Below are 44,156 nucleotides of genomic sequence, written 5' to 3'. Positions count from 1 at the left end.
TGCGCGGTGACCATGCCCACATCTGCCGTTACCGGCGCGGGCTACCACGACACATCACATGCCCATGGTTTCGTGGTGGGGCGGGCGCGGTGGTGAAGGCCTCGGGCATATCACCCGGTGCCACCGCGCCCACGACGGAACCGGACCGCCTGCAACTTCGTGGCCGCCCATTTCGCGAGCGACAGACGGCTCGAAGTCAGTGATGTCTGCTACCGGGGGCCCCACCCTGAATCCCGGAAGCTGGCAGATCCGTGGCCGCTCAAACCGGTACCGGCAGAAGCCCGCCGGCACTCTGGGCCGTACGACGAAATCATCGATATTCGAGAGCCTGATTGCTCTGCCCCCGGCAGGGTCGGCTTTCTTCTCGTTAGTCTTCTTTGCCGAGGCAAAGAAGAGTGACCGGCAGCCCCCCGCAGGGGGGATGTCGTACGCTGTTGGGTGCAACAACCAACACCGCCAAAACCACCCCCAACCCAGCAATCAAAAACCAACGGTTTTGCAGCTCACACCACCCACCGCCAAAGCCACCCGCCCTAAAAAACCTTAATTTAAGGCGCCCCCTGATAAACCCACTGCAACAACGCATCATGCGCATCCCGCGCCTGCGCTGCATTCGCATGGTTGATATAACTCACCACCACATACCGATCCCCGTTCAGGGCATCCACATACCCCGCCAGCGCCCGCACATCATTCAACGTCCCCGTCTTCATATACGCATTGCCGGCCGCGCCGGCCTTAGTCAGCCGGTTACGCAACGTGCCGTCCACCCCAAGTATGGGCAGCGAATCGATCAACACCGGCCCAACCTCGCTGGCAAGCGCCTGCTGCAACAACCGCGACATATCGTACGCGCTGATCCGTTCTTCGCGCGAAAGCCCTGAACCGTTGTCCAGTACCAGGTCCGGCATGGTCAGCCCCTGGCGTGCCAGCCAGCGTTGCACCACTTTCTCCGAGCGCGCGGTGCTGGCAGGCCCGCTGCGATCCATCTCGGCGCCGATGGTCAGATAGAGCTGGCGGGCCATCACGTTGTTCGAGAACTTGTTGATGTCGCGCACGATATCGGAGAGCGGCTGGCCGTAGTGGCGTGCGAGCAGGAAGGCGCCGCGCGGGGGGCGGCCCATGCGCAGCGCCGGCTGGTGGGTGAAGCGGCCGCCGGCGAATTGCCATTCGGCGACGAAGCCGCCCCAGGTGAATTCGTTGTGCGAGAGGGTGGCGATATTAACGACGTGTTCGCCACAGTCGGCGGCGTAGCTGCCGTCGAAGGAAGCCAGCACGGTGCCGTCGGGCTGTTGCGTGACGGAGGGCCGGGCGCGTGCCGACCAGTCACCGCATTTTCCGTTGGACAGCGCCAGGCGGTTGTCCAGCTTGAGCTGCGCCAGCGCGGGCGTGACCGATACCGCTACCGACTGGCTGGCCGGGTCGGGCGTGATGGTGAACGACAGCGTCTTGAAGGCATACAGCAGCGCGTCGGGGCTGACGTTGTAGGCGCGCTGGGTCTCGCCGTCGATGGTGGCGCCGTTGTCGATGGCGGAGTCGAAGTAGCTGCGGTCCAGCACCAGGTCGCCATTGATGGTGGTGGCGCCCGCGGCGCGGGCCTTGGCGACCAGCTTGGCCATTTCTTCCGGCACCAGCTTGGGATCGCCCTGGCCGCGCAGGTAGACGTTGCCGTTGATGGTGCCGTCGGCGCCTGGCTGGCCGTCGGCGTAGAGCGAGGTTTGCCACCGATAGCCGGGGCCGAGCAACTGCAGGCCGGCAAAGGTGGTGACCAGTTTCATGGTCGAGGCCGGGTTCATTGGCGTCTGTGCGTTCCAGCTTGCGCGGGGCGCCTGCGCGCCGACCTTGATCACATAAAAGCTGGCGGCCGAGGCTGGCACGTGTGCGCGCTTGAGCGCGCCCGTCACGCTGGCCGGCAGGCCCGATCGCGGCTCCGCCTGTTCTGTCGGCGTGTTAGCGGCGTGGGAGGCTTTGGCCTTGTGGACGGTGGCCTTGGCTGTGGCGGCGGGCAGGCCGCCGATGCATAGCAGCCCGGCGGCGCAAAGCGGCAACAGGCGGTGAAGGAATGGGGAAGGGCGTTTCGGCATGGTGCCCATGTTAACGCATGGGCATGAGCGCGGATGACGCGAAGTTCAGATTTCCGTGAGGCTCGCGGGTGGTGCCGGCTGGGCCATGCCGGCGGGACAGGGCGGCGCCAGCTTGCCGAGCAGCGCGCGCAGCGTATCCTGCTCCTGCGCCGATAACGCGGCCGCGACGCGCGCATCATGCGCGCACACCGCAGTGGTGGCGGCCTCCAGCGTGCGGCGGCCCGCTGGCGTCAGGACCAGGCTGTAGGCCCGGCGGTCGTGCGGCGCGGGACGGCGTGCAACCAGCTTCATGTCTTCCAGCGCATCGACCAGCAGCACCGCACCGGAGCGCGCGATGCCCAGGATGCTGGCCAGTTCGGTCAGCTTGAGATGCGGGTTGCGCGAGATGATCACCAGCGCGGAGAAACGCGGCGGCGTGATGTGCCACTGCGCCAGCGACTGGACGAAGTCCTCGTAGATGCGGATCTGCGCGCGGCGGATGGCGTAGCCGACCAGGCTGTCCAGCACGCCGTAGTCGATGTTGGGGATATGTGGGTCGAAGCCGCCGATGGTGTCGGCCGCCTGGCTGGCGCCGGCGGGATCGGGGGCGTCGCGGCTGCGGCGCGGGCGCGCCTTTGCTGTGGTCATGATGCCTTGGCGTCGGTCGAATGAAACGGGATCAGATGACGCGAAAATACCGCATTTCCACCCGGTCGGGATAGCGGGCGCCGGTGGCGACGAACAGGTGCTGCATGAGCCAGTCGTAACCGGGCGATGCCGTTTCGAAGCGCGGCGCCGTGCGGAAGTAAATCAGGCGCGGATCGATCACCTCGCCGGCGCCGAGCCGCGCGATCAGCTCGCCGGGGCCGCTGCGCAAGCCGGCGTTGACGATGTAGATGCGCGCGCCGTCGGTGGTCTCCAGCACGTAGCGCGCTTCGATATCGGCCACGGCGATGCCGTTGCCCGTGTCATGCCGTACCAGCTGGAAGTCAGCGCCGCCGGGCAGGATGCGCCCTTGCAGGCGCGGCCCGCTGACCGCGCCGTCCAGGATGGGGATCACCCGGCGGTTGCCCAGCGCGCTCGCGCCCACCTCGGTGGCCGGCGCCAGCCGGAAGCTGAAGTCGGCCACATGTTCCAGCGTGGGGGCGGGCAGCGCGTCGCTAACCAGGGGCGTGGTCATTTCAGCAGCTTCCAGTTGCCGTTGTCGATGGTCAGCAGCACGCGGCCACGCGTGTCGAAGCCGAAATGGTCCTGCGCCGTGTAGTTCAGCACCCCGTGCGAGACCACGATATTGCGCTCGGTCTCCAGCGCCGTCTTGAGTGCCTTGCGGAATTCCGGCGTGCCCGGCTTCGCCTGCTTGAGCGCCACCGGCACGATGCGCTGCAGCACCAGGCCGGCATCGTAGGGGTGCGCGCCGAACTGGGTGCGGCTCTCGGGACCGTACTGCTTTTCATAGCGGCCCACATAGTCCAGCCCTGGCTTTTTCACCGCGGCGTTGTCCGCCAGTTGTTCGGCCACGATCACCGGCCCGGCCGGGAGGATGGAGCCGTTCACGGCTTTGCCGCCGATGCGGATCAGGTCCTTGGTGGCGGCGCCGTGCGTGTGGTAGACCGGGCCCGCGTAGCCGCGCTCGCGCAACGTGGTGTGCGGCAGGGCGGCGCCGGTGCCGGCGCCCGCGATCAGCACCGCGTCGGGATGGGCGGCGATCAGCTTGAGCGTTTGCGCGGTCACGCTGGCATCCGAGCGCGCATAGCGTTCGGTGGCGACGAGGCGGATGCCGCGCGCGGTGGCGGCGGCGGTGAACTCCTTGAGCCAGGTCTCGCCGTAGGCGTCGGCAAAGCCGATGAAGGCGATGGTCTTGACGCCCCTGGCGTGCGCCGCTTCCGCCACGGCTTCGGCCATCAGCCTGACCGGCTGCGCCAGCCGATAGGTCCATTCGCCACGGCCGGGCTTGAGTTCGATGGGCGAGAATGCCAGCTGCACGGTCTGGCTCTCGTCGGCGACTTCGGCGATCGCGATCGACGGCGCCACCGCCGACGAACCGAGGATGATGTCGACCTTGTCTTCGCTGACAAAGCGCCGCGCCACCTTGGTGGCCTGGGTGGGGTCGGAGCCGTCGTCCAGCACCACGTAGCGGATCTTCTCGCCGCCGATGGTCTCCGGCAGCAGCGGCATGCTGTTCTTCTGCGGGATGCCGAGCGAAGCCGAGGGGCCTGTCGACGAGATGCTGACACCGACAGTCACGTCGGCCAGCGCGGGCGCGGCGGCAAGGGTTACGGCCACGGCCAGCGCGAGGCGGGCAGCGGTAGCGGGGCGGATAGGGCTGGGGCGCGGCACGATGTCTCCTTTTTTCCTTGTGATAACGCCGGCTTCTCGGGGCCGGTCGTTGGGCGTAATGCGAGGGGCGAAGCAGTGGGCTAGCGCGCAGGTGCCTGCAGCGACTGCCGGTCGAAGCCGGCGAGCTGCTTGTAGCGCAATGCGATGGCTTCGAGCTCCGCGCGCGGTATCACGGCGTCGATATCGCTGAAGCCTTGCGGCGCGCGCTGCTCGGCCAGCTGCATGACCTGCTCGGGCCCGTTCAGGCGGTTGCGCAGGACGATGGCGGCGGTGCGCGGCAGCCGCTCCGCCTCGTACTCGCGCAGTGCGTAGCCGGCGCCGGACGCATCGCGCGGCGCGCCGTTGGCCAGCAGGCTGTCCATCAGGTAGCGCGCATCCAGGATGGCCTGGGCGCTGCCGTTGGAGCCGATCGGGTACATCGGGTGGGCGGCGTCGCCCAGCAGCGTCACCCGGTCGAAGGTCCAGCGCGGCAGCGGGTCCTTGTCGACCATGGGGAATTCGTAGATGGCTTCGGCGCCGTCGATCAGCGCGGGAATATCGATCCAGTTCCAGCGCCAGTTCGCAAAGGCCGCGCTGAACACGGACTTGTCGACCTGCTTGTTCCAGTCGCTGCGCGGTGGTGTGTCCGAGACGTGGTCGGGCACGCGCAGCTCGGCGATCCAGTTGACCAGCGAGCGCCCCTGGCGGCGCAGCGGTTCGGAGATCGGGTAGGCCACGAACTTCTGGTCCTGGTGGCCCGCCATGAACATCGAGCTGCCGTCCAGGTACGGCGGCGCTTCGGTGACGGCACGCCACAGCGTGCGGCGCGAGAAGCGCGGCGCGTCGCCCTGCGGATAGAAGTGGCGGCGCACCGCGGAGTGGATGCCGTCGGCGCCCACCAGCACATCGGCCCGGGCCGTGACTTCGGCGTTGTCGCTGCGACGGCACAGCGTGAACGCCACCGGCTCGCCGGCGCGCGCACCGGTGCTCACCACCGATTCGAAAGTATGCCCGGTGTGCACGCGATCGGCGCCCAGGCGTTCCACCGCCGTGCGGTAGAGCAGCATCTGGAATTCGCCGCGATGAACGGAAAACTGGGGCAGGTCGTAGCCCGCCGCGCGCCCGCGCGGCTCGTGCCAGATGCGCTGGCCCAGCTTGTTGTAGTAAGACAGTGATGAGGTCTGCACCGCCAGTTCGGCCAGCGCATCGAGCAGCCCCAGTTCCGCCAGCTCGCGCACGGCGTGCGGCAGCAGGTTGATGCCCACGCCGAGCGGGCGCAGCGTTTCGCTGGCTTCCCAGACCTCGGCCTCGATGCCGTGCCGGTGGCAAAGCAGTGCCAGCGTCAGGCCGCCGATGCCGCCGCCGGCTATCGCGATCTTCATGATGTTGTCTCCACAGCTTGTTATGGATTGCCCGCGCCGCGTGGGTCCCTCATGCAGGGTCGGCGGCAAGCAGCAATATTGTTATGTAGTATAACTAAATGGATGATCGCATCAAGCTCTGAAACGTGGGGAGAAACCCGCAATACCGGGCATGCCGGGGCAAGCCTGTGTGGAAGCTTGTGGGATTCCTCTGACAAGAGGTTAGGCCCCTTGCCGGTCGCGCGTGACTTACCCGGCATCCATACTGAAAGCAACTGCCGCAATGCATGGGTGCATTGCCAGGCGCAAAGCCAATCCATCAAGGAGCCCCATCATGCGTACCGTGACCCTGTCTCTCCTGCTTGCCACCCTGCTTAGCGTGGCGGGCTGTGCCGACATGACTCCCAAGCAGCGCAATACGGCCATTGGCGCAGGCGTCGGCGGCGTCGCCGGTGCGGCCCTGATCGGCGGGCCGGCGGCCACCATCGGTGGCGCGGCCCTGGGTGGCGTGGTCGGTAATGTGGCGACCCCCGACCGGAAGTGAGCAGGACAAGCTGCCGGCCGGCATACGTTCCAGGCCGTTACAAAGCAAAAAGCGGATGCCGGTGGCATCCGCTTTTTGCTTTCGGAGGGGCGCCGCTCAGGCGGATTCCCCGACAGCCTTTGTTTTCGTGCTGGTCCGGGCGCCAGCGCCAACGGGGAACACGGCGTCGTACGCCCAGTTGTAGATGAAGGCATAAACCACGTAGAACGCCGCCACCGCGATATCCATGATGAAGGCATCGAGCAAGCTCATGTCCAGGTACCAGGCCACCATCGGCAGGAACACCACCAGCAGGCCCAGTTCGAACAGGATGGCATGCAGCACGCGCACGGCCACCGGCTTGCGCAATTGTCCGGTGAACCGGAGCATGGCCTTGTCGAACAGCAGGTTGTAAAGATAATTCCAGCCGGCGGCGATCACCGATGCCACCACCGCAATGATGCCCATCTGGTGCAGGGCGAAGCCAAATAGCCAGCTGCCCACCGGCGCGAAGATCAGCAGGCCGATCAGTTCAAAGCCGATGGTGTGGCGGATTCTGTCCTTGGTGCTGCGCATGATACTTCCTGTCTGGCGTCAATGCAGGCCATTCTATCTATAATCGTGGCATAGCCAAGTTGGTATCCATCGCTAAAAACGATGGTTGTGACGGCATCGCGCCATCAGGAATCCCATGAGCCTTTCCCTGGAACAATTGCAGGCCTTCGCGGCCGCCGCCGAGTGCGGTTCTTTTTCCGCCGCCGCGCGCCGCCTGGGCAAGGCGCAGTCGGTGGTCAGCGCGGCCGTGGCCAACCTGGAAATCGATCTCGGCAATCAACTGTTCGACCGTGCCGGCCGCTATCCGACCCTGACCGCCGCGGGCGAACGCCTGCTGGCCGAAGCACGGGTGATCCTGGAGCGTTGCGAGCATTTCCGCGGTGTGGCCAAGAGCCTGGGCGAAGGCGTCGAGAGCCGCCTGGTGCTGGCGGTGGATGAGCTGTATCCGGAGGAAACCCTGGGCGTGCTGCTCGAAGAGTTCTCGGCGCGCTTCCCGGCGGTGGAACTGGAGCTGCTGTTTCCCTTGATGGAGGATGTCAGCCGGCTGGTGCTGGCCGGTTCCGCCGACCTGGGCCTGATGTGGCGCCAGGAGGTGTTGCCGCCGGAGCTGGGCTTCCGTGCGCTGGGTTGGGTGCCGATGCAGATCATCTGCGCGCCCGACCACGCGCTCGCGGACCAGCGCGTGGGCTGGGAGGAACTGAAACGCTACCGGCAACTGATGGTGGCGACCCGCAGCGATAGCGAGGAAAAAATGCGGCTGCGCGTGGCCGCCGAAGTCTGGTGGGTGGAGAGCCAGTGGGTCATCGTCGAACTGGTCAAGCGCCGGCTGGGCTGGGCCTTCGTGCCCTGGCACGTGGCGGCCAATTCGCCGGCCGCGGCGCAACTGGTGTCGCCGGTGCTGGAGTTCGACGACCAGGACTGGCCGGTGGCGATGGAGCTGGTGTGGCACAAGCAGCGGCCGCTCGGCAAGGCCGCTACGTGGCTCAAGGAACGGGTGAGCAAGCAGCCGCTGCCGCGTCCGGAGAAGCGGCCGGCATAGGGCCGCTACTCCGGAGGCTCGCGCACGCCGCCGCCTAGCGGACCAGGCCGAACTCCTTCGCCAGCGTGCCGTAGCGTTGCACGGTGTCCTTCACATAGGCGTCAAGCGACGCCGCGCCGCCCAGATCGGCGGGGAACAAGCCTTGCTCCGCGCGCAGCCGGGCGAATGCCGGGCTTGCCTGCAGGCGCTCGAAGCGGCCAGCCCAGCGCTGGTAGTCGGCCTGCGCGACCTTCGGGCCCATGTAGAAGCCGCGCAGGATGGGCCAGGTGATGTCGTAGCCTTGCTCGCGCGCCGTCGGCACGCTGGCAAGCCTGCCCGGCAGGCGCCGCTCGGCCAGCACGGCGAGGATGCGGATCCCGCCTGCGCCGAGTTGCATCGCGGCTTCGGAGACGTCGCCCGACACCGCTTGCACGTGCCCGCCCAGCAGTGCCGTGAAGGCCTCGCCGCCACCTTCGAAGCCCACGAAGCGCATGCGCTTGTAGCCAACGCCGGCCTGCCTGGCCACCAGCGCGGCCTTCATCCAGTCCTGGTTGCCGATGGTGCCACCGGCACCGAACAGTACCTGGTCGGGGTCCGACTTCAGCGCGGCCACCAGGTCCTTCAAGGTCTTGTAAGGCGAATCGGCGCGCACCGCGATCATGCCGTAGTCGGTGCCGAGCGCGCCGACCCAGCGCACGTCGGCCACGCCATACTTGCCGAACTTGCCCTCGGCCAGCGCCAGCAGCGAGCCGCCGGAGAAGGCGACGATCGTATCGGGCTCGGCGGGGCGCTGCGCCACGATGCTGTTGTAGGCCACGGCGCCGATGCCACCCGGCACGTAGACCAGCCGCATCGGTTGCTCGGTCAGTCCGGCTTCCAGCAGCGCTCGCTGCGCCAGCTTGCAGGTCAGGTCGAAGCCGCCGCCGGGCTTGGCGGGCACGATGCACTCCGGCGTGGGGGACGCATGCGCGCAAACCGCCCCGAGGGCGAGCGCGGCGCAGGCGAGACGCAGGGCGGCCGGGACGATGCTCATGGATTCTCCTGGGATGGGGCCGGACGACGGGATAGAACGACAACGCGGCAGACAGCTTACCGGGAAATCCCGGGCAAATCCGCTGGCTGCCGGTGAGAAAATCAGGCATAACGGAGTGCCAGAAGCGCAGGAGAAGAACCTTCCATGAGAGTACTGCTGGTCGAAGACCACGACGAACTGGCCACCTGGGTGATGCAGGCGCTGCGCGCCCTGCATTTCACCGTGGAGCGCGCCGCCGACGCGGCCAGCGCCGAATCCCTCCTGTTCAGCACGCACGCGGGCGGCACCGGTGCCGGCAGCGACTACGCGCTGGTGCTGCTGGACCTCACGCTGCCCGACCGCGACGGCCTCGACCTGCTCGCCCGCCTGCGCGGCCGCGGCTGCCGCGTGCCGGTGATGATCCTGACCGCGCGCGGCGAAGTGGGCGACCGGGTCAAGGGCCTGGACCTGGGCGCCGACGACTACATGGCCAAGCCCTTCGATCTCGCCGAGTTCGAGGCGCGCGTGAAGGCCCTGCTGCGCCGCGCGCGCCAGACCGAGGCGCCGCTGGTGGTTTGCGGCGGCCTGGGCTTCGATACGGTGTCGCGCCATTTCCAGGTGGGCGGCGTGCCGCTCGCGCTGACGCCGCGCGAGCACGCGGTGCTGGAGATCCTGATGACGCCGCCAGGCAAGACCGTCAGCAAGGACCGGATCTACGCCAGCATCTTCACGCTGGCCGACGAGACCCAGCCCGATGTGATCGAGGTCTATGTGCATCGCCTGCGCCGCAAGCTCGAAGGCTCCGGCGCGGCCATCGTGACCTTGCGCGGGCTGGGCTACGTGCTGGAGCCCAGCGTTGGCTGAGCCGCGCAGGCGTCCCGCCAGCCTGCGCGCGCGCCTGCTGTGGTGGCTGATACCGCCCATGCTGGTGCTGCAGGCGGTGTACGGCGTGGTGGCGTATTCGAATGCGCTGGCGTCAGCCGACCTGGCCTACGACCGCACGCTGCTCGCCTCCGCGCGCAATATCTCCGAGCGCATCACGCTGACACCCGAAGGCGTGCGCGTGGACGTGCCCTATATCTCGCTCGATACCTTCGAGGTGGGTATGAACGCCACCATGTTCTATCGCGTGAGCGGGGTGCATGGCGAGTTCGTCTCGGGCTACGACGACCTGCCGCCGTTCGATGCCAGCCAGCCCCGCACCAGGCTCTATCCCGCGCTGGTGAGTTTCTACGACCGCACTTACCGCGGCCAGCCGATCCGCATCGCCGCGCTGCGCCAGCCGGTGATGGACGCGAGCGGCACGCACGGCGGCATGGCGTTGATCGAAGTTGGCGAGACCCTCGACTCGCGCCAGGCGCTGACGCGCAACATCCTGTTCGATGTGCTGTGGGGCCAGTTGATGCTGGTGCTGGCGGTGGTGCTCGTGATCTGGCTGTTCACGCGGCGCGCGCTGGCGCCGCTCGATGCGCTGCGCGCCGAGGTGGCGCAGCGCCAGCCCGGCGCCACCACGCCGCTGCCGCTCGATAGCGCGCCGCGCGAAACGGCGCCGCTGGTGGAGGCGATGAACGGCTATATGGCGCGGCTGGAGCAGGTGCTGGCCGCGCAGCGCCGCTTTATCGCCGACGCGGCACATCAGTTGCGCACGCCGCTCGCGGTGCTGCACACGCAGGCGCAACTGGCGGCGCGTGAGCACGATCCCGCCGAGCAGCGGCGCATCGCGCAGGGCCTGGCCGACAGCACCGCGCGCATGGCCGCGCTGGCCGACCGCCTGCTGTCGATGGCGCGCGCCGCGCACGGCGGCGCGGAGACACCGCGCGTGCTGGACCTGGCGGCGCTGGTGAGGGAAGTCTGCCTCGAACTCACGCCCGCCGCCCGCGCGCGGCGCATCGACCTGGGTTTCGAGGGCGAGGGCGCGCTGCCGGTGCTTGGCACCGACCTGCTGCACGAACTGGTCACCAACCTGGTCGACAACGCGCTGCGCTACACGCCATCGGACGGCGTCGTCACGGCGCGCGTCCATCGCGCTGGCGAAGCGGTGGTACTGGAGGTGGAAGACGATGGCCCGGGCATTCCGTTGCAGGAACGCGCGGCGGTACTGGAGCCGTTCTATCGCGGCAAGGCCGCCGGTTTGAGCGCCGCGGGGGAGGCGAACCCGGGCGGCTCCGGGCTCGGTCTCACCATCGTGCGCGACATTGCCGCCGCGCACGGCGCCACGCTGGCGCTGCTGGAGGGCGAGGGCGGCAATGGCCTGCTGGTGCGGGTGCGTTTTCCGCCGGCATAGGGCGGCGCAACGCCACCGGATGCCAGCGACGGCTACCGCCGCGCGGCCACGCTGGCGGCGGAGCGCGCCGGTGCGATTGCCGGTGCCGGCGCGGCGCCTTGCGTTCCGGCGGGCGGTGGCATGCCGCCAGGGGCCGGTGCGGCTGGCACGGTACCTGGCATAGCCGGCGCCGCGTTCGACGCATTGTCCGTCTCGATATGCCACCCGCCGCCCAGCGCCTTGATCAGCACCGCGCTGGTCGTGTACTGGCGGCCTACGATGGTCAGCGCGGTGCGCTCCGCGGTGTAGGCGGTGGTTTGCGCCGTCAGCACATCCAGCAGGCTCGCGGTGCCGGCGCGGTAGCGGTTGTTGACGAGGGCCAGCGCGTCGCGCGCCGAACGCAGCGCGTCGTTCTGCACCACGGATTCCTGCTCCAGCAGGCGCGCGGCCGCGAGGCCATCCTCGACCTCCTGGAAGGCGGAGAGCACCGTCTGGCGGTAATTGGCCACGCTCTGGTCGTAAGCGGCAACCGCCTGCGCCTTGGCGGCGCTGCGCAGGCCACCGTCGAACAGCGTGCCGGCCAGCGCGGGGCCGATCGACCACACGCGGTCCGGCAGCGCCAGCCAGCGCGCCAGCGTGCTGGCGGATAGACCGCCGGTGGCGGATAGCGTCAGCGTCGGGTAATAAGCCGCCTGGGCCACCCCGATCTGCGCATTGGCAGCGGCCATGCGGCGCTCGGCCGCGCCGATATCGGGCCGGCGTTCCAGCAGCGCCGACGGCACCGCGATGGGCACGCGCGGCACGGCGGAGGCGTAGTCCTGCGGCGTGATGGCGAGGTCCGCCGGCGGCTTGCCTGTCAGGATGGCGATGGCGTGCTCCAGCTGCGCGCGCGTGATCTGGATATCGATCTGCTGCGCCTGCGCGCTCTTGAGCTGGGTCTCGGATTGCAGCACGTCGGAGCGCTGGGCGGTGCCGGCTGCGTACTGGTTGCGTACCAGCTGCAGTGATTTCTCGTAGTCGGTCACCGTGCGGTCCAGCAAGGCCTTCTGCTGGTCGGCGATGCGCAGCAGGAAATAGCTCTGCGCCAGCGTGGACTGGGTCGACAGCAATGTCGAAGCCAGGTCGGACTGGCTGGCCTGCGCGCTGGCTTCGCTGCTTTCCACCTGCCTGCGCACACGGCCCCACACATCGATTTCCCAGCTTGCCGACAACGTGGCCCTCTGCCCGTTGGCGACCTGGCCGTTGCTGCCGCGCGTGCGGTCGAGTCCGGCCGATGCGTTCACGGTCGGGAAGTAGCCCGCGCGCGCCGATTCCAGCGCCGCCAGCGCTTGCCGGTACTGCGCCTCGGATGCCTTGATGTTCTGGTTGGCGACCTGCACCTGTGCCATCAGCTTGTCGAGCTCCGGATCGGCGAACACCGCCCACCAGTTGCTGCGCTCGCTGGTGTCCTGCGGTTCGGCCGGCTTCCACTCGCCCCACTGCGAGGCGTCGGCCGGTGCCTCCTTGAAGGTCGGCGTGGACGGCGCATCGGGGCGCTTGTAGTCGGGCCCCACGGCGCAGCCGGCCAGCAGCAGGGCGCACGCCACCGTCATCGCGGTCGCCGGGAAGGAAAGGGTAGGGAGGCGGAGAAGAGCGTTCATGGATCGCATTCAGGGTTCGAGGCTGGCCGTGGCCGGGGGCACGGCCGAACGGCGCTGGCGCCAGGCTTTCACCTTCAGGCGCCAGCGGTCCAGCGTCAGGTAGACCACGGGCGTCGTGTACAGCGTGAGCAACTGGCTGACCACCAGCCCGCCGACGATGGAGATGCCCAGCGGCGCGCGCAGTTCGGCGCCGTCGCCGCGGCCGATCGCCAGCGGGATGGCGCCCAGCAAGGCAGCCATCGTGGTCATCAGGATGGGGCGGAAGCGCAGCAGGCAGGCGCGGTAGATGGCATCGCGCGGCGACAGGCCCTCGCGCCGCTCGGCATCGATGGCGAAGTCGATCATCATGATGGCGTTCTTCTTGACGATGCCGATCAGCAGGATCACGCCGATCAGCGCGATGATGCTGAAGTCCGTGCCCGAGGCCAGCAGCGCCAGCAGCGCGCCGACGCCCGCCGATGGCAGGGTGGACAGGATGGTGAGCGGATGCACGTAACTCTCGTACAGCATGCCGAGCACGATGTAGATGGTGATCAGCGCGGCCAGGATCAGCAGCGGCTGGCTCTTGAGCGAGTCCTGGAAGGCCTTGGCGCTGCCCTGGAAGTTGGCCTGCAGCGTCTCCGGCACGCCGATGCGCGCCATCTCCGCCTTGACCATGTCGGTGGCCTGCGACAGCGAGACGCCCTCGGCAAGGTTGAAGGAAATGGTGGAGGCGGCGAACTGGCCCTGGTGGTTGACGCCCAGCGGCGTGCTGGTGGGCGCGAACCGCGCGAAGGCCGACAGCGGCACCTGCTTGCCGCCGCCGGTGACTACATAGATATCGTTGAGCGCATGCGGGCCCTGCAGATACTCGGGGCTGAGTTCCATCACCACCCGGTACTGGTTGAGCGGGTGGTAGATGGTGGACACCAGGCGCTGGCCGAAGGCGTCGTTGAGCACGGCATCGATCTGCTGCGCGGTGACGCCGAGCTTCGAAGCGGTGTCGCGGTCGATGATGACCGAGGTCTGCAGGCCCTTGTCGTTGGTGTCGGTATCGACATCCTCCAGCCCCTTGAGGTTGGAGATGGCCGCGCGCACCTTGGGCTCCCACTCGCGCAGCACGTCGAGATCGTCCGACTGCAGCGTGAACTGGTAAGCCGAACTGCTTTGCCGGCCGCCGATGCGGATGTCCTGCACCGAGGTCAGGAACAGGCTGGCACCGGGCTCCTTGGCCAGCTTGACGCGCAGCCGGGCCACGATGGCGTCGGCCGAATCGCGCTCTGAAATCGGCTTGAGCGTGACGAACATCTGGCCGGTATTGCGCTGCGAACCGCCGGTGAAGCCCGTCACGTTGACCACCGCCGGGTCGGACTGCACGATCTTGATGAAGTTATCGAGCTTGGGCCGCATGGCCTGGAACGAGGTGGCCTGGTCGGCCCGTATAAAGCCGATCAGGCGCCCGGTGTCCTGCTGCGGGAAGAAGCCCTTGGGCACGATCGTGTAGAGCCAGACATTGAGGCCGATGGTGGCCAGCAACACCAGCCACACCAGCACGCTGTGGCGCAGCGACACGGCCAGGGTGCGCGCGTACAGGTCGTGCATCCAGGTGAACACGCGTTCGCTGGCGCGGTAGAAGCGGCCCTGCTGTTCCGGCTTCACCGGCTTGAGCAGGCGCGCGCACATCATCGGCGTGGCGGTCAGCGAGACCACCAGCGATACCAGGATCGCCACCGACAAGGTGATGGCGAACTCCTGGAACAGGCGTCCGACGATGCCGCCCATCATCAGCAGCGGGATAAACACCGCGATCAGCGACAGGCTCATCGACAGCACGGTGAAGCCTACCTCGCGCGACCCCCTGAGCGCGGCTTCGAGCGGCTTCATGCCCTCCTCGATATGCCGCGAGATATTCTCCAGCACCACGATGGCGTCATCGACCACGAAACCGGTGGCGATGGTCAGCGCCATCAGCGACAGGTTGTTGAGCGAGAAGCCGGCCAGGTACATCACCGAGAAGGTGCCGATCAGCGACACCGGCACCGCCACGCTGGGAATCAGCGTGGCGCGCGCATTGCGCAAGAACAGGAACACCACCATGATCACCAGCGCCACCGAGATCATCAGCGTGTGCTCCACCTCGCGCAGCGAACCGCGGATGGTGGGGGTGCGGTCCATCATCACTTCCATCTTGATGGCGGACGGAATCATCTGCTGCAGCGACGGCAGCACCTCGTTGACCCGGTCCACGGTCTCGATGATGTTGGCGCCGGGGGAACGGTTGAGCACCAGCAGCACCGAGGGCTGGCCGTTGGCGGAGCCGGCGTTGCGCACGTCCTGCACCGAATCGGTCACCCTGGCCACGTCAGACAGCCGCACCGGCACGGCGAAGGCGTTCGGGCCGCTGCTGCTGCCGTTGCCGCCGGTGGCGCCGGTGCTGATGGTGGTGGTGCCGCTGCTGGTGGTCAGCGTGGTGGTGGTGACGCCGTTGACGGTCTTGGTGCTGACGCCGCCGCCCGCGGTGGCGTTGGCGGTGCTGGCGATCAGCGCGCCCGCCGAGGCCGAGGAAAACGTGCCCGGCGTGGCGTAGCGCACGATCAGCGGCATATAGTCCGCCGCCTTCATGGCCTGGTCGTTGGCGTAGACCTGCCAGTTGGTGGTGGCGTTTTCCAGCGAGCCGAGCGGACGGTTGGCGTTGGTGGCGCTGATGGTGTTGCGCACATCCTCCAGCGAGATGCCGTATTTGTTGAGCGCGGTGGGGTTGAGCTCCACCCGCACCGCCGGCAGCGAAGAGCCGCCGATGGTGACTTGCCCGACGCCCTCGATCTGCGACATCTTCTGCGCCAGGATGGTCGAGGCCGCATCGTAGAGCTGGCCGCGCGTCATGGTGGGCGAGGTCAGCGCGATGATCATGATCGGCGCGTCGGCCGGGTTGACCTTGCGGTAGGTCGGGTTGCTCGGCAGGCTGGTGGGCAGCGTGGCGCGCGAGGCGTTGATGGCAGCCTGCACGTCGCGCGCGGCGCCGTCGATATCGCGTGACAGCTCGAACTGCAGCGTGACGCGGGTCGAGCCCAGCGAGCTGCTGGAGGTGATCTCGGTGACGCCGGCGATGGCGCCCAGCGCGCGCTCCAGCGGCGTGGCCACGGTGGCGGCCATGGTCTCGGGGCTGGCGCCGGGCAGCGAGGCGGACACCGAGATGGTGGGGAAGTCCACCTGCGGCAGCGGCGACACCGGCAGCAGCCGCAGCGCCGCCAGCCCCGCCAGCAGGATGCCGATGGTCAGCAGCGCGGTGGCGACCGGCCGATGGATAAAGGTAGCCGACAGGTTCATCACGGCCTCGGCTCGGGGGCGGGGCCGCCGGTCTGGTCGCCATCGCCGGTGTCGCCATAACGGCGCCGGCGCCAGTCCTTGAGGCGCATTGCCAGGCTGTCGAACGCCAGGTAGATCACCGGCGTGGTGAACAGCGTCAGCACCTGGCTGACCAGCAAGCCGCCCACCATGGTGATGCCCAGCGGGCGGCGCAGCTCGGACCCGATGCCGGTGCCGAGCATCAGCGGCAGCGCGGCCAGCAATGCCGCCATGGTGGTCATCAGGATCGGGCGGAAACGCAGCAGGCAGGCCTGGAAGATCGCCTCGCGCGGCGCCATGCCACCCTCGCGCTCCGCGTCCAGCGCGAAGTCGATCATCATGATGGCGTTCTTCTTGACGATACCGATCAGCAGGATGATGCCGATGATCGCGATGATGCCCAGGTCCTGGCCCGAGACCAGCAGCGCCAGCAGCGCGCCCACGCCGGCCGAGGGCAGGGTGGAGAGGATGGTCACCGGATGGATGGTGCTCTCGTAGAGCACGCCCAGCACGATGTACATCGTGATCACCGCCGCCAGGATCAGCCACAGCGTGTTGGACAACGAGGCACGGAATGCCAGCGCCGCGCCCTGGAATTCGGTCTGCATGGAGATCGGCAGGCCGATTTCGTGCTCCACCTTGGTGATCTTGTCCACTGCCGCGCCGAGCGATTCGCCGGGCGACAGATTGAACGAAATGGTGGCGGAGGGGAACTGGCCCTGATGGTTGATCACCAGCGGGCCGGTGCGCTCGCTGATGCGCGCGAACGCGCCAAGCGGCACTTGCCCGCCCGAGGACGAGGGCAGGCGCAGTTCCGCCAGCGACCGCGGATCGGTGCGGAACTCGGGCATGGCTTCCAGCACCACACGGTACTGGCTCGACTGGGTGAAGATGGTCGACACCAGCCGCTGGCCGAATGCGCTGTACAGCGCGCTGTCGATCACCGCGGTGGTGATGCCGAAGCGCGCCGCGGCGTCGCGGTCGATATCCACGTAGGCGCGCAGGCCGTTGTTCTGCTGGTCGCTCGCCACGTCACGCAGTTCGGGCTCCTGCTTCAGGCGCTCCACCAGCCTGGGCACCCAGGTGGCCAGCGTGACGGGGTCCGGATCCTGCACGGTGAACTGGTACTGGGTGCGGGACACGCGGTCCTCGATGGTCAGGTCCTGCACCGGCTGGGTGTAGAGCGAGACGCCGCCGAGCTTGTCGACCGCGGCCTGCAGCCGGCGCGTCACGTCCTCGATGGAATCGCGGCGCTGGTCCTTGGGCTTCAGGTTGATCAAGAGGCGCCCGGCGTTGAGCGTGGTGTTGGTGCCGTCCACGCCGATGAAGGAGGACAGGCTTTCCACCGCGGGATCTTCCAGCACCACTTTCGCCACCGCCTGCTGTTTCAGCGCCATGGCGGGGAAGGACGTAGTCTGGGAAGCCTCGGTAATGCCCTGGATCACGCCGGTGTCCTGCACCGGGAAGAAGCCCTTGGGCACCAGCATGTACAGCAGCACGGTCAGCACCAGCGTGCCGACGGCGACCAGCAGCGTGAGTTGCTGGCGGTCCAGCACCCAGTCCAGGGCGCGCCCGTAGCTGGCGATCACGTTGTCGAAGAAGCGCCCGGTGGCCCGGTGGAACCGCGAGAGTTTCTCTTCGGGCACATGGTGCAGCAGGCGCGCGCACATCATCGGCGTGAGCGTCAGCGAGACCACCGCCGAGATCAGGATCGATACCGCCAGCGTGATGGCGAATTCGCGGAACAGCCGCCCCACCACGTCGCCCATGAACAGCAGCGGGATCAGCACGGCCACCAGCGAGAAGGTCAGCGAGATGATGGTGAAGCCAATCTGCCTGGACCCCTTGAGGGCCGCCTCCATGGGCGAATCGCCCTTCTCGATGTAGCGCATGATGTTCTCGATCATCACGATCGCATCGTCCACCACGAAGCCGGTGGCGATGGTCAGCGCCATCAGCGTCAGGTTGTTGATCGAGAAGCCCGCCAGGTACATCACCCCGAAGGTGCCCACCAGCGACAGCGGCACCGCCACGCCAGGGATGATGGTGGCCGGCACGTTGCGCAGGAAGACGAAGATCACCATCACCACCAGCGCGACCGCCAGCAGCAGTTCAAACTCCACGTCGCGCACCGAGGCGCGGATGGTGGTGGTGCGGTCGGTCAGCAGCTGCACCTTGACCGAGGCCGGCAGCGAGCTCTGCAATTGCGGCAGCAGCCCCTTGATGCGGTCCACCACCTCGATCACGTTGGCGCCGGGCTGGCGCTGGATGCTCAGCACGATGGCCGGCTTGTCGTTGGCCCACGCCGCCAGCCGGCTGTTCTCGGGGCCGTCGACGATATTGGCCACGTCGGTGATGCGGATCGGCGCGCCGTTCTGGTAGCCCACGATGATCTGGCGGTACTCGTCGGCGGACTTGAGCTGGTCGTTGGCGTCGATGGTGGAGGCGCGCGCGGGGCCGTCGAAGCTGCCCTTGGCGCCGTTGACGTTGGCGCTGCCGATGGCCGTGCGCAGGTCATCGATCGACATGCCGAGCGCGGCCAGCGCGGTCGGGTTGGCCTGGATACGCACCGCCGGGCGCTGCCCGCCGCTGATGCTGACCAGCCCCACCCCCTGCAACTGCGAAATCTTCTGCGCCACGCGCGTATCCACCATGTCCTGCAGCTTGGGCAGCGGCATGGTGTCCGAGGTCATGGCCAGGGTCATGATCGGCGCGTCGGCCGGGTTGACCTTGCTGTAGACCGGCGGCATCGGCAGGTCCGCCGGCAGCAGGTTGCCGCCGGCGTTGATGGCCGCCTGGACTTCTTGCTCGGCCACGTCCAGCGACAGCGTCAGGTCGAATTGCAGCGTGATCACCGAGGCGCCGCCCGAGGACGACGACGACATCTGCTTGAGGCCCGGCATCTGGCCGAACTGGCGCTCCAGCGGGGCCGTGATCGACGACGTCATTACGTCCGGGCTGGCGCCCGGGTAGAGCGTGGTGACCTGGATGGTCGGGTAATCGACCTCCGGCAGCGCCGACAGCGGCAGCAGCCTGAAGGCCACCAGACCGGACAGCAGGATGGCGACCATCAGCAACGCGGTGGCGACCGGCCGCTCGATGAAGAGGCGTGAGGGGTTCATGCTGAGTCCTTACTGCGGCCGCTGGGGCGCCGCGCCCGCCGGGGCGCCATCGCCGCCGGGAACCGGGGCGCTTGCGCCGTCGCGGTGGCGCCGTCCTTCGGCATGGGCGCCGGAGGCACCCGCCGCGCTCGAAGCCCCGCTGCCGCTGGCACCACCCGAGCCGCCGTCGCGGCGGCGTCCGCGCCCGCGCGGCGCGCTGGCCGGCACCAGCGCGGCAGCGCGCGCTGCCGGGTCCACGGTTTCCACCGTCATGCCTTCCTTGAGCCGGTCCGCGCCGTCGATCACCACGCGCTGGCCGGGCTGCACGCCCTTGGTCACGACGGTACGCTCGCCGTCCGACGGCCCCAGCGTGACCACCTGGACCTTGACCTTGCTGCTCTCGTCCACCACATACACGAAGGTACCTTGCTGGCCGCGCTGGATGGCCGCCACCGGTACCACGGTGGCATCCTCGATGGTGTCCACGCGCGTGCGCATGTTGACGAACTGGTTAGGGAACAGCAGGCCGTCGGTATTCTGGAAGATCGCCTTGAGCTTGACCGTGCCGGTGGTGGTGTCGATCTGGTTGTCGGTAGTCAGCAGCGTGCCCTCGGCAAGGCGGTTGCGCGCCTGGCGGTCCCAGGCCTGGACCGGAATGGTCTCGCCGGCATGCAGGCGCTTGAGTACCGAAGGCAGGTTGTCTTCGGGGATGGTGTAGAGCACGGCGATCGGCTGGATCTGGGTGATCAGGGCGATGCCGTTGGTGTCGCTGGTGCTGACGATATTGCCCGGATCGACCTGCCGCAGGCCGATGCGGCCCGAAGCCGGCGCCACGATGCGGGTGTAGCCCAGTTGCAGGCGGGCGCTGTCCACGTTGGCCTGGTCGGTCTTGACCACGCCTTCGTACTGGCGCACCAGCGCGTCCTGGGTGTCGACCTGCTGGCTGGAGATCGAGTCCTGTCCAAGCAGGGTGCGGTAGCGCTTCTGGTCCAGGCGGGCGTTTTCCAGCAGGGCGCGGTCGCGCGCCAGCGTGCCCACGGCCTGGTCCAGCGTGGCCTGGAACGGGCGCGGGTCGATCTCCGCAAGCACATCGCCGGCCTTGACCATCTGGCCCTCCTTGAACAGCACCTTGAGCAGCGGACCCGACACCTGGGCCCGCACGGTCACGTTGGCCACCGGCGTGACGTTGCCCAGGCCGTTGAGGATGACATCCATATTACGTTGGGCCACGGTGCTGACCACCACCGGCGAGCGCTGGCCACCGGGGCCACCGGGGCCACCAGGACCGCCGCGGCCGCCCGGGCCACCGGGACCACCGGCTGCGCCGGGCGCGCCAGGGGCGCTGGCGGCGGGGGTACGGTGCTGGTACCAGTACCAGCCGCCGCCGGCCAGTAGCAGGATCAGCGCGGCGGCGATCAGTTTGCGGCGGCGTGAGGCAGCCTTGGGCGGCGGTGGCAGCTTAGCCTGTTGATGTTCTTCGGGTTTGGCCATGACCGGATCCTGGGAGCGACGCGAAAAAGAGAGCGCGTTCGAACAAATTTCGGAGTAAGAGAGGCAGCAGTATGCCGTAATGCCATCGGCACGTGCCGCAGGCAGCACGCGGCTTGTAGTGGCCGGGCGGCATCGGGGCGGGTCCGTTTAGTCCGGCGACCGCCGGCAACGGCAAACATAAGCGAAGCATAATGCGCCTTGATGCTCCTCGTGTTTCAACGCCGGCATCCATTCTTACAGACCATTACCAGCGGCTCGGGTGTAATGCCCTGAAACAATTCGCCCGGATTGCCGCGCCCAGCCTAGCTATCATCTGCCTATGCGAGTCAATCAGCCTACCCAGATCCTGGTCGTCGACGACGATCCCGAACTCCGCGACCTGCTGCGCGAGTATTTAAGCCAGCAGGGTTTCGCCGTGTCCGTGCTGCACGATGGCGAAGGTTTGCAGGCGCGCCTGGAGCGCGAGCGGCCGGCCCTGATCGTGCTCGACCTGATGATGCCGAAGGTGGACGGCCTGACAGCGCTGCGCAACCTGCGTGCCAAGAACGACGATATTCCCGTGATCCTGCTGACCGCGCGCAGCGACGAGATCGACCGCATCGTCGGGCTGGAGATCGGCGCCGACGATTATCTCGGCAAGCCGTTTTCGCCGCGCGAACTGCTGGCGCGCATCAATGCCGTGCTGCGCCGCAAGCTGGCGCGCCCGGCCGCCGCGCCGGAAGACCGCGAGGGCATCGCCTTCGGGCCCTTCCGCGTCAACTTTCGCCAGCGCGCGCTGGCGCGCGCCGGCGAGCAGATGGCGATCAGCGATACCGAGTTCGCGCTGCTCAAGTTGCTGCTGATGCATCCGCTGGAGGTGCTGTCGCGCGAGCGCATCGTGGAACTGATGTACGGCACCGCCAGCGGCATCAGCGATCGCGGCATCGACGTGCAGATCTGGCGTCTGCGCCGCCTGCTCGACGAGGACGCCCAGCGTCCCCGCTACATCCAGACCGTGCGGGGGCGAGGCTATACCTTCGTGCCTGACGAAGCAGACGACATACCGCAATGAAGCTGCGCATCGATACGCTGTTCGGACGCATCGCGCTGCTGATCGCAGCCGTGCTGGTACTGAGCCATTTTTCCTGGCTTGCCATCCTGCGCATGGATCGCCGCCAGCAGCAGGTGGATTACTCCGTCGAACAGATGATGTTCCAGTTCGAGAGCATCCAGCGCGCGCTCGCCGCGCAGCCTCCGGCCAGGCTGCCGAGCCTGGTGGAAGTGGCCAGCGAGGCCAGCGCGGCGGAGCATACCGTGGCGGCCAAGGGCAGGGCGCGCCGGCTGGTCGAGAAGTTCGCGCAGCGCATGCCGGCCGGTACCCAGGTGCGGCTCGAAGAAGAAGAGACGTCGCGCATCTGGATCAAGCTACCCCAGCGGCAGGACTGGATCGCGATGCCGGTGCTGTGGGTGGTCAACCCGCCGCCCGACAATCGCCTGCTGCCCGGCGTGATCCTGGTGGTCGGTGTGGCCATGGCGGTGGCCTTGCTGATCGCCTGGCAGATCCAGCGCCCGGTGCGCGACATGGCCGCGGCCGCCGAGCAGTTGTCGCGCCAGCACACCGTCGAGCCGCTGCGCGAACGCGGCCCGCACGAGTTGCGCCAGCTGATCGTGCGTTTCAATCGCATGATGGCCGACCTGACCCGCATCGACCAGGAACGCAACACCATGCTGGCCGGTATCGCCCATGACCTCAAGACGCCGCTGGCGCGGCTGCGGCTGCGCGCCGAGATGCTGGCCGATCCCAAGGCGGCGGCTGGCGTGACGCGTGACGTCGAATCCATGTCCGCCATCGTCGAACAATTCCTCACCTTCGCCCAAAGCGGCGAGCCTGCCGCCCGGCCGGTGCCGGTGGACCGCCGCATCGGTGAACTGGCCGCTTCGCTGGCGGAGCAGGACAAGCCGGTGGAAGTGTCGCTGATGGCAGGCGAAGGATTCCGGTTGATTGCCACCCAGCTCGACCGCATCGTTGGCAATCTGATCGACAACGCGTATGCCTATGGCGCGCCGCCGGTGCTGCTCAGTACCTCGCGCCAGGCCGATGGCTGGCATATGGGGGTGGAAGACCACGGCGAAGGCATTCCGCCGGAAGCGATGGACAAGGTGACGCTGCCTTTCGTGCGACTGGATCCGGCGCGCGGCGGCAATGCGCATTCGGGCCTGGGCCTGGCCATCGTGGACCGGCTGGTGCGCCAGGCGGGCGGGCGGCTCGTGCTGGAAAACCGTGCCGAGGGCGGGTTGCGGGTGGAAATGGTGTTTCCGTTCGCGGCGCTGGCACAGGCAGCCTGAACGCCGCTCCAAATGCAGCTTCGGCGCCGCGCCGGCCACCTGCCGCGGCGTCCGGAGTGTCTCAATCCTGGAACACTTTCGGGTAAATTCTCCCGCCGCGGGCGCTTCCGCCTGGCGTCATGGCCACGCGGGCCAGACGATGTCTCGCATGGTACGCAGATTGCAGCACTTACTTGCTCTGTGCGCTTTGGCGACGCGTAGTGCCATTCCAGTTGATCAGGAGACGCATCATGGCAACTTTCGTAGCACTCTTAAACTTTACCGACCAGGGAATCCGTACCGTAAAAGACACAACCAAGCGCGCCGCTGCCGTTCGCGAAATGGCGAAGAAAAACGGCATCGACATGAAAGATATCTACTGGACGCTCGGGCAATATGACCTTGTAGTGACCTTTACCGCGCCCGACGAAGCTACCATGACCGCGTTCGGACTGTCCCTGGGCATGGCGGGCAATGTGCGCACGCAGACGCTGCGTGCTTTCTCCGCAGACGAGATGGATGGCATCCTCGGCAAGATGCCGTAAGCGCATTCCTCATACCGGCTCGCCAAGAAGAAAGCCCGCATCGTGCGGGCTTTCTTCTTGGCCTTGGATGCGTTCCGCCTTCAGGCGCCGGGCACCTTCTTCTTTTCGCCGATGCGGCTTTCCTTGCCCGCCAGCAGCTTGCCGATATTCTGGCGATGGCGAACCACCAGCAATACGCTGATCGCAAAGACCGCGCCGGCGATCACGTCCACGCCCTGCATCAGCACATAGAAGAAGGGCGCGAAGACCGCGGACACCAGCGCTGCCAGCGACGAATAGCGGAAGAAGAATGCCATGATCAGCCAGGTGGCCATCGTGCCCGCACCTAGCAGCGGGTCGATGGCGAACAGGATGCCGGCTGCGGTAGCCACGCCCTTGCCGCCGGCGAAGCGGAAGAAGACCGGGAACAGGTGGCCCAGGAAGACCGCCACGGCCACCAGCGCGATACCGGTGTCGTCGAGGCCGTAGGCCGGGCCGAAACGCTCCGCCAGCCAGACCGCCAGCCAGCCTTTCAAGGCGTCGCCGATCAGCGTCAGTACGGCGGCTTTCTTGTTGCCGCTGCGCAGGACGTTGGTGGCGCCAGGATTGCCGGAACCGTAGGTGTGCGGGTCAGGCAGGTTCATGGCCTTGCTGACCACGACGGCGAAGGAAATGGAGCCGATCAGGTAGGCGGCGAGGGTGAAGATTAGGTTGGCCATTTGGGGGAACCGGGTATTTGAGGCTGGCGGGATTGTAGCGTGGAAGGGGGGTGGGGGGCGGGCTATGGCGGTGTGCGAAACGGTTGGCTTTTGATTTTGGCGGTGTTGGTTGTTGCACCCAACAGCGTACGACATCCCCCTGCGGGGGACGCCGGTCACTCTTCTTTGCTTCGGCAAAGAAGACTAACGAGAAGAAAGCCGACCCTGCCGGGGGCAGAGCAATCAGGCTTGTGGGCCTCGGTGGTTGCGTCGTACGGCCCTGAGTGTTGGCTGGCGTGCCTTACTGACTCGAAGGGCAGCGCAATCGCATGACCCATGGGTTTCGTGGTGGGGCCCCTGACCTCGTGCGCGGTGCCTGCTCCCACATCTGCCGTTCGCGGCGCGAATTGCTGCAGCGTATCGTGCCTTGCTGGTTTCGTGGTTTTGTCTCTGACGGCGAATAGCGTGCCAATTGACACCCTGCCGTACCGGCGCTGGCCGTGACTGAATACAACCGTCTTCGTTTCTGGGTGGGCACCGTGGCCCGGTCAGCGAAGACGGAAGGATCTGGCGACGGTGTTGGGCGGTTCGCTGCCACTTCATGAGCGAGGCTGCCGGCAATTGAGCACGGGCCACCGCGCCCACCACGAAACCCATCATTGCGAAATTGCGCAGCGCCCACCTCCGCGAACGGCAGGGACTGAACAATCACTGCGCTTGCCGTCAGAGACAAAACCACGAAACCAGTAAATCTCGAAGATTCGCGGCCGTTTGCACCGCGTACGGCAGATGGCCGAATGGGCAGGGCACCCGCCATCAGGGGCTGCACCACGAAACCCGTGTGGCGCGCAGTGGTGCAGCGGGGAAACCGGTAGGACATGTCAGCCGAAGCCACTGCCCGCACGACGGAATCACTGCCGCCGAACAGCCTGATTGCTCTGCCCCCGGCAGGGTCGGCTTTCTTCTCGTTAGTCTTCTTTGCCGAGGCAAAGAAGAGTGACCGGCGTCCCCCGCAGGGGGATGTCGTACGCTGTTGGGTGCAACAACCAACACCGCCAAAACCAATCCCAACCCCGCAATAAAAAACCAACGGTTTTGCCCCCCAACCCCAACCAAGTCCCCCTCAATCCACCAACGCACACTCCACCACCTCAGCCCCCACCAACCCCACCAACACCTGCGGATCAATACTAACCAGATACCCCCTACGCCCCCCATTAATATAGATCCGCCCCATCGCCAGCACCCCAGCCTCCACAAACACCGGCATCCGCTTGCGCGTCCCAAACGGCGAAGTACCCCCCACCATATACCCGCTATGCCGCTGCGCCACCTCCGGCTTGCACGGCTGCACGCTCTTGCGCCCCGTCTGCCGAGCCAGGTTTTTCGTCGACACCGAACAATCCCCGTGCATCAGCACGATCATCGGCTGCGCCTTCTCGTCCTCCATCACCAGCGTCTTGATCACGGCATGTTCATCCACGCCAAGCTGGCGCGCCGACTCCCCGGTGCCCCCATGCTCGACATAGTCATAGGCATGTTCGCCAAAGGCAACGCCATGCTGCTTGAGGAACTGGGTAGCGGGGGTTTCCGAAACGTGTTTGGACTTGCTCATGATGGAATGACTGTTCGCAATGACCGCGCAAAAAAACCTACCCGCGCGGATGATGCTGCTGATGCAGATCCCGCAAGCGCTCGCGCGCCACATGCGTATAGATCTGCGTAGTGGAAATATCGGCATGCCCCAACAGCAACTGCACCACGCGCAGGTCTGCGCCGTGGTTGAGCAGGTGGGTGGCAAAGGCATGCCGCAACGTATGCGGGGACAACGGCGCGTAGATCTCGGCGTCGCGCGCGTGGCGCTTGATCAGGTGCCAGAAGGCCTGCCGCGTCATGCCCTCGCCGCGCTGGGTGACGAACAGCGCGTCGCAGGCGCGCTCGCCCAGCAGCGCGGGCCGGCCTTCGGCGAGGTAGCGGCGTAGCCAGTCGCCGGCTTCGGTGCCGAAGGGAACCAGCCGTTCCTTGTTGCCCTTGCCGCCGACCACGCGCGCCACGCCTTCGTTGAGGCCGACTTCGATGGTCTTCATCTGCGTGAGCTCGGACACGCGCAATCCGCTGGCGTACATCAGCTCCAGCATGGTGCGGTCGCGCAAGCCGAGCGGAGTGGCGGTGTCGGGCGCTTCAAGCAGGGCTTCGACCTGGGCTTCGGTCAGCGTCTTGGGAAAGCGCGGCGGCTGCTTGGCCGGGCGCAGCAGCAGGCAGGGATCGGCCGTGATCATGTGCTCGCGCACCGCCCACTGGTAAAAACGCTTGAACACGGTGAGCCGCCGGTTGGCCGACGATGCGCGCGTCTCGAGGTGGCGCGATGCGAAGTAGCCATTGAGGGCGGCATCGTTCACCCCCAGCAGCGTGGCCGTAGCCGTGCCATGCAGCCAGCGCGAAAGCAGCGTCAGGTCGCGCCGGTAGGCGTCGATGGTGTTGCGCGCCAGCCCGTCTTCCAGCCACAGCGCATCGCAGAAACGGTGGACCAGGTCCAGGTCGGCAAGCAGCTCGGGGCTGTCCTGGGCTTCGGTGCCGCCTTCGACGGAGGCGATATCGTTCATGCCAGCATCACCCCTTCGTGGATCAGCAACCAGCGTTTGATGTCAAGGAAGAAGCCATCGCCCTGGTGGTTGGCAAAGCCGCCGATGCCGCTGGCGCCGACCACGCGGTGGCAGGGAATCACCACCGGGAAGTAATTGGCCCCGCACGCCTGCCCGACCGCGCGCGGCGCGCTGGCGATCTGCCGCGCCACGGCGCCATAGGTGGTGACCTTGCCGCGCGGCACGCTCGCGATGGCTTGCCATACCCGGCGCTGGAAGGCGCTGCCGACCGGCGCCAGCGGGATATCGAAGGGGGCATCCGGATCGGCGTAGTAGGCCTCGAGTTGCCGCGCCAGCCGTCGCGCGACCGCATTGGCGGGTTCGATGAGCTTCATGCTCTCGGGCAGGTAGACGATCTCGCGGATGGTTTCGCCGTCGGTACGCACGCCGATCTTGCCGAAAGGCGCGGGAAGGATGGCGTCGAAGATGGAGTCCATGGCAGGGTGCGGAAGGCGCGAGCCTGGATTTTAGAGCATGGCGGAGCCGGTGGGATGCCCGGTGGCGTGCGAGGCGCTCGGGCGGCGCTTTGGTGGAGGCATGCAACCGCTTGCCTGCGGGTTTCCCCTTCCTTGAGTTCTGCCTCTCCGTATTATTTAATTCAAATTGAATTAATTAATGCAGCGGCGAATCCGTCCTGTGATCCAGGCGGCGCCCAGAACAACACCGGAGACGATATGAACAGTGCCAAGGCCGGCCGCGGCGTGAATTCCGCCAGCCTGCGGCTGTACAACGAGCGCGCGCTGCTGCTGGCGCTGCGCCGGGCCGGGGAGGCGTCCAAGGCCGATCTCGCCCGCATGGCCCAGCTCACCAACACGGCGGTGGGCAGCATCGTGCAGACGCTGACCGAGGATGGCCTGATCGAAGTCGCCGGCCGCAGGCAGGACGGGCAGCGTGGCCAGCCGGCCAGCCTGATCCGCCTGCAGCCGAAGGGGGCGTTCGGCATCGGCGTGCGGCTGGACCGCGCCAGCATCGAGTGCGTGATGGTGGATTTCGGCGGCGAGATCCTCGCCACCCGCGCCCACCAGATGATCCTGCCGCACCCGGATCAGGCGCTCGAGATCGTGCGCGGCGACGTGGCCGCGCTGCGCGCGCAGCTGACGCCGGCCGAACGCAAGCGCCTGCTCGGCATCGGCGTGGCCCAGCCCTACAACCTCGGCGCCTGGCTGCGCGAACTGGATCTGCAGGACGAGGCTTCACAAGCCACCTTCCGCGCCTGGGATGCGGTGGACTTCGCCGCCGAACTGGCGGACGCCACGGACATGCCGGTGTTCGGCGAGAACGACGGGACCGCCGCCGCCGTGGCCGAACTGTTCTACGGCCGCCACCACGCGCAGAGTTTCCTCTATGTCTTCCTCGGCCCGGCCATCGGCGGCGGCGTGGCGCTCAACGGCGACTGCGTGCGCGGCGTGTCGGGCAATGCCGGCGATATCGGCATGATGCCGGTCCAGCCGGGCACGCTGGCCTCGGCGCCGCGCACCGGCAAGCGGCGCGACATCCTGCTGGCACGCGCTTCGCTCAATGCGCTGACCCGGCACCTGCGCCATCACGGTGTGACCATCGACGGCCACGCGGATCTGGAAGCGCAGGTGCGCAACCAGCATCCGGCGGTGGGGGAGTGGCTGGAAGACTGCATCGACGCGCTCGCGCCGGCTATGCAGTCCGCGCTGGCGGTGCTCGACGTGCCGCTGATCATCCTTGACGCCGACATCGATGCCGGCCTCGTGGCGGCGCTGATCGGGCGCCTGCAGACCGAACTGGACGAGGGCGCGCCGGAGGCGCGGCGCCCGCCGCGCGTGGTGCGTGGTTGCTTCGGTGCCAACGCCGGCGCGGTGGGTGCCGCCTCGCTGCCAATGTTCATGAACTTCTCGCCGCGGGCCGAAATGCTCAGGGGCGCATCCGCCATGATTCCGGAGGCCAACCATGCCATCGTCTGACCTGTCCGATTTTTCCGGCGCGTGTGCCAGGCCGCCCTTGCTGGCGCTGCGCAATATCTGCAAGACCTTCCCCGGCGTGCGCGCGCTGCGCAATGTCGAGCTGACCGCCTATGCCGGCGAGGTCCATGCCCTGATGGGTGAAAACGGTGCCGGCAAGTCGACCCTGATGAAGATCCTGTCCGGTGCCTACACCGCGGATCCCGGCGGCGAATGCCATATCGACGGGCAACGGGTGGAGATCGACGGGCCGCAATCCGCGCGCGACCTCGGCGTGGCGGTGATCTACCAGGAGCTGAGCCTGGCGCCCAACCTGAGCGTGGCGGAGAACATCTACCTTGGCCGCGCGCTGCAACGGCGCGGGCTGGTGGCGCGCGGCGAAATGGCGCGCGCCTGCGAGCCGACGCTGGCCCGGCTCGGCGCGGATTTCTCGCCCGTTGCCTGTGTCTCCAGCCTGTCGATCGCGCAACGCCAGCTGGTCGAGATTGCGCGTGCCGTGCACTTCGAAGCGCGCATCCTGGTGATGGACGAACCCACCACGCCGCTGTCCACGCACGAGACGGACCGCCTGTTCGCGCTGATCCGCCAGTTGCGCGGCGAAGGCATGGCGATCCTCTATATCAGCCACCGCATGGCCGAGATCGACGAACTGGCCGATCGCGTGACGGTGCTGCGCGACGGCTGCTTCGTCGGCACGCTGGACCGCGATCACCTGTCGCAGGCGGCGCTGGTCAAGATGATGGTGGGGCGCGACCTGTCGGGCTTCTATACCAAGACGCATGGCCAGTCGCGCCAGGGCGAGGTGATGTTGTCGGTGCGCGATATAGCGGACGGGCGCCGCGTCAAGGGCTGCAGCTTTGATCTGCGTGCCGGCGAGGTGTTGGGACTGGCGGGCCTGGTCGGCGCGGGCCGCACGGAACTGGCGCGGCTGGTGTTCGGCGCCGATGTGCGTACGCGCGGTGAGGTGCGCATTGCAAGCCCGGCCGGGATGGTCACGCTGCCACCCGGCGGCCCGCGCCAGGCCATCGATGCCGGCATTGCCTACCTGACCGAGGACCGCAAGCTGCAAGGCCTGTTTCTCGACCAGAGCGTGCTCGAGAACATCAACCTTATCGTGGCCGCGCGCGATGCCCTCGGGCTTGGACGCCTGAACCGGCCGGCCGCGCGCCGGCGGACCACGGAGGCCATCGACACGCTCGGCATCCGCGTCGCGCATGCGCAGGTCAATGTGGGTGCGCTGTCGGGCGGCAACCAGCAGAAGGTGATGCTGTCGCGGCTGCTGGAAATCCAGCCGCGCGTGCTGATCCTCGATGAGCCCACCCGTGGCGTGGATATCGGCGCCAAGTCGGAAATCTACCGCCTGATCAACGCGCTGGCCGAGAGCGGCGTGGCGATCCTGATGATCTCCAGCGAGCTGCCCGAAGTAGTGGGCCTGTGCGATCGCGTACTGGTCATGCGCGAAGGTGCGCTGGCCGGCGAGGTCCGCCCTGCCAGCAGCGCCGCCGAAACCCAGGAACGCATCATTGCGCTGGCGACGGGCGCGGCGCAGCCGGCGGCGGGCTGGACTGGCACGCCATTGGCCGCGGCCGTCAATGCCGCCGCGGGCAACGCAACAAGCAGCATGCTGCACTGAGACAGGGCGGAGCCTCTCCGCCACCCGCAAGAGATATTGACGCCGCCCTGCAGATCCCCGCAGCCGCCGGCGCAGGAGACAACCATGCACGAATCCATCACCCGTCCCGTTCCTTCCTCCGGTCCGGCCGCGCCGTCGGCGTCCCTCGGCCGCATCACCACGCAGGAGCGCCTGCGCGCGCTCGGCATGCTGCCGGTGCTGGTGCTGCTGTGCATCGGCTTCACGGTGCTCACCGAGAACTTCGCCGGCTGGCAGAACCTGTCGATCATCGCGCAGCAAGCTTCGATCAATATGGTGCTGGCCGCGGGCATGACCTTCGTGATCCTGACTGGCGGCATCGACCTGTCTGTGGGGTCGATCCTGTCGATCTCCGCGGTGGTGGCGATGCTGGCATCGCTGTCGCCGCAGCTAGGCATGCTGAGCGTGCCGGCCGCGCTGCTGTGCGGCTTGCTGTTCGGCATCGTCAACGGGGCCCTGGTCGCTTTCATGAAACTGCCGCCGTTCATTGTTACGCTCGGCACGCTGACCGCCGTGCGCGGGCTGGCGCGGCTGGTCGGCAACGACAGCACGATCTACAACCCGGATATCGGCTTCGCCTTCATCGGCAACGCAGAGGTGCTGGGCGTGCCCTGGCTGGTGATCATCGCCTTCGCCGTGGTGGGGGTGTCGTGGTTCGTGCTGCGCCGTACCGTGCTGGGCCTGCAGATCTACGCGGTGGGCGGCAATGCGGAAGCGGCGCGGCTGTCCGGCATCAAGGTGTGGGTCGTGCTGCTGTTCGTCTATGCGGTCTCGGGTTTGCTGTCCGGCCTCGGCGGCGTGATGTCCGCCTCGCGGCTGTACGCCGCCAACGGCCTGCAACTGGGCCAGTCGTATGAGCTCGACGCGATCGCGGCGGTCATCCTTGGCGGCACCAGCTTCGTCGGCGGCACCGGCTCGATCGTCGGTACGCTGGTGGGGGCGCTGATCATCGCGGTGCTGTCCAACGGGCTGGTGCTGCTGGGCGTGTCCGATATCTGGCAGTACATCATCAAGGGCCTGGTGATCATCGGCGCGGTGGCGCTCGACCGCTACCGCCGCAAGGGCTCGGCACGTACCTGATGCGCTTGCGCTGAACACACCGGCTACTGGAGACACGACATGTCCAAGCATTACCTGGCGGCACTCACGCTGGCGGCAATGAGCGTACTGTGCACCGGCGCGGCGGCGCAGGGCGCGCCGGACCCGGCGTCGGCGCCCGCGGCCGCGCAAAAGCCGTTGAAGAAGGTCGGCGTCACGCTCGGCTCGCTCGGTAATCCGTACTTCGTCGCGCTGGCGCACGGCGCCGAAGCCGCGGCCAGGAAGATCAACCCGGAGGTCAAGGTCACGGTGCTGTCCGCCGACTACGACCTCAACAAGCAGTTCTCGCATATCGACAGTTTCATCGTGTCCAAGGTGGACCTGATCCTGATCAACGCGGCCGATGCGCGTGCCATCGAACCGGCGGTGAAGAAGGCGCGCAAGGCCGGCATCGTGGTGGTGGCGGTGGACGTGGCGGCGGCGGGCGCCGACGCCACGGTGCAGACCGACAACACCCAGGCCGGCGAGCTTGCCTGCGGCTTCCTCGCCGAGCGGCTGGGCGGGCGCGGCAACCTGATCATTCAGAACGGCCCGCCGGTGTCCGCGGTGCTGGATCGCGTGAAGGGCTGCAAGACCGTGCTGGGCAAGCACCCCGGTATCCATGTGCTCTCCGACGACCAGGATGCCAAGGGCTCGCGCGAGGGCGGGCTGAACGTCATGCAGCTTTACCTGACCCGTTTCCCCAAGGTCGATGCGGTGTTCACCATCAACGACCCGCAGGCGGTCGGCGCCGACCTGGCCGCGCGCCAGTTGAACCGGCGCGGCATCCTGATCGCCTCGGTCGACGGCGCGCCCGATATCGAGGCCGCGCTCAAGGCCAACACCCTGGTCGAGGCCTCGGCCAGCCAGGACCCCTGGGCCATCTCGCGCACCGCGGTGGAGATCGGCGTGGGGCTGATGAACGGCAGGCCGCCCGCAAGCCGCACCGTGTTGCTGCCGCCTGCATTGGTTACGCGCGCCAATGTGAACGACTACAAGGGCTGGTCCGCGCCGCGCTAGCGTGGCCAGCGGCCACGCCAACCCGCTTCAAACCGATGAATCGAATAACCAACCGACTGGTGACATGATGCAAAGCAATGCTGTAGGCGCAGTACCCGAATTCGACTTCGTGCTGTTCGGCGGCACCGGGGACCTGGCCACGCGCAAGCTGCTGCCGGCGCTGTTCGACGCGCACTGCGTGGGCTCGCTGCATCCGCGCGGGCGCATCCTCGCGCTGGGCAGCCAGCCGCTCGGCCAGGAAGCCTACCTGACCATGCTGGAGGCCAAGGTGCGTCCCGCGCTGCCGGCGGCCGCGGCCGACGAAACATGGCGCTCGTTTGCCGAGCGCATTCTTTACCTGCAGGTGGATGCCAACGCGCCGGACGGTTTCGATTCCCTGGCCGAACTGGTGCGCGCGCGCGCCGCCCCGGTGGTGGTGTTCTACCTGGCCACGGGGCCGCACCTGTTCGTGCCGATCTGCGACCATCTGGCCCGCACGGGGCTTAATCACGCCGGCGTGCGTATCGTGCTGGAGAAACCGCTGGGTCATGACCTGGCCTCGTCCGACGCGATCAACTCCGCGGTGGCGCGCCATTTTGCCGAAGACCAGATCTATCGCATCGATCATTACCTGGGCAAGGAATCGGTGCAGAACCTGATGGCGATGCGCTTCGGCAATGTCCTGTTCGAGCCGCTGTGGCGGCGCGAATGGGTGCGCGATGTGCAGATCACCATCGCCGAGGAAATCGGTGTGGAAAAGCGTGGCGCGTTCTACGACGGCATCGGTGCGTTGCGCGACATGGTGCAGAACCACCTGCTGCAACTGCTGTGCATGGTGGCGATGGAGCCGCCCTCCAGCCTGTCCGAGGACGCCATCCGCGACGAGAAGCTCAAGATCCTGAAGGCGCTCAAGCCGATCGCGCTGAACGAGGTGGCGGAGAAAGTGGTACGTGGACAGTACTGCCGCGGCGCGGCGAGCGGCGATGCGGTGCCGGGCTACGTGAACGAGCCGGCCGTCTCGCCCGACAGCCAGACCGAAACCTTCGTCGCCATCAAGGCGGAGATCGCCAACTGGCGCTGGGCCGGCGTGCCGTTTTACCTGCGCACCGGCAAGCGCATGCAGTCGCGCGTGGCGGAGATCGTGATCCAGTTCCGCGACGTCCCGTATTCCCTGTTCCCGCGCCCGCTCGACCACGAGCCCGGCAACCGGCTGGTGATCACGCTGCAGCCGGAGGAAAGCATCCGCCTGCATTTCCTGGTCAAGCATCCTGGCGACACCCAGGCGCTGCAGCCCGCCACGCTGGATCTGCAACGCATGTTGCCGCGCGGGCAGGGCGGTCGCCATGAGCGCAAGACCGGGGCTTACGAGCGCCTGCTGCTTGACGTGATCCGGGGCCGTCTCGGGCTCTTCGTGCGGCGTGACGAACAGGCACAGGCCTGGCGCTGGGTCGCGCCCATCCAGCAGGCATGGGCGCAGAGCAATCTCGCGCCCAAGCTCTACACCGCGGGCACCTGGGGGCCGGCCGCGTCGAGCGCGCTGCCTTCGCGCGATGGCGCGGTCTGGCATGAAGAGCTGTGAAGTCAGCTTGAGGGATACCGCCGCCCTTGCCATGGCCAGGGCGGCGGCGAGTACAGGAGTTGAACCGATGTCCAATATGTCCCACCACCTGCCCACCTGGCAACGGCTGCAGGCGCATGCCCAAGTCATCCGCGATGCCCACCTGCGCGACTGGTTCGACGGCGAGCAGGGCGAAGCCCGCGGTGCCCGCTTCGTGGCCGAGGCGGCCGGCCTGACGCTGGACTATGCCAAGAACCGCGTCACCGACACCACGATGGCGCTGTTGTTCGAACTCGCCAGCGAGGCGGGCGTAACCACGCGGCGCGATGCGATGTACCGCGGCGAAGCGGTCAATACCACCGAGCGCCGCGCCGCGCTGCACATGGCGCTGCGCGCGTGGCCGGAGGATGGTTTCCATGCGCAGGGCGTGCCGGTGGCCGGCGACGTGGCCGCGGTGCTGGCGCAGATGGAACGCTTCGCCGGCGCGGTGCGCGGCGGCACATGGCGCGGCTGGAATGGCCGCGTGATTGCCGATGTGGTCAATATCGGCATCGGTGGCTCGGACCTGGGTCCGCGCATGGTCTGCCGCGCGCTCGCGCACCTGGATAGCGAAGGGCCGCGCATGCATTTCGTCGCCAACGTGGACGGCAGCGATCTCGCCGCGGTGCTCGCGCGGCTGGATGCCGCCAGCACGCTGGTGGTGGTTTGCTCCAAGACCTTCACCACGCTCGAGACCATGGCCAACGCGCAGACCGCGCGCGCCTGGTTCCTGCGCCACGGCGTGCCGCAGGCGCAGCTGGCAAGCCATTTCGTCGCGGTTTCCACCAACCGGGAGGCCGTGGTGGCGTTCGGCATCGATCCCGTCAACATGTTCCCGTTCTGGGACTGGGTGGGCGGGCGCTTCTCGCTGTGGTCGGCGGTGGGCCTGTCGATTGCGCTGGTGGTCGGCTTCGATCGCTTCCGCCAGTTGCTTGACGGCGCCCGCGCCATGGACCGGCATTTTGCCGAGGCCGGCGCGCCGCGCAACATGCCGATGATCCTCGGCCTGCTCGATGTCTGGTATCGCAGCTTCCTGGGCACCGGCAGCCGCTGCGTGGCGCCGTACTGCGAGCCGCTCGAATTGCTGCCGGCCTTCCTGCAGCAGCTTGAGATGGAGAGCAACGGCAAGTCCGTGCAGCTCGACGGCGCCGCCGCCGCGCAAGGCACTGCGCCCGTGGTGTGGGGCACCACCGGCACCAACGGCCAGCATGCCTACTTCCAGATGGTGCACCAGGGTTCGCACTGGATGCCGGTGGATTTCATCGCCGCGCTCGAACCGGCGTACGCGATGCCCGGCCACCATGGCAAGCTGCTCGCCAACTGCTTCGCGCAGGGCGAGGCGCTGCTGCGCGGCCGCACCGCCGAGGAGGTCAGGGCGCTGGGCGTGCGGGACGAGGCGCTGGTGCCGCACATGGTGTTCGAGGGCAACCGGCCCAGCAATACCTTGCTGCTGCAGCGGCTCGATCCCTGGCACCTGGGTGCGCTGATTGCGCTCTCGGAGCACCGCACCTTCGTGCAGGGCGTGCTTTGGAACATCAATTCGTTCGACCAGTGGGGCGTGGAACTCGGCAAGCAACTGGCTGGGCCGATCGCCTGCGAGCTCGACGGCGGACCGGTGCGGCCCCACGATGCTTCCACCGCCGGCCTGATCCGGCGCGCGCTGGCCGCGGCGTCGGCGTGGCAAGGCTGAGGCGCGGCGCGCGGCCGCTATCCAACACAGTAGAGGATGCAATGACAACGACACCATGGCCTGCGTACGTCGTCTTCGGCGAGGCGTTGACCGATATGGTCCACCAGGGCGGTCAGGACTGGCTCGGCCTGCCCGGCGGCTCATGCTGGAACGTAGCCCGCGTGGGCGCGCGGCTGGGCATTCCCACCGCGTTCGCCGGCGCGATCAGTTGCGACGCGCTGGGCGACCAGCTCGCCCTGGCCAGCGAGGACGCCGGCCTTGACCTGCGTTTCCTGCAGCGCGTCGAACGCTCGCCGCTGCTGGCTTTTGTCGGCGCGCAGCACCCGCCGCAGTACTTCTTCGTGGGCGACGACAGCGCCGATCTCTACTTCGATCCCGCGCGTTTGCCGCAGGGCTGGCGCCAGGCCGCGCGCACGGTGCATTTCGGCTCGCTGAGCCTGGCGCGCCAGCCGCTGGCCGCGCGCCTTTGCGAAGAAGCCACGCAAGCAGCGGCGGCGGGCAAGCGCATCGCCTTCGACCCCAATTTCCGCATGCCCATGCGCGCGCCGGCGTACCAGGCGGTCTTTGCGCATCTCGCCGGCCTGGCGGACTACATCAAGGTCTCGGACGAGGACCTGCGCGGCCTGTATCCGGCACTGGATGAACACGCCGCGCTGGCCGCGCTCAGGGCGCTGGCCCCGCGCGCGAGCGTGCTGCTGACGCGCGGCGCCGATGGCATGACGCTGCTGCATGGAGATGCGGTTTGCGAACAGCCGGTGTTTGCCGTCGATGTGGTCGACACCGTGGGCTGCGGCGATGCCGCCATGGGAGGGTGGATGGCGGGATTGCTGCTGGATCCCGGGGCGACACCGGCGCGGCAGGCGCGATGGGCGGCGGCTAGCGCGGCGGTGGCGGCTACGCGGGCGGGGGCGTATTCGCCCACGGTTGCGGAGGTCGAGGCGCTGCTGGGCAAGATGGCCGTTCCGGCCTGACGGGGCCGGAACGGCGCCATACGGCGCAGCATCTGTTGAATCTTTCCTTCAATACAGCTAGAATTTTTCCGAACAACCATTTAACGGAACCAAGGTTCCAAAAAACGGAACCAGAAATTCTAGCCGGCCGCACCGCCGGGTGACGGGTGCGGCCCGAAGGGAAAGATCCCGCATGAGCATTCTTGAAGGCGTCGAAAGCGTGCTGGGCCTGTTCGAACAGGGCCGGCACGAGATTGTCTTTAACGACATCACCGACGAACTCGGCCTGGCCAAGAGTTCCGCGTCGCGCCTGCTCGCCCAAATGGTGAAATACCGCCTGCTGGAGATGCATCCAGCCACGCGGCGCTATCGCCCTGGCGTACTGCTGATCCGCGCGGCGCAAGCGGCCACCCAGGCACATCCCTTCGACGAGCAATGCCGTGACCTGCTGGCGGCGCTCTCGGAATCCACCGGTTTTACCGCCTACCTTTCCATGCTCGACGGCACCGACACCGTGGTGCTGCAGCGCCTGAACGGCAGCAATCCCGTCCAGGTGCTGTCCCCGCCCGGTACGCGCCGGTCCGCCTTCACCACGGCGATGGGGCGCGTGCTGCTGTCGCGCCTGTCCGGCGAGGCGTTCAGCGAGCGCTACGGCAAGTTGGCCGGCAAGAAGCTGCCGGATGCCCCGGCCGGTTGCCCCGCGACGGTGGGGGAATTGCGTGAGCGCGTGGCGGCCGCGCGCGCGGAGCGCAGCGCGATCGCCATCAACGAAGGCATGCCGGGCATCGGCGCGGTTGCCACCACGATTGCCGATCCGGCGTCGGGCGACCTGCGCGGCCTGTGCTTGTCCTTTACCGCCATGCAGGTCGGCCAGGCGCAGGCGCAGGCATTGCGCGACGCGCTGGTGGAGGCGGTAGCTGCCCTCGGCCAGCGCATTGGCGACCCGCTGTGGCGCGACCCGCCGGCACTCGCGGATGAATAACGCAGAAGATCCCCACACTCCCATGGAATTACTGTTACTGAGCAATTCAAGCAGCGACGAGGGCTACCTCGTCCATGCACACGACGCGATCGCCGAACTGGCTGGCGGACGCCGGCAGGCATGCTTCATTCCTTTCGCGGGCGTGACGCGCGAATGGGACGACTACGAAGCCCTCGTGCGCGATGCACTGTCGCCGCTGGGCCTGGCCACGCACTCGCTGCATCGCGCGGCCGATGCAGGGGCCGCCATTGCCGCCATCGACACGGCCGAGCTGATCGTGGTCGGCGGTGGCAATACCTTCCGCCTGCTGCAATGCCTGCGCGAGCGCGGACTGCTCGCCGCGATCTCCGCGCGCGTTGCCGCCGGGCACGCCCGCTATCTGGGCTGGAGCGCGGGATCCAATCTGGCTTGCCCGAGCATTTGCACCACCAACGACATGCCGGTGGTCTATCCGGGCGGCTTCGACGCGCTCGGGCTGGTGCAGTTCCAGATCAATCCGCACTACTTCAATCTCACCGTGCCTGGTTTCCGCGGGGAAACGCGCGACCAGCGCCTGGCGGAGTTCACCACGCTGGCGCCGCATATGCCCGTACTGGGTTTGCCGGAGGGCAACTGGCTGCGCGTTTCCGGCGAGCGGTTCGACATGGGCGGGCCGCACCAGGCGCGCTGGTTCAAGGGGCCGTCCACCTGGGACGTTGCGCCGGGCGCACTGGTGCTTCCAGAGTAAGCAGGGCAGGGCCAATTGGAAATGAGCGCGCGAGTCGCGGGAGGTCAGGCAGGATGTCGATGAAGCAGGTTATTGAGTCGATCGAGTTGCTCTCGGCGGCAACGGTCGACGGCGAGACGGTCGCCGCGCTGCTGCGTGCGCGCGGCGTGGCCGATGTCACTGTCACGCGCGTGGAAGAGGGCGGGCTGTACACGGATTTCCTCGCCTGCACGCTGCCAGGCCGGGACCCCGGCTTGCCGGCGCTTGGCCTGGTCGGGCGGCTCGGGGGCGTGGGTGCGCGCCCGGCCGTGACCGGGCTGGTTTCGGATGCGGATGGCGCCATCGTTGCGATTGCCGCCGCGCTCAAGCTGGCCGACATGGCTGCCACCGGCGACGTGCTGGCCGGGCCGGTGCGGATTCACACCCATATCTGCCCGCACGCGGCCACGCGGCCGCACCATCCGGTGCCGATGATGAAATCGCCTTTCGCAATGCGCAGGATGATGTCGCATGAGGTGCATGCCGGGATGGCCGCCATCCTGTCGGTGGACACCACGCGGGGCAACCGCTTCGTCAACCGCCGCGGCGTGGCGCTCACGCCGGTGGCCAAGGAGGGCTGGCTGCTGCGCCTGCCCGAGCGCATGCTGGACGTGATGGGCTGGGTCAGCGGCGAACTGCCGGCCGTGCTGCCGCTGACCACGCAGGACATCACGCCATATGAAAACGGCCTCTGGCACGTCAACTCCATCATGCAGCCGGGCATCGTCACCACCGCGCCCGTGATCGGCGTGGCGCTGACCGCGCAGACCACGGTGCCGGGCTGCGCCACCGGCGTGACCAACGCCTTCGACCTCGACGTGGCCACGCGCTTCTGCATTGAAGTGGCCAAACTGTTCGGCCCTGGCAACTGCGCCTTCTACGATGAAGCCGAGTGGGCCGAATTGCTGCGCCGCTACGGCTCGCTGGCGCATCTGCAAACGGTGGGGCGTGAAGCATGATGCCGGCCCGCCGTGAACCGCGCGTGGGATTCGTCACCATCGGGCAGTCGCCGCGTGTGGATGTGGTGCCGCAGATGATGGCCGACCTTCGCATGCCGGTGGTGGCGGAGGAGTTCGGCATTCTCGACGCGCTGGACGCCGCCGGCATCGCGGCAATGGCGCCGGGCGCCGGCGAGTATCGCTTTGCCACCCGCATGCGCGACGGCAGCCAGGCGGTGGTCGGCAAGCCCGTTGCGCAAGCGCGCCTCGCGCGGCTGCTGCAATCGCTGGACGACGGCCGCTTCGATGTGCTGGTGCCGCTATGCACCGGCACGGCGCTGCCGCCGCTGAACACGCTGGTGGTGGAGCCCCAGCAGGTGGTGGATCACCTCACCGTGGCGCTTGCATCAGGTTGCAAGCGTCTTGGCATCGTGCTGCCGCTGGAAGCGCAGGTGAAGGACTTTCACCTGATCCAGCCGGTGCCTTGCGAGCTGCGCGTGACCCACGCCTCGCCCTATCTCGATGCCATGAGCGGACGCTTCGCGCAGGCCGGCGAAGCCCTGCGCGGCTGCGACCTGATCGTCATGCATTGCATGGGCTTCACCGAGGCGATGCGCCTTGAGGTGGCGCGGCATGCGCAGGCACCGGTATTGCTGTCGAACCGCATGGTGGCCACCGTGCTGGCGCAGGTGCTCGATCGCACTGATGCCGCGCGGGCATAAGCCGACTAACCGGGGTGCGGGCAACCCGGCAGACCTGTTACCCATTGCCCATGACATAGCTGGAGCGCGACTCAAGATGGAAAAGCTGGTGAAACGCATGCGGCCGCTGCTACGCGGCTTGCTGACGGTGGGCGTAGGCATGGCCGCGGTATCGACGGTATCGGTTGCGCAGGCGCAGGAGTGGAAGCCAGCAAGGCCGGTACGGCTGCTGGTCGGTTTTGCGCCGGGCGGCTCGGCGGACCTGCTGGCGCGGCTGGTGCAGGCGCCGCTGTCGGACAGCCTGGGGGTTCCCGTGGTGGTGGAGAACGTGCCCGGCGCCGGTGGCAATATCGCCGCCGACAAGGTTGCGAAGTCCCCGGCGGATGGCTACACCATCGGCATGGGTGCCGCCGGCGCGATGGCCGTGAGCCATCTGCTCAATCCCAAGGGAACGCCCTACAAGGTGGAGGATTTCACGCCCATCGTGATGCTCGCCACGCAACCCAATGTGGTGATCGTCGCCCCCACCTTGCCGGTGCGGAACATGGCCGACTTCGTCACCTACGTGAAGCGGACCCCGTCGGCCACCTTCGGCACGTCGGGCGTCGGCACCTCCAATCACCTGATCGCCGAGACCATGCTGCACCGGCTCGGGATCGACATGGTCCATGCGCCGTACAAGGGCGCCACCCCGGTCATCACCGACCTGATGGGCGGGCATATCGCCATGACCGTGGACAATATCACCACGGCAGCCAGCCTGGTCCAGGCTGGCAAGGTCAAGGCGCTGGCCGTCACCGGCAGCACGCGCTCCGCGTTGCTGCCCGGCGTGCCGACGCTGGCGGAAAGCGGGCTCAAGGGCTTCGACATGCCCACTTGGCAGGGCATTTTCGGCCCCAGGGACCTGCCAAAGCCGGTTGTGGAGCGCTTCAACAAGGAACTGGTGAAAGCGCTGGCGCGGCCGGAGGTGAAGAAGAAACTGGCGGAGTTCGGCTCCGAACCGGTGGGCGATACGCCTGAGCACTTCGCCAGCTTCCTGGCGCAGGACCGCAAGATGTGGGCGGGGGTGATCAAGTCCGCCAACGTCACGCTCGAATAAGCGGCACCGGGGCGCAAATGCCCGCCAAATAAAAAGGCCCCCGTATCGGGGGCCAACGATGCGCTGAAGCCTGGCGTTCATGCCGGCAGGCGCGGTATCACTGCTCCAGCTTGATGTTCTGCACCTTGACCAGGTGTTTCATCTTTTCGAATTCCTTCTTGATCTCGGCCGCGTGCTCCGCCGGGGTGTTGCCCGAGGGTTCGGCGCCGGCGGCGCGCAGGCGCTGCTGGAAGTCCTTGTCCTGCAGTGCCTTGACGGCGGCTTCATTGAGCTTCTTGATGACGTCGTCAGGCGTGCCGGCCGGGGCCACCAGCCCGTACCAGGCCGGGTCGTTCGGCTCCTTCAGGCCCAGTTCGCCGAAGGTCGGCACGTTCGGCAGCGCGTCGATCCGCTTGTTCCATGCCACCACGATCGGGCGCAGCTTGCCGGCCTTGATGTAGGGCATCGAGGAGGGCAGGTTGTCGACCATGATGGGTACCTGGCCGGCCAGCACGTCGTTCAGTGCCGGGCCCGCGCCGCGGTAGGGGATATGGACCATGAAGGTCTTGGTCGAGACCTTGAACTGCTCGCCCAGCATGTGGCCGAAGGCGCAGGTGCCGGATGTGGCGTACGAATACTTGCCCGGATTGGCCTTCAGCGCAGCCAGGAACTCCTTGTAGTCCTTGGCCGGGAAATTCGGGTTGACCGCGATCACGTTGGCTACGTTGGCCAGGTTGGTGATGGGCTTGAAGTCCTTGATCGGGTCATACGACAGCTTGGGATTGCAAGCCGGGTTGACCGCCATGGTGGACACGGTGGAGATGCCGATGGTGTAGCCGTCGGGCGCGGCCTTGGCGATGGCGTCGGCGCCGATCGAGCCGCCGCCGCCGGCGCGGTTTTCCACCACCACGGGCTGGCCCAGGATGCGGCTCATCTGGTCGGCCGCGCCACGGCCCACGATATCCGTGGTGCCGCCGGGCGCGAACGGGATAATCAGCCGGATCGGCTTGCTCGGGAAGCTTTGTGCCTGCGCCAGGGTGGCGGCGGCTGCCAGGCCCAGGGCCAGTGCGATTTTGCTGGATTGCATGAGATCGTGTCTCCCGTCAAAAGACCGGGCGGGGATATCCCGCCCTAGGTAAAGAACGCCGGCCAGGCATCCGCGGTGGCGGAGCGGCGAGGCCGGCGGCGTGAGTTCTGGCGGGCGGGCTTAGTGGCCGCCCTTGGCGGTCAACCGCCCAGGAGTCCGCGCTTGAGTTCCCGGTCGACCGGATGGTCGCCAAGGAAAACGCGCAGCACCGCCTGGTAGAAATCCTCGCCCGGGATCGGCTTGCCGCGCGGCGTGCCGTTGATGGCGACCATGGTGCCGCCATCGGGCGAGAAGTCGAAATTGATCACGTCGCCCTTGCGGGCCGTGCCCATCTGCTCCATGGTCTGCCTGAGCTGGAGCATGCGGTCGGATAGCCGCTGCAGCTGGAGCTCGCTGTGGTTTTCGCGAAGCCCGTCGTTCAGCGCCTTGATAAAGGTATCGGGTGCGACTTCGCGCAGCGGCCGGATCTGCAGGCGCTTGGGACCGTGGCCGCCCAGCACCACGGTGGCGTTGCGCGCCTTTTCCGGCAGGTAAAGCGCGGCCACATAGCCCTTGAGAATGAACGCCGAGCGCAGCCCGGTGCCATTGAGCTGCAGTTCCTTGCCGCCGACCCGGATCGCATCGTCGATGCGCATCCCCTCGACAACGTTGGCGCGCGCGTGCCCCGGCGGCATGGCCAGGGCCGAGCCCACGCAGAGGGTGAGCGCCAGCTGGCTGGCGCGGCGGCGCAGCGATGCACGCACGGACGGGGTACGACGGGAAAACATGGAAGCTGGACGGTACGACGGAACGTGCCATATTCGTCGATTTCTGAAACAATACCAATTGGTATCTGCCCTAGTCTGCACTTGGCGTGACGCGGCGGCCATCACAATAAATAAAACGAGACGATGTCTTCTGCTCTCCTGCTGGTGCCTGATTTCAGCCTGATCCTGATAGGCTGGCTGCTGGTGCGCTACACCGCGTTCGATCGGGCCTTCTGGTCGGGCGTGGAGCGCCTGGTGTACTTCGTGCTGTTCCCCGCGCTGCTGCTGCAGTCCACCAACAGCGCCAAGTTCGATTTCTCCTCCACCTCCGCCATGCTCGGCCTGGCGCTGCTGACCACGGCATTCGGCATGGTGGGCGGCTATGCCGTCAAATGGGTGCTGCGGCCCGAACCGCTGGATTTCGCCTCCGGGCTGCAGACCGCATTCCGCTTCAATTCGTATATCGGGCTGGCGTTGGCCGCGCGCCTGGGCGGCAGCGAGGGGCTGGCCATGATGGCGGTGATCGTGGGCTGCACGGTGCCGCTGTGCAATGTGGCCGCGGTCTGGGCGCTGGCCCGCCACGGCGAAACCCGGCTGTGGCGCGAACTGGCGCGCAACCCGCTGATCCTGGCCACCGCTGGCGGCCTGCTGACCAACCTGATCGGCCTGCACCCGCCGGACGTGGTGGCAATGACGCTGAACCGGCTCGGCTCCGCATCGACCGCGCTGGGGCTGATGACGGTAGGGGCCGGCCTGCAAATGAGCGGCGCCACGGGCGCGATGGGGCCGGTGGCGTGGTGGAGCGGAGTCAAGCTGCTGGCCATGCCTTGCTTTGCCTGGGCGGTGGGGCGGATGTTGCCGCTGACCGGGTTGCAGTCGCAGATCGTGGTGCTATTCGCCTCGCTGCCGACCGCGTCGAGCGCTTATATCCTGGCCGTGCGCATGGGCGGCAACGGGCCGATGGTGGCGGCGACGATTTCCGTCATGACCGTGCTGGCCATCGTGACCACGCCGTTCTGGCTGTCCCTGGTCAGCTAGCGCGGGCCTCGGCGGCGCGATCCTGCGCCAGCGCCCAGTCGATATGCTCGCGCACCAGCGGGCTGGCCTCGGGCTGGCGCGCCGCCAGCGCGGCGCGTATGCGGGCGGCCA

General features: G+C 67.4%; 38 protein-coding genes (1 of these 38 running past the window's edge). 20 read left to right on the top strand and 18 right to left on the bottom strand.

All coding sequences use genetic code 11. From position 1 onward, the window contains the following. Nucleotides 1–548 precede the first annotated feature (548 nt). From dacB to AC1DS6_RS25180, 5 genes are all read right to left on the bottom strand, one after another. On the bottom strand, nt 549–2,093 hold the full coding sequence (gene dacB / locus AC1DS6_RS25200) for a D-alanyl-D-alanine carboxypeptidase/D-alanyl-D-alanine endopeptidase (RefSeq protein ID WP_441635977.1): 1,545 nt from the start codon (nt 2,091–2,093) through the stop codon (nt 549–551). A 36-nt stretch (nt 2,094–2,129) separates the two neighbouring features. Continuing rightward, a complete protein-coding gene (locus AC1DS6_RS25195; RefSeq protein WP_477103382.1) occupies nt 2,130–2,711 on the bottom strand; it encodes a MarR family winged helix-turn-helix transcriptional regulator in 582 nt (193 codons plus the stop codon). A gap of 31 nt (nt 2,712–2,742) precedes the next feature. Continuing rightward, nucleotides 2,743–3,243, bottom strand: coding sequence for a DUF3237 domain-containing protein (locus tag AC1DS6_RS25190; protein WP_477103381.1), 501 nt, complete (start codon nt 3,241–3,243; stop codon nt 2,743–2,745). Further along, nucleotides 3,240–4,352 (bottom strand): ABC transporter substrate-binding protein, encoded by a 1,113-nt coding sequence (locus tag AC1DS6_RS25185; protein ID WP_477103385.1) that lies wholly within the window; start codon nt 4,350–4,352, stop codon nt 3,240–3,242. The genes AC1DS6_RS25190 and AC1DS6_RS25185 overlap by 4 nt, the downstream gene beginning before the upstream one ends. Nucleotides 4,353–4,480: 128 nt before the next feature. Continuing rightward, nucleotides 4,481–5,761, bottom strand: a complete 1,281-nt coding sequence (locus tag AC1DS6_RS25180; protein ID WP_441635971.1) for a flavin-dependent oxidoreductase — start codon at nt 5,759–5,761, stop codon at nt 4,481–4,483. A 313-nt stretch (nt 5,762–6,074) separates the two neighbouring features. Between AC1DS6_RS25180 and AC1DS6_RS25175 the strand changes: the two genes are divergently transcribed. Then, entirely contained in the window at nt 6,075–6,284 is a 210-nt protein-coding gene (locus AC1DS6_RS25175) for a hypothetical protein (protein WP_045237226.1), read from the top strand. 96 nt (nt 6,285–6,380) lie between these two features. Here AC1DS6_RS25175 and AC1DS6_RS25170 read toward each other — a convergent pair whose 3' ends face one another. Further along, nucleotides 6,381–6,839, bottom strand: a complete 459-nt coding sequence (locus AC1DS6_RS25170; RefSeq protein ID WP_441635969.1) for a PACE efflux transporter — start codon at nt 6,837–6,839, stop codon at nt 6,381–6,383. Between the two features lie 115 nt (nt 6,840–6,954). Between AC1DS6_RS25170 and AC1DS6_RS25165 the strand changes: the two genes are divergently transcribed. Further along, nucleotides 6,955–7,857 (top strand): LysR family transcriptional regulator, encoded by a 903-nt coding sequence (locus AC1DS6_RS25165; RefSeq protein ID WP_045237224.1) that lies wholly within the window; start codon nt 6,955–6,957, stop codon nt 7,855–7,857. Nucleotides 7,858–7,891: 34 nt separating this feature from the next. On the opposite strand, the gene AC1DS6_RS25160 is transcribed toward AC1DS6_RS25165, so the two are convergent. Further along, nucleotides 7,892–8,869: a tripartite tricarboxylate transporter substrate binding protein gene (locus AC1DS6_RS25160; RefSeq protein ID WP_441635967.1), complete on the bottom strand. Its 978-nt coding sequence runs from the start codon at nt 8,867–8,869 to the stop codon at nt 7,892–7,894. A 144-nt stretch (nt 8,870–9,013) separates the two neighbouring features. Between AC1DS6_RS25160 and AC1DS6_RS25155 the strand changes: the two genes are divergently transcribed. Then, the gene (locus AC1DS6_RS25155; RefSeq protein ID WP_045237222.1) at nt 9,014–9,712 is read left to right on the top strand and encodes a response regulator; all 699 of its coding nucleotides are present in this window, start codon (nt 9,014–9,016) and stop codon (nt 9,710–9,712) included. Further along, complete coding sequence (locus AC1DS6_RS25150) at nt 9,705–11,132, top strand: sensor histidine kinase (protein ID WP_477103380.1); 1,428 nt, start codon at nt 9,705–9,707, stop codon at nt 11,130–11,132. The genes AC1DS6_RS25155 and AC1DS6_RS25150 overlap by 8 nt, the downstream gene beginning before the upstream one ends. 32 nt (nt 11,133–11,164) lie before the next feature. On the opposite strand, the gene AC1DS6_RS25145 is transcribed toward AC1DS6_RS25150, so the two are convergent. From AC1DS6_RS25145 to AC1DS6_RS25130, 4 genes are read right to left on the bottom strand one after another with little or no spacing between them, the layout of a single operon-like run. Beyond that, the gene (locus AC1DS6_RS25145) at nt 11,165–12,760 is read right to left on the bottom strand and encodes an efflux transporter outer membrane subunit (protein WP_441637168.1); all 1,596 of its coding nucleotides are present in this window, start codon (nt 12,758–12,760) and stop codon (nt 11,165–11,167) included. Continuing rightward, nucleotides 12,761–16,057: an efflux RND transporter permease subunit gene (locus AC1DS6_RS25140; protein ID WP_441637166.1), complete on the bottom strand. Its 3,297-nt coding sequence runs from the start codon at nt 16,055–16,057 to the stop codon at nt 12,761–12,763. After that, complete coding sequence (locus tag AC1DS6_RS25135) at nt 16,057–19,197, bottom strand: MdtB/MuxB family multidrug efflux RND transporter permease subunit (protein WP_441637164.1); 3,141 nt, start codon at nt 19,195–19,197, stop codon at nt 16,057–16,059. Before AC1DS6_RS25135 ends, AC1DS6_RS25140 begins: the two co-directional genes overlap by 1 nt. A gap of 9 nt (nt 19,198–19,206) precedes the next feature. Further along, nucleotides 19,207–20,667 carry an MdtA/MuxA family multidrug efflux RND transporter periplasmic adaptor subunit gene (locus AC1DS6_RS25130; protein ID WP_477103379.1) on the bottom strand — a complete coding sequence of 487 codons (1,461 nt, stop codon included), beginning with the start codon at nt 20,665–20,667 and terminating at the stop codon, nt 19,207–19,209. 319 nt (nt 20,668–20,986) lie between these two features. On the opposite strand from AC1DS6_RS25130, the gene AC1DS6_RS25125 reads away from it, so the two are divergent. The 3 genes from AC1DS6_RS25125 to AC1DS6_RS25115 all read left to right on the top strand — a co-directional run bounded on the left by AC1DS6_RS25125 (nt 20,987) and on the right by AC1DS6_RS25115 (nt 23,516). Then, nucleotides 20,987–21,718 carry a response regulator gene (locus AC1DS6_RS25125; RefSeq protein WP_441635283.1) on the top strand — a complete coding sequence of 244 codons (732 nt, stop codon included), beginning with the start codon at nt 20,987–20,989 and terminating at the stop codon, nt 21,716–21,718. Then, entirely contained in the window at nt 21,715–22,992 is a 1,278-nt protein-coding gene (locus AC1DS6_RS25120) for an ATP-binding protein (RefSeq protein WP_441635281.1), read from the top strand. The genes AC1DS6_RS25125 and AC1DS6_RS25120 overlap by 4 nt, the downstream gene beginning before the upstream one ends. Nucleotides 22,993–23,222: 230 nt before the next feature. Beyond that, a complete protein-coding gene (locus AC1DS6_RS25115; RefSeq protein ID WP_441635279.1) occupies nt 23,223–23,516 on the top strand; it encodes a GYD domain-containing protein in 294 nt (97 codons plus the stop codon). A gap of 80 nt (nt 23,517–23,596) precedes the next feature. Here the strand turns inward: AC1DS6_RS25115 and plsY are convergent, their stop codons facing one another. The 4 genes from plsY to AC1DS6_RS25095 all read right to left on the bottom strand — a co-directional run bounded on the left by plsY (nt 23,597) and on the right by AC1DS6_RS25095 (nt 27,272). Then, on the bottom strand, nt 23,597–24,214 hold the full coding sequence (plsY, locus tag AC1DS6_RS25110; RefSeq protein WP_441635277.1) for a glycerol-3-phosphate 1-O-acyltransferase PlsY: 618 nt from the start codon (nt 24,212–24,214) through the stop codon (nt 23,597–23,599). Between the two features lie 1,102 nt (nt 24,215–25,316). Further along, on the bottom strand, nt 25,317–25,808 hold the full coding sequence (locus tag AC1DS6_RS25105; RefSeq protein ID WP_441635275.1) for an aminoacyl-tRNA deacylase: 492 nt from the start codon (nt 25,806–25,808) through the stop codon (nt 25,317–25,319). A gap of 37 nt (nt 25,809–25,845) precedes the next feature. After that, nucleotides 25,846–26,796, bottom strand: coding sequence for a site-specific tyrosine recombinase XerD (gene xerD / locus AC1DS6_RS25100; RefSeq protein ID WP_477103378.1), 951 nt, complete (start codon nt 26,794–26,796; stop codon nt 25,846–25,848). Beyond that, nucleotides 26,793–27,272 carry a methylated-DNA--[protein]-cysteine S-methyltransferase gene (locus tag AC1DS6_RS25095; RefSeq protein WP_276286799.1) on the bottom strand — a complete coding sequence of 160 codons (480 nt, stop codon included), beginning with the start codon at nt 27,270–27,272 and terminating at the stop codon, nt 26,793–26,795. Before AC1DS6_RS25095 ends, xerD begins: the two co-directional genes overlap by 4 nt. A gap of 237 nt (nt 27,273–27,509) precedes the next feature. On the opposite strand from AC1DS6_RS25095, the gene AC1DS6_RS25090 reads away from it, so the two are divergent. From AC1DS6_RS25090 to AC1DS6_RS25035, 12 genes are all read left to right on the top strand, one after another. Further along, complete coding sequence (locus tag AC1DS6_RS25090; protein WP_441635271.1) at nt 27,510–28,769, top strand: ROK family protein; 1,260 nt, start codon at nt 27,510–27,512, stop codon at nt 28,767–28,769. After that, nucleotides 28,756–30,399, top strand: coding sequence for a sugar ABC transporter ATP-binding protein (locus AC1DS6_RS25085; protein ID WP_441635269.1), 1,644 nt, complete (start codon nt 28,756–28,758; stop codon nt 30,397–30,399). Before AC1DS6_RS25090 ends, AC1DS6_RS25085 begins: the two co-directional genes overlap by 14 nt. Nucleotides 30,400–30,483: 84 nt before the next feature. Then, nucleotides 30,484–31,497, top strand: coding sequence for an ABC transporter permease subunit (locus tag AC1DS6_RS25080; protein WP_441635267.1), 1,014 nt, complete (start codon nt 30,484–30,486; stop codon nt 31,495–31,497). 39 nt (nt 31,498–31,536) lie between these two features. Beyond that, nucleotides 31,537–32,514: an ABC transporter substrate-binding protein gene (locus AC1DS6_RS25075; RefSeq protein WP_441635265.1), complete on the top strand. Its 978-nt coding sequence runs from the start codon at nt 31,537–31,539 to the stop codon at nt 32,512–32,514. A 67-nt stretch (nt 32,515–32,581) separates the two neighbouring features. Then, complete coding sequence (gene zwf / locus AC1DS6_RS25070; protein WP_441635291.1) at nt 32,582–34,072, top strand: glucose-6-phosphate dehydrogenase; 1,491 nt, start codon at nt 32,582–32,584, stop codon at nt 34,070–34,072. Nucleotides 34,073–34,148: 76 nt separating this feature from the next. Then, a complete protein-coding gene (gene pgi, locus AC1DS6_RS25065; protein ID WP_477103384.1) occupies nt 34,149–35,780 on the top strand; it encodes a glucose-6-phosphate isomerase in 1,632 nt (543 codons plus the stop codon). Between the two features lie 41 nt (nt 35,781–35,821). Beyond that, the gene (locus AC1DS6_RS25060; RefSeq protein ID WP_441635263.1) at nt 35,822–36,751 is read left to right on the top strand and encodes a carbohydrate kinase family protein; all 930 of its coding nucleotides are present in this window, start codon (nt 35,822–35,824) and stop codon (nt 36,749–36,751) included. Between the two features lie 172 nt (nt 36,752–36,923). Further along, a complete protein-coding gene (locus AC1DS6_RS25055; RefSeq protein WP_477103377.1) occupies nt 36,924–37,712 on the top strand; it encodes an IclR family transcriptional regulator in 789 nt (262 codons plus the stop codon). Nucleotides 37,713–37,734: 22 nt separating this feature from the next. Continuing rightward, nucleotides 37,735–38,439: a dipeptidase PepE gene (gene pepE, locus AC1DS6_RS25050; protein WP_477103376.1), complete on the top strand. Its 705-nt coding sequence runs from the start codon at nt 37,735–37,737 to the stop codon at nt 38,437–38,439. A 53-nt stretch (nt 38,440–38,492) separates the two neighbouring features. After that, nucleotides 38,493–39,416: a DUF1177 domain-containing protein gene (locus tag AC1DS6_RS25045; RefSeq protein ID WP_477103375.1), complete on the top strand. Its 924-nt coding sequence runs from the start codon at nt 38,493–38,495 to the stop codon at nt 39,414–39,416. Continuing rightward, nucleotides 39,416–40,117, top strand: a complete 702-nt coding sequence (locus AC1DS6_RS25040; RefSeq protein WP_477103383.1) for an AroM family protein — start codon at nt 39,416–39,418, stop codon at nt 40,115–40,117. The genes AC1DS6_RS25045 and AC1DS6_RS25040 overlap by 1 nt, the downstream gene beginning before the upstream one ends. Nucleotides 40,118–40,193: 76 nt before the next feature. Further along, on the top strand, nt 40,194–41,195 hold the full coding sequence (locus AC1DS6_RS25035; protein ID WP_477103374.1) for a Bug family tripartite tricarboxylate transporter substrate binding protein: 1,002 nt from the start codon (nt 40,194–40,196) through the stop codon (nt 41,193–41,195). Between the two features lie 97 nt (nt 41,196–41,292). Here AC1DS6_RS25035 and AC1DS6_RS25030 read toward each other — a convergent pair whose 3' ends face one another. Together AC1DS6_RS25030 and AC1DS6_RS25025 are read right to left on the bottom strand one after the other, a co-directional pair. Beyond that, nucleotides 41,293–42,261, bottom strand: a complete 969-nt coding sequence (locus tag AC1DS6_RS25030; protein ID WP_477103373.1) for a tripartite tricarboxylate transporter substrate binding protein BugE — start codon at nt 42,259–42,261, stop codon at nt 41,293–41,295. A gap of 140 nt (nt 42,262–42,401) precedes the next feature. Then, nucleotides 42,402–43,028, bottom strand: coding sequence for a chalcone isomerase family protein (locus AC1DS6_RS25025; protein WP_477103372.1), 627 nt, complete (start codon nt 43,026–43,028; stop codon nt 42,402–42,404). 123 nt (nt 43,029–43,151) lie between these two features. On the opposite strand from AC1DS6_RS25025, the gene AC1DS6_RS25020 reads away from it, so the two are divergent. Beyond that, a complete protein-coding gene (locus tag AC1DS6_RS25020; protein WP_441635249.1) occupies nt 43,152–44,045 on the top strand; it encodes an AEC family transporter in 894 nt (297 codons plus the stop codon). Here AC1DS6_RS25020 and queG read toward each other — a convergent pair. After that, nucleotides 44,038–44,156 carry the final stretch of a tRNA epoxyqueuosine(34) reductase QueG gene (gene queG / locus AC1DS6_RS25015; protein ID WP_477103371.1) on the bottom strand. The gene runs 1,105 nt beyond the window's last position, so the window shows 119 of its 1,224 coding nt (coding positions 1,106–1,224); its start codon lies off the right edge, out of view — the gene reads right to left on this strand; its stop codon occupies nt 44,038–44,040. The two genes, AC1DS6_RS25020 and queG, sit on opposite strands and share 8 nt — an antisense overlap.

The sequence above is a fragment of the Cupriavidus sp. 05L310 genome, from assembly GCF_056398185.1.
This window is presented reverse-complemented; position numbering and strand designations above follow the sequence as displayed.

Bases quoted from the DNA above. Each gene is read 5' to 3' on its own strand.
- AC1DS6_RS25095 (WP_276286799.1), bottom strand. From the start codon at position 27,272: ATGGACTCCATCTTCGACGCCATCCTTCCCGCGCCTTTCGGCAAGATC.
- AC1DS6_RS25075 (WP_441635265.1), top strand. From the start codon at position 31,537: ATGTCCAAGCATTACCTGGCGGCACTCACGCTGGCGGCAATGAGCGTA.
- AC1DS6_RS25080 (WP_441635267.1), top strand. From the start codon at position 30,484: ATGCACGAATCCATCACCCGTCCCGTTCCTTCCTCCGGTCCGGCCGCG.
- AC1DS6_RS25090 (WP_441635271.1), top strand. From the start codon at position 27,510: ATGAACAGTGCCAAGGCCGGCCGCGGCGTGAATTCCGCCAGCCTGCGG.
- AC1DS6_RS25115 (WP_441635279.1), top strand. From the start codon at position 23,223: ATGGCAACTTTCGTAGCACTCTTAAACTTTACCGACCAGGGAATCCGT.
- AC1DS6_RS25085 (WP_441635269.1), top strand. From the start codon at position 28,756: ATGCCATCGTCTGACCTGTCCGATTTTTCCGGCGCGTGTGCCAGGCCG.
- AC1DS6_RS25040 (WP_477103383.1), top strand. From the start codon at position 39,416: ATGCCGGCCCGCCGTGAACCGCGCGTGGGATTCGTCACCATCGGGCAG.
- AC1DS6_RS25155 (WP_045237222.1), top strand. From the start codon at position 9,014: ATGAGAGTACTGCTGGTCGAAGACCACGACGAACTGGCCACCTGGGTG.
- pgi (WP_477103384.1), top strand. From the start codon at position 34,149: ATGTCCCACCACCTGCCCACCTGGCAACGGCTGCAGGCGCATGCCCAA.
- AC1DS6_RS25180 (WP_441635971.1), bottom strand. From the start codon at position 5,761: ATGAAGATCGCGATAGCCGGCGGCGGCATCGGCGGCCTGACGCTGGCA.
- AC1DS6_RS25045 (WP_477103375.1), top strand. From the start codon at position 38,493: ATGTCGATGAAGCAGGTTATTGAGTCGATCGAGTTGCTCTCGGCGGCA.
- AC1DS6_RS25195 (WP_477103382.1), bottom strand. From the start codon at position 2,711: ATGACCACAGCAAAGGCGCGCCCGCGCCGCAGCCGCGACGCCCCCGAT.
- dacB (WP_441635977.1), bottom strand. From the start codon at position 2,093: ATGGGCACCATGCCGAAACGCCCTTCCCCATTCCTTCACCGCCTGTTG.
- AC1DS6_RS25035 (WP_477103374.1), top strand. From the start codon at position 40,194: ATGGAAAAGCTGGTGAAACGCATGCGGCCGCTGCTACGCGGCTTGCTG.
- AC1DS6_RS25190 (WP_477103381.1), bottom strand. From the start codon at position 3,243: ATGACCACGCCCCTGGTTAGCGACGCGCTGCCCGCCCCCACGCTGGAA.
- AC1DS6_RS25135 (WP_441637164.1), bottom strand. From the start codon at position 19,197: ATGAACCCCTCACGCCTCTTCATCGAGCGGCCGGTCGCCACCGCGTTG.
- AC1DS6_RS25060 (WP_441635263.1), top strand. From the start codon at position 35,822: ATGACAACGACACCATGGCCTGCGTACGTCGTCTTCGGCGAGGCGTTG.
- xerD (WP_477103378.1), bottom strand. From the start codon at position 26,796: ATGAACGATATCGCCTCCGTCGAAGGCGGCACCGAAGCCCAGGACAGC.
- pepE (WP_477103376.1), top strand. From the start codon at position 37,735: ATGGAATTACTGTTACTGAGCAATTCAAGCAGCGACGAGGGCTACCTC.
- AC1DS6_RS25175 (WP_045237226.1), top strand. From the start codon at position 6,075: ATGCGTACCGTGACCCTGTCTCTCCTGCTTGCCACCCTGCTTAGCGTG.
- AC1DS6_RS25125 (WP_441635283.1), top strand. From the start codon at position 20,987: ATGCGAGTCAATCAGCCTACCCAGATCCTGGTCGTCGACGACGATCCC.
- AC1DS6_RS25030 (WP_477103373.1), bottom strand. From the start codon at position 42,261: ATGCAATCCAGCAAAATCGCACTGGCCCTGGGCCTGGCAGCCGCCGCC.
- AC1DS6_RS25055 (WP_477103377.1), top strand. From the start codon at position 36,924: ATGAGCATTCTTGAAGGCGTCGAAAGCGTGCTGGGCCTGTTCGAACAG.
- AC1DS6_RS25020 (WP_441635249.1), top strand. From the start codon at position 43,152: ATGTCTTCTGCTCTCCTGCTGGTGCCTGATTTCAGCCTGATCCTGATA.
- AC1DS6_RS25140 (WP_441637166.1), bottom strand. From the start codon at position 16,057: ATGAACCTGTCGGCTACCTTTATCCATCGGCCGGTCGCCACCGCGCTG.
- AC1DS6_RS25165 (WP_045237224.1), top strand. From the start codon at position 6,955: ATGAGCCTTTCCCTGGAACAATTGCAGGCCTTCGCGGCCGCCGCCGAG.
- AC1DS6_RS25170 (WP_441635969.1), bottom strand. From the start codon at position 6,839: ATGCGCAGCACCAAGGACAGAATCCGCCACACCATCGGCTTTGAACTG.
- AC1DS6_RS25025 (WP_477103372.1), bottom strand. From the start codon at position 43,028: ATGTTTTCCCGTCGTACCCCGTCCGTGCGTGCATCGCTGCGCCGCCGC.
- AC1DS6_RS25160 (WP_441635967.1), bottom strand. From the start codon at position 8,869: ATGAGCATCGTCCCGGCCGCCCTGCGTCTCGCCTGCGCCGCGCTCGCC.
- AC1DS6_RS25105 (WP_441635275.1), bottom strand. From the start codon at position 25,808: ATGAGCAAGTCCAAACACGTTTCGGAAACCCCCGCTACCCAGTTCCTC.
- plsY (WP_441635277.1), bottom strand. From the start codon at position 24,214: ATGGCCAACCTAATCTTCACCCTCGCCGCCTACCTGATCGGCTCCATT.
- AC1DS6_RS25145 (WP_441637168.1), bottom strand. From the start codon at position 12,760: ATGCGATCCATGAACGCTCTTCTCCGCCTCCCTACCCTTTCCTTCCCG.
- AC1DS6_RS25120 (WP_441635281.1), top strand. From the start codon at position 21,715: ATGAAGCTGCGCATCGATACGCTGTTCGGACGCATCGCGCTGCTGATC.
- AC1DS6_RS25130 (WP_477103379.1), bottom strand. From the start codon at position 20,667: ATGGCCAAACCCGAAGAACATCAACAGGCTAAGCTGCCACCGCCGCCC.
- zwf (WP_441635291.1), top strand. From the start codon at position 32,582: ATGCAAAGCAATGCTGTAGGCGCAGTACCCGAATTCGACTTCGTGCTG.